The sequence below is a fragment of the Burkholderia sp. Ac-20344 genome, assembly GCF_017104975.1.
Classification (GTDB): Bacteria; Pseudomonadota; Gammaproteobacteria; order Burkholderiales; family Burkholderiaceae; genus Burkholderia.
Map to the genome: position 1 here is coordinate 1 of NZ_JAAGPP010000053.1, position 52,062 is coordinate 52,062.

General features: G+C 65.6%; 47 protein-coding genes and 4 pseudogenes. 36 read left to right on the top strand and 15 right to left on the bottom strand.

The genetic code is table 11. The features are described from left to right. Both G3N64_RS18185 and G3N64_RS18190 read right to left on the bottom strand, forming a co-directional pair. A partial coding sequence (locus G3N64_RS18185) for an SDR family NAD(P)-dependent oxidoreductase (RefSeq protein ID WP_241021073.1) occupies positions 1 to 598 on the bottom strand: 598 nt, incomplete at its 3' end. A gap of 167 nt (positions 599 to 765) precedes the next feature. After that, a complete protein-coding gene (locus tag G3N64_RS18190; protein WP_021161446.1) occupies positions 766 to 1,056 on the bottom strand; it encodes a DUF3331 domain-containing protein in 291 nt (96 codons plus the stop codon). Between the two features lie 663 nt (positions 1,057 to 1,719). On the opposite strand from G3N64_RS18190, the gene G3N64_RS18195 reads away from it, so the two are divergent. From G3N64_RS18195 to G3N64_RS18235, 9 genes are all read left to right on the top strand, one after another. Further along, on the top strand, positions 1,720 to 2,484 hold the full coding sequence (locus G3N64_RS18195; protein WP_205785181.1) for an SDR family oxidoreductase: 765 nt from the start codon (positions 1,720 to 1,722) through the stop codon (positions 2,482 to 2,484). A 41-nt stretch (positions 2,485 to 2,525) separates the two neighbouring features. Continuing rightward, positions 2,526 to 3,368, top strand: a complete 843-nt coding sequence (locus G3N64_RS18200) for an ureidoglycolate lyase (protein WP_205785182.1) — start codon at positions 2,526 to 2,528, stop codon at positions 3,366 to 3,368. 23 nt (positions 3,369 to 3,391) lie between these two features. Then, positions 3,392 to 4,669 carry an L-fuconate dehydratase gene (locus G3N64_RS18205; RefSeq protein ID WP_205785183.1) on the top strand — a complete coding sequence of 426 codons (1,278 nt, stop codon included), beginning with the start codon at positions 3,392 to 3,394 and terminating at the stop codon, positions 4,667 to 4,669. 43 nt (positions 4,670 to 4,712) lie between these two features. Next, positions 4,713 to 5,489, top strand: coding sequence for an SDR family oxidoreductase (locus G3N64_RS18210; RefSeq protein ID WP_205785184.1), 777 nt, complete (start codon positions 4,713 to 4,715; stop codon positions 5,487 to 5,489). 12 nt (positions 5,490 to 5,501) lie between these two features. Continuing rightward, positions 5,502 to 7,040 carry a sugar ABC transporter ATP-binding protein gene (locus G3N64_RS18215; RefSeq protein WP_205785185.1) on the top strand — a complete coding sequence of 513 codons (1,539 nt, stop codon included), beginning with the start codon at positions 5,502 to 5,504 and terminating at the stop codon, positions 7,038 to 7,040. Positions 7,041 to 7,056: 16 nt separating this feature from the next. Next, positions 7,057 to 8,094: an ABC transporter permease gene (locus G3N64_RS18220; protein ID WP_205785186.1), complete on the top strand. Its 1,038-nt coding sequence runs from the start codon at positions 7,057 to 7,059 to the stop codon at positions 8,092 to 8,094. 88 nt (positions 8,095 to 8,182) lie between these two features. After that, positions 8,183 to 9,124, top strand: coding sequence for an ABC transporter substrate-binding protein (locus tag G3N64_RS18225; protein WP_205785187.1), 942 nt, complete (start codon positions 8,183 to 8,185; stop codon positions 9,122 to 9,124). Between the two features lie 60 nt (positions 9,125 to 9,184). Further along, on the top strand, positions 9,185 to 10,075 hold the full coding sequence (locus G3N64_RS18230) for an amidohydrolase family protein (RefSeq protein ID WP_205785188.1): 891 nt from the start codon (positions 9,185 to 9,187) through the stop codon (positions 10,073 to 10,075). A gap of 68 nt (positions 10,076 to 10,143) precedes the next feature. Next, positions 10,144 to 10,911 carry a FadR/GntR family transcriptional regulator gene (locus G3N64_RS18235; protein ID WP_205785189.1) on the top strand — a complete coding sequence of 256 codons (768 nt, stop codon included), beginning with the start codon at positions 10,144 to 10,146 and terminating at the stop codon, positions 10,909 to 10,911. A 23-nt stretch (positions 10,912 to 10,934) separates the two neighbouring features. On the opposite strand, the gene G3N64_RS18240 is transcribed toward G3N64_RS18235, so the two are convergent. Continuing rightward, positions 10,935 to 12,176, bottom strand: a complete 1,242-nt coding sequence (locus tag G3N64_RS18240; RefSeq protein WP_205785190.1) for an FAD-binding oxidoreductase — start codon at positions 12,174 to 12,176, stop codon at positions 10,935 to 10,937. A gap of 704 nt (positions 12,177 to 12,880) precedes the next feature. Between G3N64_RS18240 and G3N64_RS18245 the strand changes: the two genes are divergently transcribed. The 10 genes from G3N64_RS18245 to G3N64_RS18290 all read left to right on the top strand — a co-directional run bounded on the left by G3N64_RS18245 (position 12,881) and on the right by G3N64_RS18290 (position 26,685). Then, positions 12,881 to 13,585 (top strand): YfiR family protein, encoded by a 705-nt coding sequence (locus tag G3N64_RS18245; RefSeq protein ID WP_205785191.1) that lies wholly within the window; start codon positions 12,881 to 12,883, stop codon positions 13,583 to 13,585. Further along, a complete protein-coding gene (locus tag G3N64_RS18250) occupies positions 13,582 to 14,850 on the top strand; it encodes a diguanylate cyclase (RefSeq protein WP_205785192.1) in 1,269 nt (422 codons plus the stop codon). Before G3N64_RS18245 ends, G3N64_RS18250 begins: the two co-directional genes overlap by 4 nt. An 85-nt stretch (positions 14,851 to 14,935) precedes the next feature. After that, positions 14,936 to 15,445 (top strand): OmpA family protein, encoded by a 510-nt coding sequence (locus tag G3N64_RS18255; protein WP_205785220.1) that lies wholly within the window; start codon positions 14,936 to 14,938, stop codon positions 15,443 to 15,445. 340 nt (positions 15,446 to 15,785) lie between these two features. Further along, entirely contained in the window at positions 15,786 to 17,654 is a 1,869-nt protein-coding gene (tssF, locus tag G3N64_RS18260; protein WP_205785193.1) for a type VI secretion system baseplate subunit TssF, read from the top strand. Between the two features lie 131 nt (positions 17,655 to 17,785). Then, positions 17,786 to 19,906, top strand: a complete 2,121-nt coding sequence (gene tssI, locus G3N64_RS18265; RefSeq protein WP_205785194.1) for a type VI secretion system tip protein TssI/VgrG — start codon at positions 17,786 to 17,788, stop codon at positions 19,904 to 19,906. Positions 19,907 to 19,927: 21 nt separating this feature from the next. After that, positions 19,928 to 20,350 carry a DcrB-related protein gene (locus G3N64_RS18270; protein WP_089458709.1) on the top strand — a complete coding sequence of 141 codons (423 nt, stop codon included), beginning with the start codon at positions 19,928 to 19,930 and terminating at the stop codon, positions 20,348 to 20,350. A gap of 7 nt (positions 20,351 to 20,357) precedes the next feature. Continuing rightward, positions 20,358 to 24,845, top strand: coding sequence for a DUF6531 domain-containing protein (locus G3N64_RS18275; protein WP_205785195.1), 4,488 nt, complete (start codon positions 20,358 to 20,360; stop codon positions 24,843 to 24,845). 6 nt (positions 24,846 to 24,851) lie between these two features. Beyond that, entirely contained in the window at positions 24,852 to 25,649 is a 798-nt protein-coding gene (locus G3N64_RS18280) for a hypothetical protein (protein WP_205785196.1), read from the top strand. A gap of 70 nt (positions 25,650 to 25,719) precedes the next feature. Beyond that, the gene (locus G3N64_RS18285; RefSeq protein ID WP_205785197.1) at positions 25,720 to 25,959 is read left to right on the top strand and encodes a hypothetical protein; all 240 of its coding nucleotides are present in this window, start codon (positions 25,720 to 25,722) and stop codon (positions 25,957 to 25,959) included. Between the two features lie 285 nt (positions 25,960 to 26,244). Further along, positions 26,245 to 26,685 (top strand): hypothetical protein, encoded by a 441-nt coding sequence (locus G3N64_RS18290; protein ID WP_241021075.1) that lies wholly within the window; start codon positions 26,245 to 26,247, stop codon positions 26,683 to 26,685. A gap of 36 nt (positions 26,686 to 26,721) precedes the next feature. On the opposite strand, the gene G3N64_RS18295 is transcribed toward G3N64_RS18290, so the two are convergent. Beyond that, positions 26,722 to 27,018: a hypothetical protein gene (locus tag G3N64_RS18295; RefSeq protein ID WP_205785199.1), complete on the bottom strand. Its 297-nt coding sequence runs from the start codon at positions 27,016 to 27,018 to the stop codon at positions 26,722 to 26,724. Between G3N64_RS18295 and G3N64_RS18300 the strand changes: the two genes are divergently transcribed. Then, positions 27,013 to 27,824, top strand: a protein-coding gene (locus tag G3N64_RS18300) for an IS5 family transposase (RefSeq protein ID WP_205785200.1) whose coding sequence is annotated in 2 segments (ribosomal slippage) — positions 27,013 to 27,352 and positions 27,352 to 27,824 — 813 coding nt in all. Because the reading frame shifts where the segments join, the coding sequence is not laid out codon by codon here. The two genes, G3N64_RS18295 and G3N64_RS18300, sit on opposite strands and share 6 nt — an antisense overlap. Positions 27,825 to 27,918: 94 nt before the next feature. Continuing rightward, positions 27,919 to 28,056, top strand: coding sequence for a SymE family type I addiction module toxin (locus G3N64_RS18305; RefSeq protein WP_241021076.1), 138 nt, complete (start codon positions 27,919 to 27,921; stop codon positions 28,054 to 28,056). An 85-nt stretch (positions 28,057 to 28,141) separates the two neighbouring features. Here the strand turns inward: G3N64_RS18305 and G3N64_RS18310 are convergent, their stop codons facing one another. Further along, positions 28,142 to 28,765 carry a hypothetical protein gene (locus tag G3N64_RS18310; RefSeq protein WP_205785201.1) on the bottom strand — a complete coding sequence of 208 codons (624 nt, stop codon included), beginning with the start codon at positions 28,763 to 28,765 and terminating at the stop codon, positions 28,142 to 28,144. 810 nt (positions 28,766 to 29,575) lie between these two features. Here G3N64_RS18310 and G3N64_RS18315 point away from each other — a divergent pair. The 5 genes from G3N64_RS18315 (at position 29,576) to G3N64_RS18335 (ending at position 34,556) form a co-directional block, all read left to right on the top strand. Beyond that, on the top strand, positions 29,576 to 30,694 hold the full coding sequence (locus G3N64_RS18315) for a branched-chain amino acid ABC transporter substrate-binding protein (RefSeq protein ID WP_205785202.1): 1,119 nt from the start codon (positions 29,576 to 29,578) through the stop codon (positions 30,692 to 30,694). A gap of 181 nt (positions 30,695 to 30,875) precedes the next feature. Next, on the top strand, positions 30,876 to 31,802 hold the full coding sequence (gene livH, locus G3N64_RS18320) for a high-affinity branched-chain amino acid ABC transporter permease LivH (RefSeq protein WP_205785203.1): 927 nt from the start codon (positions 30,876 to 30,878) through the stop codon (positions 31,800 to 31,802). An 11-nt stretch (positions 31,803 to 31,813) separates the two neighbouring features. Next, positions 31,814 to 33,085 carry a high-affinity branched-chain amino acid ABC transporter permease LivM gene (locus tag G3N64_RS18325; protein WP_205785204.1) on the top strand — a complete coding sequence of 424 codons (1,272 nt, stop codon included), beginning with the start codon at positions 31,814 to 31,816 and terminating at the stop codon, positions 33,083 to 33,085. Next, complete coding sequence (gene livG / locus G3N64_RS18330) at positions 33,082 to 33,855, top strand: high-affinity branched-chain amino acid ABC transporter ATP-binding protein LivG (protein ID WP_174915963.1); 774 nt, start codon at positions 33,082 to 33,084, stop codon at positions 33,853 to 33,855. The genes G3N64_RS18325 and livG overlap by 4 nt, the downstream gene beginning before the upstream one ends. After that, positions 33,855 to 34,556 (top strand): ABC transporter ATP-binding protein, encoded by a 702-nt coding sequence (locus G3N64_RS18335; RefSeq protein ID WP_039366289.1) that lies wholly within the window; start codon positions 33,855 to 33,857, stop codon positions 34,554 to 34,556. Before livG ends, G3N64_RS18335 begins: the two co-directional genes overlap by 1 nt. Before the next feature lie 85 nt (positions 34,557 to 34,641). On the opposite strand, the gene G3N64_RS18340 is transcribed toward G3N64_RS18335, so the two are convergent. Continuing rightward, positions 34,642 to 35,493, bottom strand: a complete 852-nt coding sequence (locus G3N64_RS18340; protein WP_205785205.1) for a LysR substrate-binding domain-containing protein — start codon at positions 35,491 to 35,493, stop codon at positions 34,642 to 34,644. A 133-nt stretch (positions 35,494 to 35,626) separates the two neighbouring features. Here G3N64_RS18340 and G3N64_RS18345 point away from each other — a divergent pair. The 3 genes and pseudogenes from G3N64_RS18345 to G3N64_RS18355 form a co-directional block, all read left to right on the top strand. After that, positions 35,627 to 35,848: pseudogene (locus G3N64_RS18345) on the top strand (2OG-Fe(II) oxygenase); the annotation flags it as partial. A gap of 13 nt (positions 35,849 to 35,861) precedes the next feature. After that, positions 35,862 to 36,785, top strand: coding sequence for a DMT family transporter (locus tag G3N64_RS18350; protein WP_205785206.1), 924 nt, complete (start codon positions 35,862 to 35,864; stop codon positions 36,783 to 36,785). Positions 36,786 to 36,850: 65 nt separating this feature from the next. Continuing rightward, a complete protein-coding gene (locus G3N64_RS18355; protein WP_205785207.1) occupies positions 36,851 to 37,201 on the top strand; it encodes a VOC family protein in 351 nt (116 codons plus the stop codon). A gap of 27 nt (positions 37,202 to 37,228) precedes the next feature. Here G3N64_RS18355 and G3N64_RS18360 read toward each other — a convergent pair. Further along, positions 37,229 to 37,366 (bottom strand): annotated as a pseudogene (locus G3N64_RS18360) (DUF2000 family protein); the annotation flags it as partial. A gap of 167 nt (positions 37,367 to 37,533) precedes the next feature. Here G3N64_RS18360 and G3N64_RS18365 point away from each other — a divergent pair. Both G3N64_RS18365 and G3N64_RS18370 read left to right on the top strand, forming a co-directional pair. Beyond that, the gene (locus G3N64_RS18365) at positions 37,534 to 38,133 is read left to right on the top strand and encodes a nucleotidyltransferase domain-containing protein (RefSeq protein ID WP_205785208.1); all 600 of its coding nucleotides are present in this window, start codon (positions 37,534 to 37,536) and stop codon (positions 38,131 to 38,133) included. Further along, the gene (locus G3N64_RS18370; protein WP_241021077.1) at positions 38,105 to 38,497 is read left to right on the top strand and encodes a DNA-binding protein; all 393 of its coding nucleotides are present in this window, start codon (positions 38,105 to 38,107) and stop codon (positions 38,495 to 38,497) included. Before G3N64_RS18365 ends, G3N64_RS18370 begins: the two co-directional genes overlap by 29 nt. Positions 38,498 to 38,592: 95 nt before the next feature. Here the strand turns inward: G3N64_RS18370 and G3N64_RS18375 are convergent, their stop codons facing one another. From G3N64_RS18375 to G3N64_RS18385, 3 genes are all read right to left on the bottom strand, one after another. Beyond that, entirely contained in the window at positions 38,593 to 39,000 is a 408-nt protein-coding gene (locus G3N64_RS18375) for a DUF2000 domain-containing protein (RefSeq protein ID WP_205785209.1), read from the bottom strand. A gap of 44 nt (positions 39,001 to 39,044) precedes the next feature. Beyond that, on the bottom strand, positions 39,045 to 39,902 hold the full coding sequence (locus G3N64_RS18380) for an AraC family transcriptional regulator (protein ID WP_205785210.1): 858 nt from the start codon (positions 39,900 to 39,902) through the stop codon (positions 39,045 to 39,047). A 70-nt stretch (positions 39,903 to 39,972) separates the two neighbouring features. Further along, positions 39,973 to 40,953, bottom strand: a complete 981-nt coding sequence (locus tag G3N64_RS18385) for an AraC family transcriptional regulator (protein ID WP_205785211.1) — start codon at positions 40,951 to 40,953, stop codon at positions 39,973 to 39,975. Between the two features lie 45 nt (positions 40,954 to 40,998). On the opposite strand from G3N64_RS18385, the gene G3N64_RS18390 reads away from it, so the two are divergent. Beyond that, on the top strand, positions 40,999 to 41,748 hold the full coding sequence (locus tag G3N64_RS18390; RefSeq protein ID WP_205785212.1) for an SDR family oxidoreductase: 750 nt from the start codon (positions 40,999 to 41,001) through the stop codon (positions 41,746 to 41,748). Between the two features lie 285 nt (positions 41,749 to 42,033). Continuing rightward, positions 42,034 to 42,381, top strand: a pseudogene (locus tag G3N64_RS18395) (LuxR family transcriptional regulator); the annotation flags it as partial. 128 nt (positions 42,382 to 42,509) lie between these two features. Here the strand turns inward: G3N64_RS18395 and G3N64_RS18400 are convergent. Next, positions 42,510 to 43,811 (bottom strand): aspartate aminotransferase family protein, encoded by a 1,302-nt coding sequence (locus tag G3N64_RS18400; RefSeq protein ID WP_205785213.1) that lies wholly within the window; start codon positions 43,809 to 43,811, stop codon positions 42,510 to 42,512. Between the two features lie 91 nt (positions 43,812 to 43,902). Here G3N64_RS18400 and G3N64_RS18405 point away from each other — a divergent pair, with 91 nt between their 5' ends. Beyond that, the gene (locus G3N64_RS18405) at positions 43,903 to 44,787 is read left to right on the top strand and encodes a LysR family transcriptional regulator (RefSeq protein ID WP_205785214.1); all 885 of its coding nucleotides are present in this window, start codon (positions 43,903 to 43,905) and stop codon (positions 44,785 to 44,787) included. Positions 44,788 to 44,812: 25 nt separating this feature from the next. On the opposite strand, the gene G3N64_RS18410 is transcribed toward G3N64_RS18405, so the two are convergent. The 4 genes from G3N64_RS18410 to G3N64_RS18425 are packed head-to-tail and all read right to left on the bottom strand — an operon-like array spanning position 44,813 to position 48,973. Then, on the bottom strand, positions 44,813 to 46,252 hold the full coding sequence (locus G3N64_RS18410) for an isochorismate synthase (protein ID WP_205785215.1): 1,440 nt from the start codon (positions 46,250 to 46,252) through the stop codon (positions 44,813 to 44,815). Continuing rightward, a complete protein-coding gene (locus G3N64_RS18415; RefSeq protein ID WP_205785216.1) occupies positions 46,249 to 46,554 on the bottom strand; it encodes an isochorismate lyase in 306 nt (101 codons plus the stop codon). The genes G3N64_RS18410 and G3N64_RS18415 overlap by 4 nt, the downstream gene beginning before the upstream one ends. Continuing rightward, entirely contained in the window at positions 46,551 to 47,324 is a 774-nt protein-coding gene (locus G3N64_RS18420; protein WP_205785217.1) for an alpha/beta fold hydrolase, read from the bottom strand. The genes G3N64_RS18415 and G3N64_RS18420 overlap by 4 nt, the downstream gene beginning before the upstream one ends. Beyond that, positions 47,321 to 48,973: an AMP-binding protein gene (locus G3N64_RS18425; RefSeq protein ID WP_205785218.1), complete on the bottom strand. Its 1,653-nt coding sequence runs from the start codon at positions 48,971 to 48,973 to the stop codon at positions 47,321 to 47,323. Before G3N64_RS18425 ends, G3N64_RS18420 begins: the two co-directional genes overlap by 4 nt. A 217-nt stretch (positions 48,974 to 49,190) precedes the next feature. Here G3N64_RS18425 and G3N64_RS18430 point away from each other — a divergent pair, with 217 nt between their 5' ends. Together G3N64_RS18430 and G3N64_RS18435 are read left to right on the top strand one after the other, a co-directional pair. Then, positions 49,191 to 50,132, top strand: coding sequence for an AraC family transcriptional regulator (locus G3N64_RS18430; protein WP_205785219.1), 942 nt, complete (start codon positions 49,191 to 49,193; stop codon positions 50,130 to 50,132). 123 nt (positions 50,133 to 50,255) lie between these two features. After that, positions 50,256 to 52,062: pseudogene (locus tag G3N64_RS18435) on the top strand (condensation domain-containing protein); the annotation flags it as partial.

The window sequence follows — 52,062 nt, forward strand, 5'->3', positions numbered from 1 at the left end:
TGCGGCAAATGGCAGGAGTGCCGAGGCCGAACATCGGGCCATTCTGGCCGATGCGCTCGGCCGGCCGAAGCGAAAGACATTTGCACAAGTGCTGATGAGCATGCCCGAGGTTGGCGACGACGCGGATCCGGCCGCCGCGGTTGAGGCCGCTCGACATCGTCACGACGCGCGCCCGGCGCGCGGCGCGCAGCGCGGGCAGCAGATGGCCGGTCAGCGCGAAATGGCCGAGGTGGTTGGTGCCGAACTGCATCTCGAAGCCGTCGCGCGTATGGCGCAGCGGCAGGAACATCACGCCGGCGTTGTTGCAGAGGATATCGACGCGGCCATGGCGTTCGGCCACATCGGCCGCGAAGCGGGCGATCGACGCGAGATCGGCGAGGTCGAGCGCGTCGACTTCGACGCGGGCGTCGGGATGGAGCCGGCGGATCGCGTCGGCCGCCTGCGTGGCGCGGGCAGCGTCGCGGCAGCCCATCACGACCGTCGCGCCTTTCGCGGCCAGCGTTTCCGCGAGCTGCCAGCCGAGCCCGCTGTTGGCGCCGGTCACGACCGCGACCTTGCCGCCCTGCGCCGGGACGTGGCGCGCGCTCCATGCATGCATGTCTGCCTCCATCGGCGCGACCGGGCGGCCGCGGCACGTAATCGTTACATTGTGTGGTGTAACGATAGTGCGTGCGGGCGTGGCAGACAAGCGGGGGAATTAGACCGGTGCTTCTAGGGCCGGCGCATCGTATGGCGCCGCGTGCCGTGACGCGCGGCCGGCAGGATTTACCTGCCGCCGGCCAGCGCGAGCACTTCAGCGGCGGAGATCATCGCGGCCGCGTTCGCGGGGGCCGGGCGTTCGGCCGGGCGGAAGACTTCGTCGCCGCGCTGGATGACCTGGCGCGACAGCGCGCAGGTGCCGGTGCGTTGCGCGAAGCGGCGGCGCCAGCGCTGTTCACCGTAGTGACAGCGGCCGGGTTCGACCCAGCGGACGACGAGCAGCGTATCGGAACGTTCGAGGATTTCGACGTGGACGTCGGCGGGATCGAGCACAGGCAGGGATTTGGAGGCCTTCATTTTGCCGTTTCCTAAAGCTCGTGCGGTTTCGGCCGTGGCAGTGGATGTCACTACCTGATGGCGAATCCGTAGCGGTTTCCATGAGTGGTGCGCTAAATGTAAGCGTCTGTGACCGGAAAAAACATCCTGTCTGGCTCAAATTACCTTTTGCCGATTTAGAAACAATCCACGCTTATTTTCTTTGGAAACCACAGACAAAAATGCCCCGGACGCGAAGTCCGGGGCGGCAAATCGGCCCGCGCGACGTGTCTGCTCGCCCAGTCACGGAGCCCATCGCCGGGGGACGGAGGTGCCCGCAGGGATCGAACGCGGGCGGGGAGGCGATGGACCGGAAGCGCGGTCCGGTACGCCATGATGGCGTGCCCATCCCGTTGAGACCCTGACGTGAACATGACTTTTTCGTCAGTTTGGTGGGGTGCCGCGTCGGGCGTGGGCTGGAAACCGGCCAGGAGGCCCGCCGGTATTGAGTTTGTGCGGATCCGCGGTCGTACTCCCGGGCGCCGGCGAATGCCGGATTGTTGCCCGACCGCCCGATTTCCCCGCTCGGGTAAATACTGAATCCCGATTCCGTGACAAACGCGAAATCACTCTCTATGATTGGTTGGACCTTTAGTCCTTTGTGCCAATCGGCCGACGGGTGGCCGGCTTTTTCGGGAGGTGCTCATGAGATTGCAGGGCAAACGCGCGCTGGTGACCGCGGCCGGGCAGGGCATCGGCCGCGCGACCGCGTTGCGGTTCGCGAGCGAGGGCGCCGACGTGCTGGCGACCGACATCAACGAAGCCGCGCTGGTGCGGCTCGAAGCCGACGCCGAGCGGGCGGGCGGCCGGTTGACCACGCGGCGGCTCGATGTGACCGACGCTCAGGACGTCGCGGCGCTCGCCGCGAGCGAACGCGCGTTCGACGTGCTGTTCAACTGCGCGGGCTACGTGCATCACGGCTCGATCCTCGACTGCGACGACGAAGCATGGGCGTTCTCGCTGAACCTGAACGTCACGTCGATGTACCGGCTGATCCGCGCGCTGCTGCCCGCGATGCTCGAGGCCGGCGGCGCGTCGATCGTCAACATGGCGTCGGCCGCGTCGAGCGTGAAGGGCGTGCCGAACCGCTTCGTCTACGGCACGACCAAGGCGGCCGTGATCGGCCTGACCAAGGCGGTGGCCGCCGATTTCGTCGAACGGGGCATCCGTTGCAACGCGATCTGCCCGGGCACGATCGAATCGCCGTCGCTGGAGCAGCGGATCGCCGACCAGGCGCACACGCGCCACGTGTCGACCGACGAGGTGCGCCAGGCGTTCGTCGCGCGCCAGCCGATCGGCCGCATCGGCCGCGCGGAAGAAGTGGCCGCGCTCGCGCTGTACCTGGCCTCCGACGAAGCGTCGTTCACGACCGGCGCGATCCACCTGATCGATGGCGGCTGGTCAAACTGACCGCGCCTTCCCTTTCACTTTCCGTTTCCGCACGACACGACATGAAACTGCTGAGATTTGGCGACAAACACGATGAAAAACCGGGCCTGCTCGATGCGCAGGGCCACATTCGCGACCTGTCCGGCGTGATCGACGACATCGCCGGCGATGTGCTGACCCCGGCCTCGCTCGCGCGGCTGCGCGACATTCCGCCGTCGTCGTTGCCCCTGGTCGAAGGCTCGCCGCGGCTCGGCGCGTGCGTCGGCCGCGTCGGCAAGTTCATCTGCATCGGGCTCAACTATTCCGACCACGCGGCCGAATCGGGGATGGAGGTGCCGAAGGAGCCCGTCGTGTTCGGCAAGTGGACGAGCGCGATCTCGGGGCCGAACGACGACGTCGAGATTCCGCGCGGGTCGGAGAAGACCGACTGGGAAGTCGAACTCGGCGTGGTGATCGGCCAGGGCGGCCGCTATATCGCGGAAGCCGACGCGCTGTCGCACGTCGCCGGCTACTGCGTCGTGAACGACGTGTCGGAGCGCGAATACCAGCTCGAGCGCGGCGGTACGTGGGACAAGGGCAAGGGCAACGACACGTTCGGGCCGCTCGGCCCGTGGCTCGTGACGGCCGACGAAGTGCCCGATCCGCACGCGCTGCGGCTGTGGCTGGAAGTGGACGGCCATCGCTACCAGAACGGCACGACCGCGACGATGGTGTTTCGCGTGCCGCACCTGATCAGCTACCTGAGCCGGTTCATGAGCCTGCAGCCGGGCGACGTGATCTCGACCGGCACGCCGCCGGGTGTCGGTCTCGGGCAGAAACCGCCCGTCTATCTGCGCGCCGGGCAGGTGATCACGCTCGGCATCGACGGGCTCGGCGAGCAACGCCAGCACACCGTGCAGGCCTGATTTCCTTTCGCGGACGATTCGCCATGCCTATCATTCGATCGATGCGCGTCCTCGACGTGCGCTTCCCGACCTCGCGCCAGCTCGACGGCTCCGATGCGATGAATCCGGACCCCGATTATTCGGCGGCCTACGTCGTGCTCGAAACCGACCATGACGGGCTCGAAGGTCACGGGCTCACGTTCACCATCGGGCGCGGCAACGAAATCTGTTGCGCGGCGATCGACGCGATGCGTCACCTCGTCGTCGGCCTCGACCTCGACTGGATCCGCGCGGACATGGGCCGCTTCTGGCGGCACGTCACGTCGGACAGTCAGTTGCGCTGGATCGGCCCCGACAAGGGCGCGATCCACCTGGCGACGGGCGCTGTCGTCAATGCGGTCTGGGATCTGTGGGCGAAAGCCGAACGCAAGCCGCTGTGGCGGCTCGTGGCCGATATGAGCCCCGAGGCGCTGGTGCGTGCGATCGACTTCCGCTACCTGACCGACTGCCTGACGCCGGACGAAGCGCTCGACCTGCTGCGCCGGCAGGTGCCCGGCAAGGCCGACCGGATCGCGCTGCTCGAGCGCGACGGCTACCCGTGCTACACGACGTCGGCCGGCTGGCTCGGCTATAGCGACGACAAGCTGCGGCGTCTGTGCCGCGAAGCCGTCGAAGCCGGGTTCGAGTACGTGAAGCTGAAGGTCGGCGCGAACCTGGAAGACGACATCCGCCGCGTGACGATCGCGCGCGAGGTGATCGGCCCGGACCGCAAGCTGATGATCGACGCGAACCAGGTGTGGGAAGTGGGCGAGGCGATCGACTGGGTGCGCGAGCTGGCGTTCGCGCGGCCGTGGTTCATCGAGGAGCCGACGAGCCCCGACGACGTCGAAGGGCATCGCAAGATTCGCGACGCGATCGCGCCCGTGCAGGTCGCGACCGGCGAGATGTGCCAGAACCGCGTGCTGTTCAAGCAGTTCATCGCGCGCGGCGCGATCGACGTCGTGCAGATCGACGCGTGCCGGCTCGGCGGCGTGAACGAGATTCTCGCGGTGATGCTGATGGCCGCGAAGTACGGGCTGCCCGTGTGTCCGCATGCGGGCGGCGTCGGGCTGTGCGAGTACGTGCAGCATCTGTCGATGATCGACTACATCTGCATTTCCGGCACGAAGGAAGGGCGCGTGACGGAGTACGTCGATCACCTGCACGAGCATTTCGTCGAACCGTGCGTCGTGCGCGGCGCGGCGTACATGCCGCCGACGGCGCCCGGTTTCTCGATCGAGATGAAGCCCGAATCGCTCGAGCAATACCGGTTCCGCGGCTGACACGCGTTGAGCGTGCCGACAACATGAACGACGGAGACGCGAAGTGGATTTGAATCTGCAACACAAGGTCGTGATCGTGACCGGCGGCGCGTCGGGCATTGGCGCCGCGATCTCGATGCGGCTTGCCGAAGAAGGTGCGATTCCGGTGGTGTTCGCGCGCCACGCGCCCGACGATGCGTTCTGGCGCGCACTCGTGCAGAAGCAGCCGCAGGCCGCGTGCATCTCGGTCGAATTGCAGGACGAAGCGCAATGCCGCGATGCGGTTGCGGAGACGATCGCGCGCTTCGGCCGCCTCGACGGCCTGGTCAACAACGCGGGCGTCAACGACAGCATCGGGCTCGATGCCGGGCGCGACGCGTTCGTCGCGTCGCTCGAACGCAACCTGATCCATTACTACGTGATGGCGCACTACTGCGTGCCGCACCTGAAGGCGACGCGCGGCGCGATCGTCAACCTCTCGTCGAAGACGGCCGTCACCGGGCAGGGCAACACGAGCGGCTATTGCGCATCGAAGGGCGCGCAGCTCGCATTGACGCGCGAATGGGCCGTCGCGTTGCGCGACGACGGCGTGCGCGTGAATGCGGTGATTCCGGCCGAGGTGATGACGCCGCTGTACCGGAACTGGCTCGCCGGCTTCGACGACCCCGACGCGAAGCTGGCCGGCATCGCGGGCAAGGTGCCGCTCGGCAAGCGCTTCACGACGGCCGACGAGATCGCCGATACGGCCGTGTTCCTGCTGTCGGAACGCGCATCGCACACGACGGGCCAGTGGCTGTTCGTCGATGGCGGCTATACGCATCTCGACCGTGCGATCAGCTAAGGGCAGCGATTCATGCAACCCGACCCGACCCTGAACACCACGCAGCCGCTGATTGCCCTGACGGGCATCGGCAAGCGCTTCCCGGGCGTGCAGGCGCTCGACGACTGCCGTTTCGACCTGCACGCCGGCGAAGTGCATGCGCTGATGGGCGAGAACGGTGCCGGCAAGTCGACGCTGATGAAGATCCTGGCGGGCGTCTACCCGCGCGACGACGGCGAGATCCGGATGGATGGCCGCGCGGTGGAGATCGCCGATCCGCGCGCCGCGCAGGCGCTCGGGATCGGCATCATCCATCAGGAACTGAACCTGATGAACCACCTGAGCGTCGCGCAGAACATCTTCATCGGCCGCGAGCCGCGCGGCCGTTTCGGCGTGTTCGTCGACGAAGCGGCACTCAACCGCGACGCGGCCGCGATCTTCGCGCGGATGCGCCTCGATCTCGACCCGCGCACGCCGGTCGGCCGGCTCACGGTCGCAAAGCAGCAGATGGTCGAGATCGCGAAGGCGCTGTCGTTCGACTCGCGCGTGCTGATCATGGACGAGCCGACCGCCGCGCTCAACAACGCGGAGATCGCCGAGCTGTTCCGCATCATCGGCGACCTGCGCAAGCACGGTGTCGGCATCGTCTACATCTCGCACAAGATGGACGAGCTGCGCCAGATCGCCGATCGCGTGACCGTGATGCGCGACGGCAAGTACGTCGCGACCGTGCCGATGGCGGACACGTCGATGGACGCGATCATCGCGATGATGGTCGGCCGCCAGCTCGCGACCGAATTCCGCACGCCGCCCGATACGTCCGCGAACGACGTCGCGCTCGAAGTGCGCGGGCTGTCGCGCGGCCGTGCGATCCGCGATGTCGGGTTCACGCTGCGGCGTGGCGAGATTCTCGGCTTCGCGGGGTTGATGGGCGCAGGCCGCACCGAGGTCGCGCGCGCGGTGTTCGGCGCGGACCCGGTCGATGCGGGCGAGATCCGCGTGCACGGCAAGACCGTGACGATCCGCACGCCGGCCGACGCAGTGAAGCACGGGATCGGCTACCTGTCCGAGGATCGCAAGCACTTCGGGCTCGCGGTCGGGATGGACGTGCAGAACAACATCGCGCTATCGAGCATGCGACGCTTCGTGCGCCGCGGCGTGTTCCTCGACGCGCGCGCGCTGCGCGACACCGCGCAGGCGTACGTGCGGCAGCTCGCGATCCGCACGCCGTCGGTTGCGCAGCCGGCGCGGCTGCTGTCGGGCGGCAACCAGCAGAAGATCGTGATCGCGAAGTGGCTGCTGCGCGACTGCGACATCCTGTTCTTCGACGAACCGACGCGCGGCATCGACGTCGGCGCGAAAAGCGAGATCTACAAGCTGCTCGACGCGCTCGCCGCCGACGGCAAGGCGATCGTGATGATCTCGTCGGAGCTGCCCGAGGTGCTGCGCATGAGCCACCGGATTCTCGTGATGTGCGAAGGGCGCGTGACCGGCGAACTGCGCGCGGCCGACGCCACGCAGGAAAAGATCATGCAGCTCGCGACGCAGCGCGAGTCGACCGTATTGTCCTGATTCAGCCCCTACGATCATGTCCAACGATACGCATCCCGTTCCGCCCCTTGCTTCCGGCGACACGCCGGCCGCCGCGTCGAGCCTGAAGTCGCGCTTCTTCAATCCGGCCGCGCGGCAGAAGCTGCTCGCATTCGCGAGCCTCGTGCTGCTGATCGTGTTCTTCAGCTTCGCGTCGCCGAACTTCCTCGAAGTCGACAACCTCGTCACGATCCTGCAGGCCACCGCGGTGAACGGCGTGCTGGCCGTCGCGTGTACCTACGTGATCATCACGTCGGGCATCGACCTGTCGGTCGGCACGCTGATGACGTTCTGCGCGGTGATGGCCGGCGTCGTACTGACGAAGTGGGGCATGCCGCTGCCGCTCGGGATCCTGGCCGCGCTGTTCTTCGGTGCGCTGTCGGGCAGCGTATCGGGCTTCGTGATCGCGAAGATGAAGGTGCCGCCGTTCATCGCGACGCTCGGCATGATGATGCTGCTCAAGGGGCTGTCGCTCGTGATCTCGGGCACGCGGCCGATCTACTTCAACGACACGCCGGGCTTCACGTCGATCGCGCAGGATTCGCTGATCGGCAACCTGATCCCCGCGCTGCCGATTCCGAACGCGGTGCTGATCCTGTTCCTCGTCGCGATCGGCGCGTCGATCGTGCTGAACCGGACGATCTTCGGCCGCTACACGTTCGCGCTCGGCAGCAACGAGGAAGCGCTGCGGCTGTCGGGCGTGAACGTCGACGCGTGGAAGATCGCGGTCTACACGTTCAGCGGCGCGGTGTGCGGGATCGCCGGGCTGCTGATCGCGTCGCGGCTGAATTCCGCGCAGCCCGCGCTCGGGCAGGGCTACGAGCTCGATGCGATCGCGGCCGTCGTGATCGGCGGCACGTCGCTGTCGGGCGGCGCGGGCAGCATCGTCGGCACGATCATCGGCGCGTTCATCATGAGCGTGCTGACGAACGGCCTGCGCATCATGTCGGTCGCGCAGGAATGGCAGACGGTCGTGACGGGCGTGATCATCATCCTGGCCGTCTACGTCGATATCCTGCGCCGGCGGCGCCGCTGACGCGCGCATCGGTGCAGGCATGCGCTTCATCGCCGGTTCCGGCCGGCGTTCCAGTCGTTCCAGTCGATACGAAAAAAGGAGACGCGAAGTGATCAGGAGCACGGTGTTGAACGCGATCGTCGGGCTGACGTTCGCCGTCGGCGTCACGGCCGGCGCGCAGGCGCAGGAAACCTACATCCCGCTGATTTCGAAGGGCTTCCAGCATCAGTTCTGGCAGGCCGTGAAATCGGGCGCGATGCAGGCCGCGAAGGACTACAAGGTGAAGGTGACGTTCGAAGGCCTTGAAACCGAGGCGATGGTCGACAAGCAGATCGACATGCTGTCGGCCGCGATCGCGAAGAAGCCGGCCGCGCTCGGCTTCGCGGCGCTCGACAGCAAGGCCGCGCTGCCGCTCTTGAAGAAGGCGCAGGCCGAGAAGATTCCGGTGATCGCGTTCGACTCGGGCGTCGACAGCGACATCCCGGTCGCGACGGCCGCGACCAACAACAAGGCCGCTGCGTCGCTCGCCGCCGACAAGCTCGCCGCGCTGATCGGCGACGAAGGCGAGGTGGCCGTGGTCGCGCACGACCAGACGAGCCGCACCGGCATCGACCGCCGCGACGGCTTTCTCGAACGGATGAAGTCGGCGCATCCGAAGGTGCGGGTCGTCACCGTGCAGTACGGCGAAGGCGACCAGCTGAAGTCGACCGAGGTGACGAAGTCGATCCTGCAGGCGTATCCGAAGCTCAAGGGGCTGTTCGGCACCAACGAAGGCTCGGCGATCGGCGTGGTCAACGGCGTGCGCGAGATGAAGCGCAAGGTCGTGATCGTCGGGTACGATTCCGGCAAGCAGCAGAAGGACGCGATCCGCAGCGGGCTGATGGCCGGCGCGATCACGCAGAACCCGATCGGGATCGGCTACAAGACGGTCGAGGCCGCCGTGAAGGCGATCAAGGGCGAGAAGCTGCCGAAGGTCATCGATACCGGTTTCTACTGGTACGACAAGACCAATATCGACGATCCGAAGATCGCGGCGGTGTTGTACGACTGAACGTTGCGTCGCGCGGCGGTGGCGCGCGCCGCCGCCGCGGCGACCGGACACGAGGGCATCATGGGCGCAGTGCGTATCGATTCCCATCAGCACTTCTGGCGCTATCGCGCGGCCGATTACCCGTGGATCGGCCCCGGAATGGAGGTGCTCGCGCGCGACTACCTGCCCGACGCGCTGTGGCCGCCGATGCATGCGCAGGCGCTCGGTGCGTCGATCGCGGTGCAGGCGCGCGCCGGGCGCGACGAGACGGCGTTCCTGCTCGATCTCGCGCGCGACGATGCGCGCATCGCGGCGGTGGTCGGCTGGGAGGATCTCGCCGCGCCGCAGCTCGCCGATCGGGTTGCCGAATGGCACAGCCCGAAGCTGCGCGGCTTCCGTCACCAGGTGCAGGACGAAGCCGATGCCGGCGCGTTCGTCGCGGATCCGGAGTTCAATCGCGGCATCGCGTGGCTGCAGGCGCACGGCTACGTGTACGACGTGCTCGTGTTCGAGCGCCAGTTGCCGGACGTGCATGCATTCTGCGCGCGGCACGACGCGCACTGGCTCGTGCTCGATCATGCCGGCAAGCCCGCGCTCGCCGACTTCGAGCGCGACGACACCGCGCTCGCGCGCTGGCGCGTCGCGCTGCGCGAGCTGGGCGCGCTGCCGCATGTCGCATGCAAGCTGTCGGGGCTCGTGACCGAGGCCGACTGGAAGCGCGGCCTGCGCGGGAAGGACGTTCGGCATATCGAGCAGTGTCTCGACGCGGCGCTCGACGCGTTTGGCCCGCAGCGGCTGATGTTCGGGTCGGATTGGCCCGTGTGCCTGCTGGCTGCGTCGTATGACGAAGTCGCGTCGCTCATCGAGCGCTGGGCCGAATCGCGGCTGTCGGCGGCCGAGCGCGACGCGCTGTGGGGCGGCACCGCCGCGCGGTGCTATGCGGTGCCGGGCGCGATGGAGCGCGGCATATAAAATAGGCGCGAACGGTCTGTTCGATTCGTCAGGCCGTCCGGAACGAAACCGATCACCTGCATCAACGTATGTCCATCCAGCCGATTCAGAACCGCCGCCTTTACCAGCAGATCGCCGACAAGCTCAGTGCGATGATCGAGTCCGGCGATTTTCCGCCGGGCAGCTATCTGCCGCCCGAGCGCGAACTGGCCGAACAGTTCGGCGTGTCGCGCACGTCGGTGCGCGAGGCGCTGATCGCGCTCGAAGTGAGCGGGCTCGTCAGCGTGCGCGTCGGCGACGGCGTGAAGGTGCGCCACCCCGAAATGGCCGCCGCACCGGAACCCGCGCCCGACGTGACCGGGAAGGCCGCGCCGTTCACGATCATCGAGATCGATCCGGAACTCGGCATCGCACTCGACCTCGATACCGAAATCCCGCCGTTCGCGCTGTTGCAGGCGCGCCGGCTGATCGAGCCGGAAGCCGCGTCGCTTGCCGCGAAGCACGGCTCGGACGAGCAGATCGAAGGGATCCACGAAGCGTTCCTGCGCAACCAGGAAGACAACCGCAGCGGTTCGCTCACGCATCCGGGCGACCGGCTGTTTCATATCCGCATCGCGGAAGCGAGCGACAACGCCGCGTATGCGCTGATGATCAAGCAGTTGCTCGCGCACAAGTACGACCTGATGTTCCAGCGGCTGCAGTCGCTGTACATGCCGAACGACATGCCGCACCGGTCGGAACTCGAACATCGCGCGATCCTCGATGCGATCCGCGCACGCGACCCGGACGCCGCGCGCCGCGCGATGGCCGAGCATCTCGACGAAGTGATCCGCATCTTCGGCCGCGCGCTCGATTGAGCGCGCGTCGACGCGTTGCCGGGTCAGAAGCGATCCGCGCGATACGGCGCCGGATCGGTGAACGGCGCTTCGCCCGTCATCATCTCGGCCAGCAGGCGGCCGGTGACGGGGCCGAGCGTCAGCCCGTGATGGTTGTGCCCGAACGAGAACCATAGCCCGCGATGCGCGGGCGCGGGGCCGATCACCGGGCGCATGTCGGGCGTGCACGGCCGGAAGCCGAGCCACGGCTGCGGGTCGAGCCGCTCGCCGAAACCGAACATGGGCCGCGCGACGCGTTCCGCGCGTTCGAGCTGCACGCCGGTGGGCGGCACGCCGCGCCGCGCGATCTCGACGCCGGTCGTCAGCCGCAGCCCGCGCTTCATGGGCGCGATCACGTAACCGTATTCGCGATCGACGATCGGTGCCGACGGCACGCCGCGCGCCGACGGCGCGTAGTGCATGTGATAGCCGCGCTTCTCGCGCAGCGGGATCTTGTAGCCGAACTTGCCGAACACCGTGTCGGACCACGGGCCGAGCGCGACGACCACGGCCGGCGCGGCGGCCAGGCCGTCCTGCGTCCTGACCTGCCAGCCCGGCGACAGTGCGTCGAGGCTCGCGGCGTCGCCCGTCAGCAGCGTGCCGCCGCCTTGCACGAAGAGTTGTGCGTACGCTTTGACGAGTGCGGACGGGTCGACGACGCTTTTCGGATCGAGCCAGTGCAGTGCGCCACAGAAGCCGGGCGCGAGGCTCGGTTCGTGCGCGAGCAGCGCGGCGGCATCGAGCGGCGTGATGCCGAGCCCGTGGCGGCGCGCAGTGAGTCCGGCTTCGGCCACGCCGCGTTCGAATGCGGCCGGCGTGCGGAACGCCTCCAGCCAGCCGTTCGCGCGAATGAGTTCGCCGGCGCCGGCCCGCGCGATCAGCGCGTCGTGCTCGACGATGCAGCGCTCGATCAGCGGCAGCATGTCGCGCGACGCTGCCGCGTGGCGCAGCGGCGCCGATTCCCACCAGAAACGGGCAAGCCACGGCGCGAATGCGGGCAGCGACGTGCTGTGCCAGTAGAGATCGGTCGAGCGGTTCAGCGCGTAGCGCATCAACGTGAACGGGCTGCGCGGGAACGGGTACGGTTCGACCGACGAGCGTTCGATCAGCCCCGCGTTGCCGAAGCTCGTGCCTTCGCCGGGCGCGCCGCGATCGACGAGGGCGACCTTGCGCCCGCGATCCTGCAGGTGGAGTGCTGCGGAGACGCCGACGATGCCTGCGCCGAGAACGATGACGTCGAAATCCATCGATGGTGGTGAAAGACGGTTAGCGGTGCGCACCCGTGACGAGGTGTGTGCATCTAGGTTAGAGATCGTTCGAACTGCAAGCATACTCGCGACGGCGTGGGGCACCAAGAGGACGCATGCGGCCGGCGCACGGCAGGTGACCCGGGCGCGACGATTCGAGATCGTCGCGACGACGTGGGCAGTCGCGTGCGCGGGTTCCGGCATTCGAGGGGGCGCACGATGCTCGAGTTGACCGCACCGGTTCATGCGGCGGAGTTGAATCGCTTCCGGGCGACCGGCTCCGGATATCGTGCGAACCGTGACGCTGTCCGACCATGCGATAGATGCCGCGCCGTCGAACGCGGGCTGTTGCGCCGGCAATCGCGAATGCGATGTTCCGGCTGACGGGGGCGCGGTCGAGCGAGACGTCATGTGAAATTTCGGCACTGGCATCGCGCGACGGAACGTATGAAGTTTGGCGTGCGCGTGCGTCCAATCCGCTGATCAATTTCCCGACGTCGACACCGGCTCGACATCGGCAGACACGTACGCGCGCACAGCGTCGATTCCGCATACTTTCCACCGTTTCTCGCGGGTGTTTCCCACTGGTTGGTCATGCGAATTTTTACCTAAGATGAAGCCATCATGCGCGTAATTCGGTGCCTGCACGCGCATGGAGGGAGGCAGGAGGCAGCGCCGGAGCGACGCCAGCGGATGTTGCCATCATGGATGCGAAAGTGTGCGCGTCGGCTGCCAGTCTCGCGACTGCAGCGACGCCAGCGGACGCGGCGGCAATCGCCGCGCGGACGGCGCCCGGCCGCCCCGGCCGAACCGCTTCGCTGCGCCATGCGCTGGCCGCAATCGTTTGCGTTCTGGGGGCCGCACAGGCCGTGCTCGCCGGCGCTTCCGCCGAGGCTGTCGATCCGGTCGGCATGGTACGCATGGTTGCCGCGGCGGGCCCCGCCCCCGCCGATTCCACAGTTGCGTCACACGACACGGCCGTGCGTCAGGTCGTGCTGGGCATCATCAGCTTCACCCACTGGCCGACGACACCCGTGCGCCTGCATCTGTGCGTCACGGGCCGGCCCGATTACGCACACGGCCTGACCGATACGCTGCAGGCCGGCTCGACGCTGCTCGACGTGCAGCGTGTGCGCTTCGACGATCCCGCGCTCGGCATGGCCTGCGACGTTGTCTATCTCGGCAACCTGAGCGCAGACGAGAGAGCCCGCGTGAGAGCTGCGGTGGCCGGCCATCCGGTGCTGACGATTTCGGAACACGATCCGTCCTGCACCACGGGCGGCATGTTCTGTCTCAACGTCGACGACGAACGCGTGTCGTTCGACATCAATCTCGACGCCGTCGCCCGCAGCGGCGTGCGCGTGCATCCGAACGTGCTCAATCTCGCGCGGCGGCCGGGGGCACCATGACACGGCACGCCCCACCCGTTGCCCTGTCGCGCGTGCCGCGCCCCACGTTGCAAAGCGTGCTGCGCCGCGCACACCTGCGCCTCGCGTTCGTCGCCGTCGCGATGGCCGCCGTGTCGTTGATCGTCGTGGCCGTGATCGCATTGCGAGCGTATGCCGGCAACAACCTGAACCTGCTGGCCCGCTCGCTCGGTTACACGGTCGAGGCGGCGCTCGTGTTCGGCGACCGCGTCGCGGCGGCCGAAGCGATCGGGATGATCGCCGGCGACGAGGACGTCGCACAGGTGGTGGTCACGGATAGCAAGGATCAGCCGTTCGCGACATGGCAGTTGCCCGCCGGCAGCGGGATCGCGCGGCTCGAGCGCGGCGTCGCCGACCTCGCGCTGCCCGGGCCCGTGACCGCGCCGGTGGTGCACGACGGCATCGTCGTCGGCCACGTCGTCGTGCGCGGCCGCGGCCATCAGTTCTTCGGATTCCTGCTGGGTGGCGTGGGCGGCGTTCTCGGCTGCCTGGCCGTCAGCGTGATCGGCGCCTATGTCAGCTCGAAACGCCTGCTGCGCAATATCGTTTCGCCGTTGCGCGCGCTGGCCGGTGTCGCCCACGCGGTGCGGCGCGAACGTGCGTTCGCGCAGCGGGTCGAGCCCGCGGCGATTGCCGAGCTCAACCAGCTCGGCGACGACTTCAATGCATTGCTCGACGAATTCGAAGACTGGCAGAACACGCTGCGCGACGAGAACGCATCGCTCGAACACAAGGCGACGCACGATGCGCTCACGGGGCTGCCCAACCGCGTGCAGTTCGAGTCGCGCCTCGCGCTCGCCCTCGGCGAAGCCGGGGCGACGGGGCAGCGGGTCGCGATCCTGTATCTCGACTGCGACCGCTTCAAGGAAATCAACGACTGCCTCGGCCACGACGCCGGCGACGCGGTGCTGATCGGCATCGCGTCACGGCTGCGCAAGCAGGTGCGCGAGGCCGACCTGGTCGCGCGCCTGGGCGGCGACGAATTCGCGGTGATGCTGTCGGCCGTGCGCGAAGCGGGTAGCGTATGTCGTATTGCCGACGAGATCTTGTCCGGTATGGCGCCGTCGATCGAGCTGTCCGACGGCCGCGTGGTGGCCACCATGATGAGTGCCGGCGTTGCGCTGTATCCCGATCACGCGTCGGATGCGAGCGGCTTGTTGCGGGCGGCGGATGCCGCGATGTACCGCGCCAAGCGCGCCCGGCCAGGCTCGTGGCAACTGGCGGAAGGGGTCGCGGGGGCGGCTTGAGGTTCATCGTTTCACGCTGCGGGCGAGGCCGCAGCAGTGGGTTGCAAATGCGCTCGCGATGCGGGTGCAATCGAAGGGGGCGATGATGAACAACACGTTTCCGGTGGGCATCGCGCGCTCGTGCGTCGGCAGCGCGCTGCTTTTGTGCATGCTGCTTGGAGGCTGCACGGCGCCGCCGCTTCATCGTGGATTGACGCAGACGCAGGTCACCGCGCTCAAGTCGGCCGGATTCCAGGAGACCCAGCAGGGTTTCGAGTTCGGCTCGACCGGGCCGATCCTGTTCGATTTCGATCGCTACAACCTCAAGCCCGACGTACGGCGGATCGTCGACCGGATCGGTCGCACGCTCCTGTCCGCGGGAATTAACGGGGTACGGGTCTATGGATACTCGGACCGGGAAGGCTTGGACAAGTATGACCTCGAGTTGTCCCGGCGGCGGGCGGAGATCGTGGCCCTTGAACTGGTCGATACCGGGCTGGATGCGAAGCGCATCGCGATCGTCGGGAAAGGGAAGAGCGATCCGGTGGGGGATAACAGGACCCCGGCGGGGCGGGCGCAGAATCGGCGGGCGGCGATCGTGGTGTCGCCGCGGTGACGGGGGAGTCGTGCACCGATGCGCAGCGATTGCGACGGGTTTCGTGCCGACAAGCAAGCCATCCAGCCTGTTCCCGGGAACAAGGACACGGCGTGTCGCGGTGCGGTTCGTTGTAACTATCGGCCAACATTGTCACATAGCGACCCGCACGTTCGTCCACTGGCAACGGACCTTTGTCCATATGGCATGCGAGGCCGGTAATTGGCCCAGTCCATGATTGACGATCGGGGCAGCGCAATAGATTCGAAGCGAGGTATCGAGTTGGCCGAATAGAATCGTTCCGCCCTTTTTTGAACGCCGCATCGCGCACCGGGCAAGCGCGACGGCGGCCGGAACGTGTATGGCCATCGAACCCCAGGATCTCCTTCCGCACTTCGAGCGCGAGATGGCGCTGCTGCGCCGTTCAATGCAGACATTTGCGCAGCGCTTCCCGAAAATTGCCGCTCGCCTGGCGATCGCCGGCGAGCATTCCGACGACCCGCACGTCGAGCGTCTGTTGCAGTCGTTTGCACTGATGTCGTCGTCTCATAACATCCGCCTCGAAGATGACGTGCCTGCGTTTACTCGCACCCTGTTGGAGACGCTGCACGGCGCGTTCCTGCGTCCGTTTCCTTCCTGTGCGATTGCACAATTTCATTGCGACCGGACGCGCACGCAGACAGAGCCGCAAGTCATTCCCCGCGGTGCTCGCCTGATCGCACCGATCGGTCGGAAAGTGTTTCGCATGACGGACGATGTTCCGATTGTGCCGCTGACCGTTTCGACGGTGCGTTACACCACGTCGGCGGTCGCGCCGCGAGACGCGACGTTGCCCGATGAAACGACCGGATTGCTGACAATCGCGTTCGAACTGACCTCGCCGAGCGCGACGTTTGCGATCGTGCCGGACAGATTGCGTCTGCACTTTGCCGGTGCGCGCGAGATCGTCGCGGCGCTTACGGACGCAGTCTTGCTGCTTGCGCTACGCGGGTTCACCGAGACGGGCGATTCCGGACGCTGGAAGCGTCTCCCGAGCGTCGCATTCACGGCCGCCGGCCTTGAGCCAGCCGACGCGCTGCTCGACATGCCGCTCGACGCTGCCCTCCGGCCGCTTCACCTGCTGATGGAGTACTGCGCCGTTCCGGAGCGCTTCGATTTTGTCGACCTCGACATGCGGCTGCTCAAGCGGGTCGCCGACGGCAGTCGCCGAGTCGCGCTGCACCTGGCGATCGAGGGTGTGCACCCGGACTCCCATCGTGCGCAACGCCTGGCTGCCGCGACGGTCGACCACGTGCGCCTGTTTTGTACGCCGGTGATCAACCTGTTCGCGGACGCGGCCAAGCCGATCGAGACGCATGCCGGTTGCGCCCACTACCCGGTGAATCCGCTTGAGCAGGCGAGCGCGGCGCGCGCGGACATCTGGTCGATCGACGCAGTGCGTCAGACTTCCGGCGCGGGTACGTCGGTCCTGGCACCGTTTCAATCGCTGCGGCACGGCATCGGTGCCGATCCGGGGCTGTACTGGACGGTATTGCGCGACGAGGCCAGGCGGGCAACCAAGAAGCCGGTCGATTCCGCGGCCAAACAGGCACACAAGGCTCCGGCCGAGACTGCGGACCTGCTCCGTGGCGTTGAACTGGAACTGGTCGACCGGGACGGCCGACCTGCCAATCCCGGGCGCCTCGAACTTGCGGTCCGGCTTTCCTGTACCCAGGGCGATTTGTCCACGATGCAGGAGCGTGAACTGGTCTTGCACGCTGGTGATCCGGTGGCGGAGATCAGGTTGTTGGGCCGGCCGATCCGCAGCCGGCCGCCGGCATTCCGGTACGGCGAGCTGTGGGATCTGCTGTCGCTCCTCGTGCCCCAGACGATTCGACTGGACAACGGCGGCCTGGCCCAGTTGAGGCGGCTCTGCACACGCTGGGCGGAATCCTCGGTCGACGCCGGGCGGCGATTCGATGCGCTCGTCTCGTTGTCGACCGGACGCGTTCGATGCTGGCTGCCCGGCAAGCCGGCATCGGCGTTCGTGCAGGGGCTCGAAGTGCGGTTGGTGGTCGATGAGCAGCGTTTCACCGGGTTCAGTCTCGGCGGACTCGCGCATGTCATGGAGCGATGTTTCGCACCTTACGTGCCTGTCACAAGTTTCGTGCAGATTGTGCTGATTTCAGCGCATACCGGGGTGCTGCTTCGACGCGGACAACCACGTCCGGGTGTCCAGCCGCTGATCTAGTGTCGATTATCGGTGCCTGAACGAAAACGTTTGCCGGCGTCTTTCACGCGGTCGGGTTTTGTCCTACATTATCGAGGCTTCGGGCCGGCCAGCCGGCCCACGGAACCTGAGAACACAAGCAAGGAACAAGAATGAGTTTCGCTCCGAACGGCGGTATTCCCACTGGGTTGGGCGGTAGTGGATTCGGCTCGTTGAGTGCGCTCGGCGGCCTTGCCGGCCCGATCGCATCGAGTGTCGCAGGCAGCCTCGGGCCGCTCGCGGGCCTGGCCGGGCACGTCGACACCGTCCAGCGCGCGATGCAGCTCGCGCAGACCGGCTTCTCGCTGATGGACAAGACGCCCGGCGCGATCGCCGAGGCGATCAACGGCGCCGCCAACCCCGCGCGCCTGACCCAGCTCAACCGCTACGTGACGCTCGATACGCCGCTCGGCCCGGACGTGCTGCTGGTCAGTGCCGCCGTCGTCGACGAGCACGTGAACCGGCTGCCGGAGATCCACCTCGACCTGCTGTCGCATCGCCACGACCTGCGCCCCGAGGACCTGATCGGCCAGCAGGTCAAGATCCGGTTCGATCAGCAGGCACGCCTGTCGACGCTCGAGCGCGTCGTCGCATCGGGCGCCGCCGACAACGACCGTTACTTCGACGGCTACGTGGCGTCGTTCGACCGGGCCGGCAATCCCGGCAACGTCACGCAGTATCACCTGACGGCGGTGCCGTGGTTCTGGTTCCTGACGCGCTCGACCGACTGCCGGATCTTCCAGAACAAGACCGCGCAGGACATCCTCACCGAGATCTTCCAGGAGCACGGTTTCTCCGACTTCGTGTTCGATATCCGGACGAGCCAGAAGCCGCTCGAGTACGTCGTGATGTACCAGGAGAGCTACTTCAACTTCTGCGCGCGGTTGATGGAGCAGGAGGGGCTGGTCTGGACGCACCGCTACGAGAAGGACAAGCACATCCTGGTGATCGGAGATTCGAACCTGCTGTTCCGCCCGATCGACGGGCTCGCAACGGTGCCGTTCGCGGCCACCGAGGCGAGTGAGGACAGCGGCATCGACCAGCTGCACGAAGGCCGCCGCTTTGGCGTGGGCAAGGTCACGTTCCGCGATTTCAACCACCAGAACCCGTCGTCGCCGCTGATGCTGGTGGAGGCCGGGCCGCAGAACCTCAAGCACGCGCGGCTTGACGCGACTGAACGGTTCGAGCACCAGTCGTTGTACGACCATGGCGACGACGGCAACCGCTACGCCCGTTTCGCGATGGAGGCCGAGGAGGCGCAGGCCCATCGCTATACCGGCGGCGGCTACGCGTGGCGCATGACCACGGCGGGCGCCGTCGCGGTGGCGAATCACCCGGTGCTCGAGAACAACCAGGAATACGTGATCCTGCACGTGCGTCACGAGGCGGTGAACGACTACACGCAGCACAGCGCGAAGCTGCCGTACCGCAACAGCTTCGCGCTGCTGCCGAAGAAGGTTCCGTATCGCGCGCCGCGCGGCACGCCGAAGCCGGTGATTCATGGCACGCAGTCGGCGATCGTCGTCGGCCCGAAGGGCGAGGAGATCTACACGAACGGGAGCGCCGTGAAGGTGCACTTCCCGTGGGACCGGCGCGGCAAGAAGGACGGCTCCGACTCGATGTGGGTGCGCGTGTCGCAACCGTGGGCGGGCGACGGCTGGGGCGCGGCCGCGATTCCGCGGATCAAGCAGGAAGTGCTCGTCGCGTTCAACCAGGGCGATCCGGATAACCCGGTGATCGTCGGCCGCGTGTTCAACGGCGAGCAGGGCAACCCGTATCACGGTGCCGCCGGCCAGACGATGGGGATCAAGAGTCAGACGCACAAGGGGGCCGGTTCCAACGAGCTCTTGATGAGCGACGTGAATGGTGCGCAGATGCTCTACATGCATGCGCAGAAGGACATGCATACCGTCGTCGAGGACGCGCAGTGGACACAGGTTCTCAAAGGTGACCGGACCGTCGAGGTTGGGAAGGGCAACCATACGACGGCCGTCGCGGTTGGCAACCTGTCAGACGTTGTCGTGCAGGGCAATACGCTGCATAAGACTCCGCAGGGTGTGCATACACTCGAAGCCAAGGAACTCTGGATCAAGATCGGTGGCGACGGCGGCACGCGGATCCACATGACGGCTGACTCGATCGACATCTATAAGGGCGATTCGGTGATTCACCTCGATGACAGCAACATCAATATCCAGGCGTCCCGAACCGACATCAATCCGAAGAACGGCTAACAACCATCAGGATCACAAAGCATGTACCAGATGCAGGAAGGCACGTTGGCGCTGCCCGTGGAGTGGCAGGACAAGACGATGAACGTATTCGTGTCGGCGGCGGCCGGCACGGAGGGCGTGAGTTTCGTGATCACGCGCGAGCGGCTGCCATGGGGAATGAAGTTTGCCGAATATGTGACAAGCGAAATCCGGAAGGTGGCGAAGCAGGTGCCGGATTATTCCGAGGTCGCAAATGAAGACGCCACGGTGTCCGGGCGCGCCGCGCACGTGCACGAGTTTACGTGGACGAACAATCAGGCGCTGATTCATCAGCGGCTGACGATGGTGGAATACGGGCCGGTCGTGCTTATGCTGACCTTCACTGCTCCCGGTACGTTGAGCGACACCCAGCGCGAACAAATCCGGGCAGTGATTCAGAGCCTTCAGTTGCGCGATCCGATCTGAGGCTGCAATGTCGGACACGCCAAATTACAACGAGCCGAGCGGCAGCGCACAGCAGCGTCTCGATCGGATCGCCAAGCTGGAGGACGGTGACGCCGCCAAAGCGGCCGAGCAGCCGTTTTACGAGAACCTCAACTACGGGATGCTCGGTGCCGACGCGGGCCTGACCACGCTCGAGGGGACGGCAGCCGGGTTGAGTGCGGCGGGTACGGCGTTGGCGGGTGGCGCAACCGGCGGAGCGGCTTTAGGCGCGGGGGCGGTCGCGGCCGGTACGGTGATGCTGCCGTTGGCGATTGCTGTCGGTGGAGCGTGGGCGCTCGACAAAGTCGGCGTGACGGGATGGCTCTCAAAGGAATTCACGCAGGTCGGTGACGCACTGGGCCTCACGATCGGCCGTGGCGATCCGCATCCCGCGTGTATCGGCGATCGGATCGCGCACTCGTCAGGATTTATGGGGATCCTCGCCGGCATTGCCGTAGGGGTCGCGATTGGTGTGGCGGTGGCGGCGACCGTGGCGACAGGCGGACTCGCCGGGGCATTGATCGTCGGCGCGTGCATGGCGGGCGGCCTGACGTTGGGCGGTGCGCTCGCGTCGGCCAGCCAAAGCATGGGCAGCAACTGTGGCGAGATCGTCACCGGTTCGGGCAATGTGTATTTTGAAGGTAAAAAGGTGGCGCGCGTCACGGACCTGGTGAGTTGCGAGCATCATTCCGGCGTGCCGCAGCCACTCGTCGACGGCAGCAAAACCGTGTTCGTCAACGGCCTGCCGCTGGTGCGGATCGGCCACGAAACGCACTGTAGCGGCAAAGTCAATTCGGGGCGTAACAGCATCTGGATCGACAAGACGACCGGACACTACGGCCCGAAGAACCCGGAGTTGTCCGCGACTCAGGAATTCCTGGCGGGTTTGCTCGGGGGGATAGTCGGCGGCGGTGTCGGAAAATTCGCCGGCAAGGGGTTGCGCGATAGATTCAGGCCCGAGCCCACCAGATCCGCTGAACAGAGCGGCGTCAAGGACGAGAATCGACCGAAGTGCAAGGATCCGGTTGATCCGGTATCCGGAGAAATGCTGGAGATTCGCACGGATCTCGCCATTCCGGGCATCCTGCCACTTGAATTCAAACGACGCTATCGGACTCGATCGGACGATCATGGATTGCTCGGTCACCGCTGGTCGGATAACTGGTCGCAGCATCTGACATTCGCCGACGGTCGCTTCGTGCGATTTCACGACGGTGCAGGTCTTGTGATCGGCTTTGACGCGCCGGACATGGCGCTCAACGGCATCAATCTGCGCGAGCCACGTTATCGGCTGGTCGGAAGCCGGCTCGAGCCGCGTATCTTCGATCGCGATACGCGGCAACTGCGTATTTTCTCGCCTCTTGTCTACGGCAGTTCTTCTCGCCTCGAGCGGATCGAGGACCTCGACGGTAACGCGATCGTTCTTTCTTACGACGTTACTGGCCGTTTGAGCGGCATGGCTCATAGCGACGGCTATCGGCTCGAGGTGACCTATCACGGGCGCGACCGTCGCCTGCAACGGATCGTTCTTCACGATGCGGATGGGGATTCCCGAACACTCGTGGACTATGACTACCTGAACGGCATGCTCACCCATGTGGCGAGCTGCCAGTTTGGGCAGTTCCATTACGCGTACGACGCGCACGGCTGGATGACTCAATGGCGGGATACCGATCAGACCGATGTCCGCTATCGGTACGACACCGCTGGTCGTGTAGTCGAGACTGGCACGCAGCAGGGTTATCACACAGGTCGGTTCATCTACGAAGCCGGTCGTACACGCGTGATCGATGTCGACGGCGAGTGGACCTACGACTATAACGATGAAGGTCTTGTAACGGCCGAAACCGATCCGCTCGGCCATTGCACCTGCTCCGAATGGGAACTCGGTCGTTTGACGGCCCGGATCGATCCGCTTGGGCGACGGACGGACTATCGCTATGACGATCGCGGCCAGTTGATTTCGATAGCGGAGATATCGGGGCGAGCGACTTGGCTTGAATATGACGCCGATCAGCGCTTTACCGGCGTTATTCTGCCGAACGGTGGGCGGATCACGCTTGAGTACGATCATCTGCACCGGTTGATTGCGCGCACCGAGCCGGATGGCATCAAGACGACCTACCGCTACGGCCCGAATGGTGAACTGTTGCGCATCGTCTCTGGTGATCGTGAGACCCGCCTTGATTACGACGATCGGTTGCGACTTACTGACATCGAGTTGCCGACCGGTGCGCGCTTGCGGCGCAAGGTTGACGTGCTGGGCCGGGTGCTGGAGGAAACGTCGCCCGACGGGCATGTGACCCGCTTCGATTTTGCCGACGGTCCCGCCAATCCGCGAGGCCTGCTGAGCGCGATTATGCGCCCCGATGGCTCAGTGTCGCGAACGCGATACAACAGCGAGGGCCTGCCGGTCGAGTGGATCGATCCGCTCGGTCGCAGGATCCAGCGAGCTTATGGCCCATTTGATCTGCTCACGACGTCGATCGACGCGGTCGGCCATTCCACGCGTTTCGAGTACGATCACGCGACCCGGTTGACGAAAGTCGTCAACGCACTGGGCGAGTCCTACACATATCGCTACGACGCGGCTGGTCGTTTTGTGGCCGAGATCGACTGGGGCGGCCGCGAGACTCGGTATGAGCGCGATCCCGCTGGTCGCCTGATAACCAAGATATTGCCGGACGGTGGTCAGTGGCGTTATTCGTACGACGCACACGATCGGCTTATCGAGGTCGACGCGGGTGATGTGCAACTCGCATACCGTTACGATGCGGGCGGGCGACTGACATCGGCCGAGGTACGAGGGGAACGCTCTCATGTGACGCGCTTTGCTTACGATAGAAATGGACGTGTGATCGGCGAGGATCAGCATGGCGAATTGTTGCGGCACGTCTACGACGCTGACGGGCAGCGGCGCCTGCGGATGACGCCTCGGCGGGAGACGGTCTACGCATATGATTCGTTGGGTGCCTTGACGCAGGTAAGCGGGCTAACGATCCTGCGCGACGGCTTGGGGCGCGAAATCGGTCGGCAAGCGGGGGAGTTCGTTGCGCAGCAACACTACGATGCGCTCGGCCGCATTCGTCGACAGATCGCGGGTCCTACCGTCGCGTTCGATGCCTTGCAAATCGACCCGGCCCGTGCGCTCGAGCAATTGACGAGGCAGGTCTATCACTACGACGCGGCCGGACAACTGGAGCAAGTCGACACCGACGCCGATACGCTCAAGTATCGGCGTGACGCACGTGGCCAGATCGTCTCTGCGGAAAGTCTGCTACAGGCTGCTGAGCACTTCCGTTATGACGCGGCGATGAACATTGCCGCGCATGGGCGGCAAGCTCCCGTGGACGCTCATCATTACGGCCGAGGCGGCTTGCCGGAGCGGATCGGCTATGCACGCTATCGTTACGACGCACGTGGCCGCACGATCGAGAAGACGGTCGAACAGCCTGGGTTTCGGCCGAAGACGTGGCAATACACGTGGGATGGCTTTAACCGGATCGTAAAGGTCGTGACACCCGAACGTGGCGTCTGGCTATACCGCTACGATGCCTTTAACCGCCGGACCGAGAAACTGCAACTCGGTAGTCGCGAAGCCGTGAAGTTCCTTTGGGACGGTTCGACTCTGGCCGAGCGCTGGATCGAGCAGCGGGACGGTACGACGGGACAGGTGGTGACGTGGCATATCGAGCCAGGAAGCTTCGCGCCACTGGCACAGGAGACAAATGATGGTCTCTATCCGATCCTGACGGATCAGGTTGGCCGCGCGAAGGCGGTATTCGACGTACGCGGCAAGACTGTCTTCAAAGCCTCTCATACGCTCTGGGGAAAGGTGTTGCCGGTACGAGGCGCCGCTAACGATGGCGACGTTGTGCCGATTGACGAGACATTGAGGTTTCCGGGGCAATGGTGCGACGAGGAATCGGGGCTGCACTACAACCTGCATCGCTATTACGACCCGGACTCAGCACAATACCTGAGCATTGACCCGCTCGGACTTGCAGGCGGATTCCGGACTCAGGGCTATGTGCATGAGCCGAGCGAGTGGGTCGATCCGTTCGGATTACAGCAATGCCCAGAACGGGAAGTCAATGGTACGAAGATATACGGCAAGGGGCAAAAGGACGGAACGCCGGGGCACGACCAGTTCTCAGAAGTGATCGCAAACAAGCTCGCAATGAGTGGGAAATTCAAGGAAATTTATCTGAATCGATCCTACAATTTTGCTACGGATAATGCGGTTTCAGCGCGACGCCCCGACATTATGGCTGTAGACATTAATGGTAGAGTGCATGCCATAGAAATGGCGTCCCGGACCGATATGGGTACAAAATTGCGAACGCTAACGACGCGAAATTATGATGCGATGCAAAATCTTCCTCCAAGTGAGCGAGGAGATATCCTGGTGTTTGAGCATCCGTATGATGCGCGGGCGATAAAGACTGATCTGGATAATTTGATATCAGGAATCTGAGAAGACATGAGCGCAGGAATCGTAATTTACGGGACTGATCCGGCACAGGCCGCGTCCGCTCTGGAAGTCGCTGAAAACCTCTTTCTTCAATTTGGTGCAGAGGCAACTAGGGCGATTTTTATGGAGTTCGTCGTTCGTGGTGGGGAGAGGATTATCGATGATCATGAAACGACTCTCTCTGACTTGAGGGCGAAAATTTCTACTGGGGAAGTCACTGCATTCCAGGTGTGTAATGACAGAGAAAAGGGGGGGGCTCCGACTATTTCATTTGGCAACAATGTTCCGGAATTTGGGGGGCTGTCATTTGTCGATGTGCAGATCGAGAGGCCAGTGTGTGAGATAAATGAAAAGATAGAGGTATTTCTGGAGAATGTTGCGTCGCACTTGAGTTGTAAATACGCCATCGCTTACGATGCAGAAAAATCATCGGTCGCGTATAAATATTCGACTGGCGTCAATTTGGCTAGAATTTTCCCTTTTGAGAATACGTCTCTTTTCACGAGGGAACTCCCCGGTAGGGTGCCAGGCTCGGCGAGTTATGAAGGAGCAAAACTCAGGATGATTTATCCCTTGAATGTACTCAACGAGGAGCACCTGGAAATTCGCGTCAACGATCTTTCATTGAGGGAGTGGATCACGTCTGACTCATCTCGGGGATCCCTAAAGAGCATTCCAAACGGCATGTGGCTCTGGTCGGTCAAGGGGACGGACTTGCCCGAAGTAAACAACGCTTGCGGAGAGGCGGGAATATTGCTCGCCTGGCAAAAGGCGCCTGCGAATAAGCCGGCGCGGAAACTACCGTGAGTTCGTTCCCGAAGCGGCGCCGATCGTAAGCGACTCGGCTGGTTTCGTATTCGTGTGCGCGAAGGAGGCGGTGAACGACTGCACGCAGCACAGCGCCAAGCCGCTGTACCACAATGGCTTCGCGCTGCTACCGAAGAAGATTCCGTGCCGCGTGCCGCACGGCACGCCAAACGTGAAACTTACCTACCGCTACGATGCGGGCAGACGACTGGCATCGGCGGAGAACCGAGGGGAGCACCCTCATGCGGCGCACTTTGCCTACGACAGGAACGGCCGCCTGAGCGGCCAAGATCAGCACGGCGAGCTGTAGCGGCAAGTCTACGACGCCGATGGGCAACGCCACCTGCGGCTAGGCGCGAGACAGCCTAGGCATATGATGTGTCGGGGGTGTCGATACAGGCAGGAGAACCGACAATCCAGCGTGATGACTTTGGGAGCGAGATCGCCCGACAGGCGGGAGGCTGCCGGTTGGATGGGAGCCTGAGACATCGTTCTACCCGGCAGCCGGATCCGGCGGACAGGATCAGTTCCTTGGAACAACCAAATCGTGGTCTGACGACTGGATTGTTCTGGTCGACAAATGAGTGTGAGTGGCATGAATCAAGATATTCAAAGGATGCTTCGTCGCTATCGCAATCGAGACATTGATTTGCAGCACCTGCGCGTGTGGTTAGACAACGAGGGCGCGCGTGTCGAGGCACAAGTTCCACGCGGTCAATTGCTGAAGCTTAAACGAGGAAGCGAAGCCCAGAGCAATGGAGTGGTCGCACTGTTGCTTCCGGCGTGCGCGTACTGTCTCAGGGTCGGTTCGCCAAAACAGTTCGTATCACGCCTGGAATATCAGCAATATTCGCAACGTCGTGACACTGCCGTTGCCAGCGGAGTCCTCGCGGAAATTGCTCCACCTCCTTTTGATTCAGAAGGTGCAGGATCGGCAGGTTCTGCAATGTACTATCGCTGCACTCGGTGTCATGCGATTTGGGTATTCGTGGAACCTGAGAAAGCGGAAAACGGCTCTTGGAATAGAGTTATTTAGAATTATGAGCGAATGATGTTGCTCGTAATCGATGTATTATGTAATGTAAATAATATTTTGACTGATATCGATTTGGAGATCTCCAAGCCAGGATTTTTCGATTTTTTTACTGGCCTGGACTCCGACGATGTGCTTGACAAAAGGGACGCTGCGCCGTTCGACGATCTCTGGATGCAGGCATTCAACGATGTCGAGGAACTCGCCCTCTCCGTCGACGACAAAAAATGCTTGGACTCTGTTAGAAGCTGTTGCGAAATTACGGATTAGGTCTGTTAACTTTTTCGAGAGGGTGTTAACTTTCTGTCTTGTTTTGCCCGACAGGAAGCGATGCACCAAGAACTGATAGACGACGAGCTGTGGTCACTCATCGAACCTCTGCTGCCGAAGCGAGCTTCGCGGAACCGCCGATATGCGGGACGCAAGCCGACGCCGGACCGAGCGGTGCTGACCGGCATCGTATTCGTGCTGCGCTCGGGCATCGCCTGGAATCTGCTGCCGCATGAAATGGGCTGCGGCTCTGGCACCGCGTGCTGGCGGCGACTGGTTGCATGGCAAGAGGCGGGCGTCTGGCAACGCATCCACGAGACGTTGCTGGCGGAGTTACGCCGTCGTGGCCAACTCGACATGGCACGCGCCATTGTCGACAGCTCTTCGGTTCGCGCGATGCTGGCGGGAAAAAAACCGGCCCGAACCCAACGGACCGGCGCAAGCTCGGCAGCAAGCATCACCTCATCGTCGACGCGCAAGGCATCCCGCTCGCGGCTATCTTGACTGCCGCGAATTGTAACGACATCACGCAACTCGATGCGTTGGTCGAGGCAATTCCTCCCATTCGAGGAAAGCGCGGACGTCCTCTGCGCAAGCCGAAAATTGTTCAGGGTGACCGGGGCTACAGTTCCGAGCCGCACCGGCAGCGCCTGCGCGAACGCGGCATCACACCCTTGCTTGCCAAAATCGGTTCGCCTCATGGCAGTGGCCTCGGTAAAACGCGCTGGTTCATCGAACGTTCCTTTGCCTGGCTTCATGCGTTCAGACGGCTCAAGATTCGCTACGAACGGTACGCGCACGTGCATGAAGCATTCCTCTCACTCGCGTGCTGCTTGATTTGCTGGAACAAACTCAAGACAGCGCCCGATTAATTTCGCAACAGCTTCTAAGGCGAATCATAAAGCACGTCCCCCGAAGACGGAACGTTTCGTAACGATCCAGGAAATGTGGGGTACCCCGAAAACCATGGAACCGAGACCGGACAAGTTCTATCCGTACATGAAAATCGGTGGGATGTGGCTGGTCAACGATGCGGGTTTTGTTCCGGGCCGAAAGGCGCAGATCACGATTGAGCCGGGCAGGCTGATCATCACGCAGCTGTAAGAGGCAACGCCGCGGGATGCGGCCGCGCTGCGCGACGTCGCGCAGCGCGCCGGGTAGGGCAGTCGCTACTGGCCGCCCCAGCGCATCACCAAGCGATATTGCAAGACGACCGCGACGTCCCCGCACCGCCCGTAGCCGTGCAATGCGTCCCCGCGCCGTTGTCATAAAACGTTCGCGTCTCCGGTTGCGGCACCGAAGGATCGAACGGATTCGGCGCACCATGCGGACCGCGCGGAGCATCGTACGGCCGCTGCGGCGCATACGAACCGCCGCTTCCGGCAGGCTTCGAGCCGTTAGCGCGCAGATATTCATTCCAGTTCTGTTCGCGCTGTTCATATCCAGGCACGGCGCGACCAAAACTATCGCTCCCGCCCGCGCCGAGCGCGACGCGATTCGACGGCAATACCAGATCGGACTCGTCCTCAGCCGAAGGCGTCGGCGCCACAAGCGCATCGCCCGTCACCCGCAGCGGCCGCGTATCCGGCGTATCGAACGGTGTGCGTTCCACGGGCGCAGCGTACTTCACTTGGCGGCGACTCATACGCGCCGCATGCCCCTCATCCCGAGCAGCAGCCCTGCGCTCCGACCGAAACACATTGGCACCGGCCGACCGATCAACCAGCGAATCGCGCCCCGAGGCATTAGCGGTGGAAACAGAAAGCGCACACGCGATCGCGGCGGCGGAAGAAAAGCGGAAGGGGTGATTCATCAGCGTTCCGAAGCAGGTGATATGCAATGAAAAAAAACGGCAGATCACTGGCTGGCGGCTGGGCGACGGAGGGCCGTCGAAGCGGCCCGGAAGCGGTTGCGAAGCGCGGTGTGCGCGACTCACAGGAAGGCTGGCTGGATTGCAGAAGCGAATTCGTATTATTTCATAAAAATAACAATCAACTTACATATGTTTAGTTTTGTTTGTAAACAGAAGGGTTGGCCGCCTCGGTCGAATGTCCCGGGTTGGTGCCCACCCAATCAATCCTCAGTGGATTGATTTCCAGCGATCGAACCGTTGGCAGCCCAAAAAACGCGCCGCGCAGGATCAACGCTCCCAGAACGCCAGGCGCAGCAAGGCATTCAACCATATCGGCGCACCGGATAGCAACCCGATTGCACCCCAGGCAAACGTTCTCGCCCCCACCTGGTTGCGCCCCGATCGCCACCGCCCCCCTGCAAAACCCTCCGTGTTTTCCCTCAGTCGACCGGCATTTTTGACAGACGTTTTAAAAACCCCCATATAATTTCGACTGCCTTGCCAACAGCTGTCGGACCATCCCTCCGATCAAGCGATTTGGCAAGCGGGGCAGGCGAAACGCTTGCGCAATGCAAGACGCATCACGATGTCTTTCCGAACCAGACGTCCCCTCCGGGGACTGCAAGAGCCGGGCCCCGCTACGCAATATTCCGCTGGAGTTCCGTCTTCTATGTGTCTCGGGCGTGTCCCATGTCCTCGCCCCGGGTGCTGTTCGATTGCGCAAGTCATGCCGCCTTTGCCCGTATGACTAACAACATCGAGGAGCTCCTGATGACGCTGTCCCGTCTTACGTCCATTTCCGTCGCCGCCGTGCTGTTCGCCGCCGGCGCCGCTGCCGCGCAAGCGGAAACCGTGAAGATCGCCATCGCTGGTCCGATGAGCGGTTCGGTCGCCCAATACGGCGACATGGTGAAGGCCGGCGCGCTCACCGCGATCGAGCAGGTCAACGCCGCAGGCGGTGCGGGCGGCAACAAGTTTGAAGTGGTGATGATGGACGACGCATGCGAACCGAAGCAGGCCGTCGCCGTCGCCAACAAGATCGTCAGCCAGAAGATCAAGTACGTGATCGGCCACGTGTGCTCGGGTTCGACGATCCCCGCCTCCGACATCTACGAGAACGAAGGCATCGTGATGGTCACGCCGTCGGCCACCGCGCCGCAGCTGACGGAAGGCAAGAAGCGCCACTTCATCTTCCGCACGATCGGCCGCGACGACCAGCAAGGCCCGGCCGCCGCGCACTTCATCATCAACAACGTGAAGCCGAAAAAGGTCGCGGTGCTGCACGACAAGCAGTCGTACGGCCAGGGCATCGCGTCGTCGGTGAAGAAGGACCTCGAAGCCGCGAAGATCCCGGTCGTGCTGTTCGAAGGCATCAACGCCGGCGATTCGGACTACTCGGCGATCATCACGAAGCTGAAGTCGCAAGGCGTCGATTTCGTCTACTTCGGCGGCTACCACCCGGAAATGGGCCTGCTGCTGCGCCAGGCGCGCGAGCAGGGCGTGAAGGCCACGTTCATGGGGCCTGAAGGCGTGGGCAACAAGGACGTGACGGCGATCGCCGGCCCGTCCTCGGAAGGCATGCTCGTCACGCTGCCGGCCGACTTCTCGGCCGATCCGGCCAACGCGGGCCTCGTGAAGGCATTCGCGGACAAGAAGCGCGATCCGAACGGCCCGTTCCAGATGCCTGCGTACGCAGCGGTGAAGATCATCGCCGACTCGATCGCAGGAGCGAAGTCGACCGATCCGACCAAGGTCGCCGCGTACATGCACAAGACGACGTTCGACACGCCGATCGGCAAGGTCGCGTATGACGCCCAGGGCGACCTGAAGGCGTTCAAGTTCGTCGTGTACACGTGGCACAAGGACGCGACGAAGACCGCCGCCAAGTAAGACGAAGTACCCGCCCACGCAGCCGCCCTGTCCGAGACCCGGACGGGGCGGCTGCGTATCGTCCGCGCATCTGCCCATTGCGCGGCCACGGGGCGGCCCGAGACGACACCGTGCGTTGCGCGCGGCCACGCCGTGATCCGGCGACGGCAGGCGACATGGCGCCAACGGGAGCTTCCCGCACATGACTGACTTCTTTCCCCAATTCGCCCAGCAGCTGGTCAACGGCCTGACGCTGGGTGCGATCTATGCGTTGATCGCCATCGGCTATTCGATGGTCTACGGCATCATCGGCATGATCAACTTCGCCCACGGCGAGATCTACATGATCGGCGCGTACGTGGGCCTCGTCACACTTACTGCAATCGGCATCTCCGCCGGCTATCCGCTGCCGCTCGTGCTCGGCGCCGCACTGATCGTGTCGGTGATCGTCACCGGGCTGTACGGCTTCGCGGTCGAGCGCGTCGCGTATCGGCCGCTGCGCGGCGGCCCGCGCCTCGTGCCGCTGATCTCCGCGATCGGCATGTCGATTTTCCTGCAGAACTACGTGCAGATCGGCCAGGGCGCGCGCGACGTATCCGTGCCGATACTGATCTCCGGCGCATTCGACATCCATCTCGGCGGCGACTTCGACGTGACGGTGCCGTATGCGCGTCTGCTGATCGTCTGCGTGACGATCGTGCTGATGATCGCGCTCACGCTGTTCATCTCGCATTCGCGGATGGGCCGTGCGTGCCGCGCGTGCGCCGAGGACATGAAGATGGCGAACCTGCTCGGCATCGACACGAACCGCGTGATCTCGTTCACGTTCGTGCTCGGCGCGATGCTGGCGGCCGTCGGCGGCGTGCTGATCGGGCTGACGATCGGCAAGCTGAACCCGTATATCGGCTTCGTCGCGGGCATCAAGGCGTTTACCGCCGCGGTGCTCGGCGGGATCGGCAGCATCCCGGGCGCGATGCTCGGCGGCGTGCTGCTCGGCCTCGCTGAAACCTTCGCCGCAGGCTACATGCCGGCCGAGTACAAGGACGTCGTCGCGTTCGGCCTGCTCGTGCTGATCCTGCTCTTCCGCCCGACCGGCCTGCTCGGCAAGTCGGACATCGAAAAGGTTTGAGGGAGACGCAGATGAGTCAAGTCATTTCCGTTCGCCGCCCTGCCGCCGACGCGTCGGTCGGCCAGTCGCTGAAAAATGCCGTGGCCGCCGCGTTCCTGACGGCGATCCTCACGATCCCGGTGCTCGGGCTGCAGCTGAAGCTCGAAGGTTACCAGGTGGTGCTCACGCCGCACTGGCGGCCGGTGTGGATCGCGGTCGCGGGCGTGTTCCTGTTCCAGCTGTTCAAGCCGTGGCTCGTGCGCGCGAAATCGGCGGTGAAGCTGCCGGCGATGCCCGCGATGGGCGCGCAGCAGCAGCGCGTGATCGTCTGGGTGCTGCTCGCGGTCGGGCTCGTGTGGCCGTTCTTCGGCTCGCGCGGCGCGGTGGACGTCGCGACGCTCGCGCTGATCTACGTGATCCTCGGCCTCGGGCTGAACATCGTGGTCGGTTTCGCAGGGCTGCTGGATCTCGGCTACGTCGGGTTCTACGCGGTCGGCGGCTACACGTACGCGATGCTGAACCAGTACTTCGGGCTGTCGTTCTGGGAGTGCCTGCCGCTCGCCGCGATCGCGGCCGCGACGTTCGGCTTCCTGCTCGGCTTCCCGGTGCTGCGCCTGCGCGGCGACTATCTCGCGATCGTCACGCTCGGCTTCGGCGAAATCATCCGCCTGCTCGCGAACAACCTGACGAGCCTCACGGGCGGCCCGGACGGCATCTCGGGCATCCCGAAGCCGACCGTGTTCGGCGTCGAGATGGCGCGCAGCGCCAGCGTCGAAGGCGCGAAAACCTTCCATGAACTGATCGGGCTGGAATACAGCGGCGACCACGTGGTGATCTTCCTGTACCTGCTCGCGCTCGTGCTGGTCGGCTTCACGCTGTTCGTGACGAGCCGCCTGATCCGCATGCCGATGGGCCGTGCGTGGGAAGCGCTGCGCGACGACGAGATCGCGTGCCGGTCGCTGGGCCTGAACCCGACGCGCATCAAGCTGTCGGCGTTCACGCTCGGCGCGGCGTTCGCGGGTATCGGCGGCGCGTTCTTCGCGGCGCGTCAGGGCCTCGTGAATCCTGAATCGTTCACCTTCATCGAATCGGCGCTGATCCTCGCGATCGTCGTGCTCGGCGGGATGGGCTCGCAGCTCGGCGTGATTCTCGCGGCGATCCTGCTGACCGTGCTGCCGGAAGTCGCGCGCGGCTTCGCCGAGTACCGGATGCTGATCTTCGGCCTGGTGATGGTGTTGATGATGATGTGGCGTCCGCAGGGCCTGCTGCCCGCGAGCCGTCCCCACGTGGAGCTGCCGCAATGAGCGCGAATGCAGAACTGTTGAAGGTCGCCGGGCTGCAGATGCGCTTCGGCGGGTTGCTCGCGGTGGACGGCATCGATTTCGACGTGCGCCGCGATGAAGTGTTCGCGATCATCGGGCCGAACGGCGCGGGCAAGACCACGGTGTTCAACTGCGTCGGCGGCTTCTACAAGCCGACCGGCGGCGACGTCGTGCTCGACGGCCACGCGATTGGCGGGTTGCCGAGCCACAAGATCGCGTTGAAGGGCCTCGTGCGCACGTTCCAGAACATCCGCCTGTTCAAGTCGCTGACCGTGGTCGAGAACCTGCTCGTCGCGCAGCATCGCAAGGTGAAGGCGGGGCTGCTGCCGGGGCTGTTCTCGACGCCCGCGTATCGTCGTGCCGAGAAGGAAGCGCTCGAGCGCGCGGCGGTGTGGCTCGACCGGATGGGGCTGACGTCGGTCGCCAACCGGCCGGCGGGCACGCTGTCGTACGGGCACCAGCGGCGTCTGGAGATCGCGCGCTGCATGATCACCGAGCCGCGCCTGCTGATGCTCGACGAGCCGGCGGCCGGCCTCAACCCGCAGGAGAAGATCGAGCTGCAGCACCTGATCGACAAGCTGCGCCGCGAGTTCGGCGTGTCGGTGCTGCTGATCGAACACGACATGAGCCTCGTGATGGGCGTGTCCGACCGCATCCTCGTGATGGAGCACGGCCGGCCGATCGTCATCGGCACGCCGGAAGCGGTCCGCAACGACCCGCGCGTGATCAAGGCGTATCTGGGGGAAGAGTGATGCTGAAGCTGGAACAGGTCCATACGCACTACGGCGCGGTCGAGGCGCTCGCGGGCGTGTCGATCGAGGTGAACAAGGGCGAGATCGTCACGCTGATCGGCAGCAACGGCGCCGGCAAGACGACGCTGATGATGACCGTGTGCGGCACGCCGCGCGCATCGTCGGGCCGCGTGCTGTTCGAGGGCAAGGACATCACCGCGATGTCGACGCACCAGATCATGCGGCAGGGGATGGCGATCTCGCCGGAAGGGCGGCGCGTGTTCCCGAGCCTGACGGTGCTCGAGAACCTGAAGATGGGCGGCTTCTTCGCGAGCCGTCACGAGATCGACGACGGCATCGAGCACGTGTTCAAGCTGTTTCCGCGCCTGAAGGAGCGCGCGACGCAGCGGGCCGGCACGATGTCGGGCGGCGAGCAGCAGATGCTGGCGATCGGCCGCGCGCTGATGAGCAAGCCGCGCCTGCTGCTGCTCGACGAGCCGACGCTCGGCCTCGCGCCGCTCGTGATCGCGCAGATCTTCGACATCATCCGCACGATCCGCGACGAAGGCGTCACGGTGTTCCTCGTCGAGCAGAACGCGAACAAGGCGCTGGGCGTGGCCGATCGCGGCTACGTGCTCGAAACGGGGCGCGTGGTGCTCGCCGATACGGGCGCGAACCTGCTCGCGAACGACCGGATCAAGCAGGCGTACCTCGGCGGTTGACGCCGGATGCCGCCGGCCTGCAACGGGCCGGCGGCGCTTCCTTCCTTGCTTTCTCATGCAAGGCCGGTTCCCGGCCTTGTCTTCGCTATCCGATCCTGAACGTGCTTTTCAGTACGTCGCGCAGATGCAGCGCGGCGCGATTGCTGTCGTCCGTCAGGATGGTGATCTGGTGCGGCGGGAGATCGGGCAGCACGATCCCGGCGACGTGGCTCGTCAGGTTGCCGGACACGCGATCGTGCTCGATCAGGCCGACCGCGAGGCCGTTGGCGATACAGGCTTCGACCGCCGGCGAACTGGCGCTCTCGAGCAGCATCCGGTACGGGATTTTCGCCTTCTTCAGCGCGTTCAGCGCGGTGTCGCGATACGGGCAGCCCTGCAGTTGCACGGCGATCGGCAGCGGCGCATCGGGATTGAGCTTGAAGGTGCGCGCGGCGACCCACACCGGATGGGTCTTGCCGAGCAGCTCGGCGTGCGGCGGCGCTTTCGGCACCACGGCGATCGTGATGTCGAGTTGGCCTCGGGAGAACAGCAGTTGCAGTTCGTCACTGGAGCGCGCTTCGACCGTCAGTTCGAGCAGCGGCCGGTCGGCGGCGAAGCGCGGCAGGAATTCCGCCATGAAGTGCGCGGCGTACGAATCGGGGATGCCGAGCCGCAACTTGCCGGTCAGCATCTGCGGCGACAGCGATTCGACGAGCCGGTCGTGGCTCAGCAAAAACTCGGTGGTGTCGCTCAGCAGCTTGTGGCCGAACTGCGTGAGTTCGACGGCCTGGTTGTTTCGCGTAAACAAGCGCTGCGCGACCATTTCCTCGAGCTTCTGAATCTGTGCGGTGACCGACGACGGGCTGCGATTCACATGGGCGGCCGCGTCCTTGAAGCGGCCGAGCTTCGCAACGGCGTGGAAGGTGCGCAGCAGGTCGACGTCCAGGGTGCGCGGCATGATTTCGTTTTTCCGAATCAGTGATTCAGGTAATGTCGATTGACGGAATTATTGGGCATCCCATATTCTCGGGTCAACCGGCAGACAACGGCAGGCAGCCGGTCGGGCGTTGCCCGTATCCGGGGAATGATTCATGTCGCTCGTGCTGTCGTTTCACTGCCCGTACACGCGCGAGGACGGCAACGGCTTCTGGCATCTCGCGTCGGACGACGGTATTCCGCGCACCCTCGTCAACTGGCTGGCGCTGCAGCGTGCCCTCAGGGACGACGCCGAACTGCAGTACCGGCGCCTCGGGCTCGAACCGATTCGCCCCGAGGATCTGGAAGACCAGCGTCTGTCCCCGGTCACCTTCTGAGCGCCGTCGCCCCATGCAGCTATTCCTGCTCCAGCTCGTCTTCGTGTTGTCGTGGAGTTCCGGCTTCATTGGCGCCAAGCTCGGCGCGGAGACGGCCGGCGCGTTCAACCTGCTGTTCTGGCGGTTCCTGCTCGTCACGCTTTGTCTGGCGATCGTCCTCAACCGCCAGCTCGGGCGCCTGACGTGGGAGAAACTCCGCTATCACGCGGTGATCGGCTTCCTGTCGCAGTTTCTCTATCTGACCTGCGTGTATATCGCGATCCAGCATGGCCTGCCGCCGGGCATTGCCGCGATCGTCGCAGCGTTGCAGCCGCTCATCACCGCGGCGATGACGTCGCTCGAAGGCAGCGAGCGCAGCGGGGCGCGACAGTGGGTCGGGCTCGTCGTCGGGTTCGTCGGCGTGGGCATCGTGATCGGCGGGCAGTATGCGCTGCCGGCCGGGTCGGTCGGGCTCGTCATGTACCTGCTGCCGCTGGTGTCCGCGCTGGGGCTGTCGATCGCGACGATCTATCAGCGGCGCCGCGCGCTGACGGCCGCGCGCAGCAACGAGGACGGGCTGTTCCTGCCGCTGTTCGTGCAGGGTTGCGTGAGCCTCGTGCTGTTCGCGGCGTGCGGAATCGCCACGGGCAACCTGCATGTGCCGACCCAGCCGAGCGTGTGGGTGTCGGTCGTGTGGCTGACGGTGTTCTCGACCTTCATCGCGTACCTGTCGTTGTGGGCGCTGCTCAAGCGCATGCCCGCGACGCGCGTGGCGACGCTTGTCTATCTCGAACCGCCCGTGACGCTGATGTGGGCCGCATGGATGTTCGGCGACAGGATCGAGGTGACGACCTATCTCGGCATCGTCGTCGTTGCAATCGGCGTATGGCTGGCCGGCAGGCACGTCGAGCGGCCCGCGCGGGCGCGGCGGTCGGACATGGAGGCGGCCGGCCGCTGACGCACGGGTTGCGCACGCGAATCCGGTGTAGCGTCGCGGGACAGCCCGACTCGCGAAGGAACCCGATGAAAGTCAAACGGATCGTCGCCAATATCGACACACGCTCGGTCGACGACGCAAAGCGCTTCTATCAACGGATCTTCGGTCTCGACTTGCTGATGGACCACGGCTGGATCGCGACTTACGGCAATGCCGAGCAGATGGACGTGCAGATCAGCTTCGCATCGCAGGGCGGGGCGGGCACGCCGACGCCCGACCTGTCGATCGAGGTTGACGACGTCGATGAAGCGCTCGCGCGTGTCAATGCGGCAGGGATTCCGGTCGAATACGGCCCGGCCGACGAGCCTTGGGGCGTGCGGCGGTTCTATGTGCGCGACCCGTTCGGCAAGCTCGTCAACGTGCTCGCGCATCGCTGATTCGGATTGCCGGGGCGGCTTCAGCGTTCACGCATGCAACGCCAGCCCCTTCACGGCCTTTTCCACGGCCTTCTTCGGCCCGCGCAGCGCCAGCCCGACGAAGTCGAGATTCTCCGCATCGCCGGCCCGAAACACTTCGCGGTTGGCGGCGTCGTGCCCGGTCGCGCGTTGACATGTTGGGGAGGGCTGCGTGCTGATCGGAGCAAATACGTAGCCAAATATGCTCTGATCGTAGCCAAATAAGCTACATATGAGTGATCCACCCGAGTCAATTCAGAATCGGCGACCCGGACTATGCCTTGTAGCCATTTGAGCTACAATTGTAGCCAATCATGCTACGATCAATTGCCTCGACCCTGTTTGGTGACTATCGGCGCCGCGCGCTGGGCCTGCTCCTGTTGCGGCCCGACCAGGCGTTGCACGTCCGCGAAATCGCCCGTTTGACGGGCACGACGCCCGGTACGCTGCACAAGGAACTGAGCAAGCTGGCCGAAGCAGGCATCCTGAGCCGGGATCGGCAAGGCAATCAGGTACTCTATCGCGCCAATCGAAATTGTCCAATCTACGAGGAACTGGCTTCGATCATGCGAAAGACCTCGGGTATGGGTGATGTGTTGGCCGAAGCGTTGTTGCCCTGCGCCGAGGAAATCAGTGTGGCGTTCGTGTTCGGCTCCGTCGCGCGTGGCCAGGAGACGGCGGACAGTGACGTCGACGTGATGGTGATTGGCTCGGTTGGCTTTGCAACGGTGGTTCGGCTGCTTTACGACGCACAGACGACATTGGGGCGGGACATCAATCCCAAGGTGATGTCGCCGGGCGAGTTTCGTGAGGGCGTCGCCGGGCAGGACGCCTTTTTGCGGGACGTGCTTGGAAAACCCAAGATTTTCTTAATTGGCAGCGACCATGACCTTGCAGAACTTGCTCGGCATTAGTCTCGATGCAGTCCAGCCGGACCGAGAACAAGCAACGCGCCTGCTGTCAGCAGCTGAACGAAATCTCGCGGATGCGCAGCTTGCCGGATTGAGCAACGAAAACCGTTTTGATGCGGCTTACAAGGCGATCATGCAACTCGCCATGCTGGCGTTGCACGCGAACGGTTTTCGTACATTGACGAGTCGGCCGGGGCACCATCAGACGGCGATCCAGACGCTTCCACGGACAATCGGCCTGCCGGTCGAGCGCATGATCGTACTCGACGCGCTGCGCAAGCAGCGCAATCTGTCCGATTACTCCGGGGATGTGTGGTTCAGGCGTCTGCGGTTCGCGAGTGTTTCGATAGTGCGTCGGCGCTCCTGATTGATGTAACGACGTGGCTGGACGGGAACAAGCCGGAGTTGTTGGGCGTGCAGTAGCCGTTACAGCGTCGTATCGCCGACTCGAACGCCGATGCATCACGCATGCAACGCCAACCCCTTTACAGCCTTGTCGACCGCCTTCTTCGGCCCGTGCAGCGCCAGTCCGACGAAGTCGAGATTCTCCGCGTCGCCGGCCCGAAACACGTCGCGGTTGGCGGCGTCGTGCCCGGTCGAAAACATCGCGTGCACGTAAGGCACGATCGTGAGTTCGCGCGACAGCGCCTGCCGGTGCGCGGCCTGCAGGCCGTTCAGGTCGGCCGCGAACACCAGCATCGGCTGGCCCAGCATGCGGCCGTAGCGGCGTCCCGCCGCATCCTCGTAAGGCTCGCCGAGCGCTTCGGGTGCTTCGGCCGCGACGCCCGTCGCGAGAAACGCGACGACATTGAGTTTCTGCCACGCCGCGAGATCGTCGCGCACGATCAGCGCGACCTTGGTATCGAACATGATTGCTCCTCGTAGAGACGCTCATGATCGGATGCCGCGTGCGATCAGTCTGGAACGTTTGTGCACAGCTGCCGGTACGCGGCCGGCGTGATCCGGTACGCGCGGCGGAACCAGCGGCCCAGGTGGCTCTGGTCGGCGAAGCCGACGTCCGCGGCCGCCTGCGCGGGCGTGCGGCCGGCCGCCAGCAGCCGGCGCGCGGCGCGCAGCCGCAAGCGCACGAGGTACGCGTGCGGCGACGTGCCGAACGCACGCTGGAACAGCCGCGTCAGCCGGAACCGGTCGATCCCGGCGACATGGGCCAGCTCGTCGAGCCCGATGTTGCCGTCCATGCGTTCATGCAGCAGATCGCGCACACGCGCGATCGCGGGCGGCACGACGCTGCTTTCCAGCGCGAGCGGGCCGCGCAGTTCGCCGCCGAGCCGGATCAGCAGGCGGTCGAGGGTCTGGTCGCGCGCGAGCTTGCCTTCGTTGCCGTGGATGGCGAAAAACGCGCGCCGGATCGCGTCGACGAGGCCGCGATCATCGACGAGCGTATGGCCGAACGACGCCTCGACGCCGCCGAGGCCCGGCAGTTCCAGCCGGCGCGCCGCGCGCTCGACCCACGCTTGCGGCAGGTACAGCATTCCGTAGGTGAAGCCGCCGGCTTCGGGCGCATGGCCGTCGTGCAGCGCACCCGGCTCGATCAGGATCGCGCGGCCCGGCACGCTCGTATGCACCGACCGGTGGCACTGGAATTGCTGCACGCCCTGTTCGGTGAAGCCGACCAGCATGTCGTCGTGATCGTGCGCGTCGTACGCATGGCCGTTGAAATGCGCATGCAGGCTTTCGATGCCGGTTTCCGCATCGCGTCGCGCGACGAGCCAGTGGTCGGTCGTGTGGATGTCCTTCGCGGGTGTCGTCATCGGATGTGTCGCGCGTCGTCGTTGCGTGACGAATAGTGTACGGGGCGCGCGGGGCAGGGGGCGCACGTGCTCAACGTGTTTCGTTCGCCGCTGGCCGTTCGTCGCGCGCATATTGCGCGGGCGGCCGGCCGACGTGGCGCGTGAACGCGACGCTGAAGGTGCTCGCCGAACTGTAGCCGACACGCCCGGCGATCTCCGCGATGCGGCCGTCGTCGCGGCGGAGGAGGTCCTTCGCGAGTGCCATGCGCCACGTGAGCAGGTATTCCATCGGCGCGACGCCGACTGCGCGGCTGAAGCGTTCGAAGAAGGTCGAGCGCGACAGCGCCGCTTCCTTCGCGAGCTCGACGACTGTCCACGGGTGCGCGGGGCGCGCGTGCATCCCGCGGATCGCGGCGGCGAGACGGCTGTCGGCGAGCCCGCGCACGAGGCCGCGCGATGCGTCCGTGCCGGCCGAGAATCGCAGTGCCTCGATCAGCAGGACTTCCACGAGGCGCGACAGCACGAGTTCGCGCGCCGGCCGTTGCGCGCGCGATTCGTCACGCACCAGTTGCACGAGCGTGGTCAGGCGTGGTTCGCCACGCACGTGCACGTATTGCGGCAGCAGCGATACCAGCAGCGCAGCGTCGGGCGAACTGAAGCTGCAATTGCCGGCCATCATGCGCGTGTCGACCGGGCGGTCTGCGTCGCCGATCCGGTATTCGCCGTTGTCGAGCACGACCGGCGCGGCCGTTTCGACGCCCGGTGGCGGCAGTTCGAGGCTGGATATCGCGACGCCGTAGGCCGCCGGAATCAGCACGAAATCGCCGGGCAGCAGATCGATCGGCGGATGCCCGTCGATCGCGACCCGGCACCCGCCGTCCAGAACCGCGCAATAGAACGGCTCGCCTGCGACCGTCCGGCTGATGCGCCAGGGGCTCGCGCCGTGAACGAGCTTGGAATACCGCGTGCTCGGCTGCAGCAGTGTCACGACCTCGGCTAGCGGATCGATCATCGCCGGACTCTCGCAAAAGAAAATCGGATTTTCGATTGTAGCGAATACGGATCTGGCCATCTATCGTACGAACACATGCTCAACACGTCACAGGAGTGAGTTCGCATGAAGACCGTATTGATCACCGGCTGTTCCTCCGGCTTCGGCCTCGAGATCGCCCGTTATTTCCTGGCCCGCGACTGGCGGGTCGTCGCGACGATGCGCACGCCGCGCGAGGACGTTCTGCCGCCGTCGGAACACCTGCACGTGCTGGCGCTCGATGTCACGAACCCCGACAGCATCCGCGCGGCGATCGACGCCGCCGGCCCGATCGACGTACTCGTCAACAATGCGGGTTTCGGTGCGGCCGCACCGGCCGAGCTGATGCCGCTCGACACCGTGCGTGCGCTGTTCGAGACCAACACGATCGGCACGATCGCGGTGACGGAAGCCGTGCTGCCGCAGTTGCGCCGGCGCGGGTCCGGCGTCGTCGTGAACGTCACGTCGAGCGTCACGCTGAAGGTGCTTCCGCTGCTCGCCGCCTATCGGGCCAGCAAGGCGGCAGTCAATGCGTACACCGAATCGATGGCGCTCGAACTCGCGCCGTTCGGCGTGCGCGCGCATCTCGTGCTGCCGGGCCGTGCGCCCGATACGCGCTTCGCCGACAACGCGCGCGCGAACATGTACGGCTTCGAGCACGAAGCTTACGCGGAATTTGCCGCGGCGACATTTGCGCGCCTGGTCGACGAATCCGCGCCGATCACCCGTGCGCAGGACGTTGCCGAAGCCGTGTGGCGTGCAGCGACCGATCCGTCGAGCCCGATGCGCATTCCGGCCGGCGCCGATGCGCAAGCGTGGGCGGCTGAAGCGGGCTGAGGCTTGCCGACGACCGGATCAGGCCGGCTCGTTTGCACGAGTGATGCAGGATGCCGCCGGCCTGCAACGGGCGGGCGGCGCGATGGCAGGCACGTACGTACCCCCCAACACGGCCGGATGCGGTTCGTGTTTTTCAGCATGTCGCGCTCGGCATGAAGGAACGCCGGGCGCGCTTCCGCGCGCCGTCTATCCGTCGGCCGTGCATGGTCGCGCCAACGCTACCCCCACCCGATACACGAGCGACCATGCCGAGCCGGACACCCACTGCTACTGCCGCAGATCCGGATGCTGGCGCTCGCGACCGGCGAGCCGCTCGCGTTCTACCGTCACGAACGCCTGCCGGACTGGCTCGCGCCGCTGCGGTCGAACCTCAACCGGATCTGGCACGGCTACCCGGCGCCACCCGCGACGCGCGAGCGCCGCACCCAGGCGGGGCGATTCCGCTTCAATGCGTATCGATGTACCGACGCGATCGTGATCTATATCGAACACTTTCCGCCGCTCAGGCTGAGGGTCGAACGACTCGGTTTCGCGTTCGGCCTGACCGAGCGGCAACGCGAACTCTGTGTGCAGCTCGTGCTGGGCCGCTCGCGCAGCGAGATTGCGCGTGACTTCGCGCTGCGCGACAGCACGGTCGTCGATCATGTTCGCAAGAGCTATCGCCGGCTCAACGTACACAATCACGACGAATTGCGCAGCGTATTTCGGACCGGGAAGCTTGACTCGGTTTCCAGGCGCGTGACGTTGCGCCTGGCGTTCCGTTACAGCGCGCGCCGGAGCGCCTGCTCGAGCAACGACAACCCGAGGTCGATTTCCGCTTCGCTGACGGTCAGCGGCGGCGCGATCCGGAACACGCCGCCCATGCCGGGCAACTGCACGATGTTCATGCTGAGCCCGAGGTTCATGCATTCGCGCGTGATCTTCGCGCCGAGCCCGTCCGCCGGTTCCTTCGTGCGGCGATCCTTGACGATCTCGACACCGAGCAGCAGCCCGCGCCCGCGCACGTCGCCGATGCAGTCGAAGCGTTCCATCAGGTCGAGCAGGCCGCGCCGGAGCCGGTCGCCCATCACGTTCGCCCGTGCGACGAGCCCGTCGCGCTGCACCACGTCCAGCACGCGCAGGCCGACGGCCGCCGGCAGCGGATCCGACACGTGCGTCGTGTAGAACAGGTAGCCGAGTTCGTGCGCGCGTTCCTCGATTGCCGCGGACGTCACGATCGCCGCGAGCGGCAGCCCGGCGCCGAGCGTCTTCGACAGCGTCAGGATGTCGGGCGTCACGCCGTCGCGCTGGCACGCGAACATCGTGCCGGTGCGGCCGACGCCGGTCTGCGCCTCGTCGAGGATCAACAGCATCCCGCGTTCCTCGCACTTGCGCTTGAGCGCCGCCATATAGCCTTCCGGCAGCTCGATGATCCCGCCCGAACTGAGGATCGGTTCAGCGATGAAGGCCGCGAGGTTGCCGCTCGACTGGCGATCGATCAGGTCGAACGCATAGTCGAGTTCGGCGAGGATGTCGTAGGCGCCGTCGCGCTCGAAGCGCGGCCGGTACGTGAACGGCGCCGGAATCGCGAACGAGCCGACGGCCGCCGGGCCGACACCCTTGCGGCCGGCGCTGTACGTGGCCGACGCGGCCGCGCCCGTCATCCCGTGCCACGACTGCGCGAAGCCGACGATCTCGTACTTGCCGGTGACGAGCTTCGCCATCCGGATCGCCGCTTCGTTCGATTCCGCGCCGGTGCTGAGCAGCAGCGCGCGATCGAGCCCGGCGGGCGTGATGTCGGCGAGGCGGGTCGCGAGATCGACGACCGGCCGCGACAGCATCCCGCTGAACAGGTGGTCGAGCTTGTCCGCGTATTCGCCGATCACGGAGACGATCTCCGGATGGCTGTGGCCGAGCACCGCGCTCATCTGGCCCGACGTGAAATCGAGGATCGCGCGGCCGTCCGCGTCGTACACGAAGCTGCCTTTCGCGCGCTCGATGATCATCGGCTCGAACGTGCCGCCGTAGCGGACCAGGTGCTGCCTGGCGTTGTGCCAGAAGGTCGGGTCGTCGTTCAGGGACATCGGGCGTCTCCAGACAAAGGCAAAGGGGCGAGGGGCAGGGATCGCTTGCAGTCTAGGCGCGTGTCTGGTTTGATGGAAACGAATAGTTCTTATGCAAGGTAGAAAAGGAGCTAATACCTTGGGGCTTTCGCTCGAAATCGACCTGCTGCGCTCGTTCGTCGTGATCGCCGAGGTGCGTGCGCTCAGTCGCGCGGCCGCGCGCGTCGGCCGGACCCAGTCCGCGCTCAGCCAGCAGATGAAGCGGCTCGAGGAGGTCGTCGACCAGCCGCTGTTCCAGCGTACCGGCCGCGGCGTGGTGCTGACTCATCCGGGCGAGCGGCTGCTCGTGCATGCGCAGCGCATCCTGCGGCTGCACGACGAGGCGATGGCCGACCTGTGCGGCACGGGGTTGTCGGGGACGATCCGTTTCGGATGTCCGGACGATTACGCGGAGGTCTGGCTGCCTTCGCTGCTGCGGCAGTTTTCGAGCCAGCATCCGCAGGCGATCGTCGAAGTCGTCTGCGGGCCGACGCCGCGGCTCATCGAACAGCTGGAGAAACGCGCGGTCGATCTGGCGATGATTTCATTGCCGGACGACGACGCGAACGACGCCATCATTCGCCGCGAGCAACTGGTCTGGATCGGCTATCCGGGGCTGGCGCCCGCGCATTTCGATCCGTTGCCGCTTGCGCTGTCCGATCGCGATACGCTCGATCACATCGCGGCCTGCGAGGCGCTGGATCGCGCGGGCCGCGACTACCGCGTCGCGTATGCGAGCAGCAGTCTCGCGGGGCTGATCGCGCTGGTGCGTTCGGGGCAGGCGTTCGCGGTGATGACGCAGACGGCGGTACCGGCCGACCTGGCGATCGTCACCGGCGATCCGCGCTTGCCGCCGTTGCCGGCCGTGGGTATTGCGCTGAAGTTCGATCGCAAGCGGCCATCGCACCTGACGGCGGCGTTCGCCGATCATATCCGGCTCACGCTGCCGCTGTTGTGATGCGGGCGGCCTCCGTGACGAAGTATCACTCGACCGTCGACGAGGCTGAAACCGTTGCCGGGCCACGTGCATCTGCATCCGCCGCCGCATCGCGCACGCGGATCGCGGCCTGCATGCCCGACAACTTGAGTTCGGTCTCCTGATATTCGTTGGCCGGCTCGGAATCGGCGACGATGCCGCAGCCTGCGAACAGCCGGCAGGCGCCGCCGTCGAGCAGCGCGGAGCGCAGCGCGACGCTGAAGTCGCCGTTGCCGTGCGCGTCGATCCAGCCGACGGGCGCTGCATACCAGCCACGATCGAAGCCTTCATGCGCGCGGATGTGGTCGAGTGCCGCGGCGCGCGGATGGCCGGCTACCGCCGGCGTCGGGTGCAGCGCCGCGACGACCTGCAGCAGCGTCGCGTCCGCCTTCAGCGTCGCGCGGATCGGCGTGCTCAGGTGCTGCAGTCTCGGCAGCCGGTGCAGCGACGGTTGCTCGGGCACGTCGAGCGCGCGCGACAGCGGCGTGAGTGCCGTGCGGATCGCGTCGACGACGAGCGCGTGTTCGAGCCGTTCCTTTGCGGAATCCATCAGCGCCGCGCCGAGTGCGCGATCGTCGTCGGGCGTGGCGCCGCGCCGGATCGTCCCGGCAAGCGCATGCGTGCGCACGTCGCCGGCCGCGACACGCGCGAGCCGCTCCGGCGTGGCGCCGACGAAGCAGGCCCCTTCACGGCGGACCGCGAACAGGTGCGCATGCGCGTCGCGCGTGCGCAGCCGGCGCAGCAGCGGCGCGACGGCAACGGGCCGTGCGTATCGTTCGAGCACGTCGCGCGCGAGCACGACCTTGCCGAACGCGCCGCCGTGGATCGCCTCCACGGCGCGCCGGACTTCGTGCTGCCATTCGCTCGCCTGCAGCGCCTGCGTGTGCAGCAGATGCGGGGCATCGTCGTCGCGGGCGGCGGCGAGCGTGCCGAGCGACTCGATGCGCGCGAGGCACGCATGCGCGAGCGCGGCCGGATCGTCGTGCGCGGCGACGACGTGCTGGCAGACGGCCCAGTGCGCATCGCCTTCGCGCACGATCAGCAGCCTGGCCACCGTCATGCTTGCGTCGGGAAACGGTGCCCAGTGTGCGCTGCGCGCGCCGCGCGGATCGAATCGGAAGCCGCCGACGAGGCGCGGCGGTTGCGGGCCGGCCGTCACGGCATCGCGAACGAGCGTGCGCCAGCGCGCATCGATCTGCGCGAAACGCGTATCGCCGGTGGCGGTCAGTTCGAGCGCACAGTCCCAGCCGAGCAGGGTGACGGCTGCATCGCCGGCTTCGTGGAAGAACCACGGCGTGGCGCCGTCGTCCCACGCGGCGATCAGGTCGAAGAAGTCGAGCGGACGCAGCGGCACCGACACCGATGCGAGCGTCGGCGTGCCGGTGTCGGCGGCGCGGCGGGCCGCGCGAGCGAACGTGTCGTGCAGCAGCGGGAGGCCGGCGCTCATGCGAGCCCCCGTTGCCGGCGCCAGTGCTGCGTCTGCTGCGCGATGTACCACTCGATCAGGCCCGAGAACAGCGTCTCGACGTAGTTGCCGTCGAGGCCGGCCTGTTCGGCCCAGCGGCGCCGGTCGGGCAGCATCGCGGCCACCCGTTCCGGTGCGGCGATGCTCGCTTCGTCGGGCTTGAAGCGCGAAGCAGCCTTCACGTATTGCATGCGCTGGCCGAGCGCTTCGATGATGTCGGCGTCCAGGCGATCGATGGCTTCGCGAATGTCGGGAAGCCCCGTGCAGGCGTCCGGTGTCTTCATGTGGTCTCCTTTCCATAACGAAGGGATTGGTCGATCCGTTCGACCAGATGCGCGATCAGCGCCGGGTACTGGTGTCGCAGGTAGAAGTGGTCGCCGTTGAACGTCTCGATGCGGATCGGGCGCGACGCGACGTCCTGCCACGCGTGCGCTTCGTCGTTGTCGAGCTCGGAGTCGGCGAGCGGCAGCATCACGCCGAGCAGCGTGTCGAGGCGGGGCGGCCGGTCGCGGCGATAGGTCTCGATCGCGCGGTAGTCGTGGCGGATCATCGGCAGGTAGATCGCGCGCATCTCCGGATCGGCGAGCAGCGCGGCGTGCTCGCCGGACAGTCGCGCGACATCGGCCACGAGCGCGTCGTCGGATTGCAGGTGCAGGTCCGACAGGCGCTGACGATGCGGCGGCGGCAACGCGGACACGGCCAGGTAAAGCGGCGCCGCACCGCGCACTTCGAGCCGCACCGCCACCTCGTACGCGAGCGCCGCGCCGAGACTGTGCCCGAACAGCACGAGCGGCGCGTGGGCATAGCGTTGCAGCGCGTCGGCGGCGGGGCCGGCGAGTGCGTCGATCGTCGCCGCGCACGGTTCGCCGAAACGTTCCTCGCGGCCCGGATACTGCAGCGCGAGCAGGTCGACGTCCCACGGCAGCGCGCGGCTCCAGTTGCGAAAGAAATTCGCGGTGCCGCCGGCGTGCGGGAAGCAGACGAGCTGCGCGCGCGGGCACGGCGACAGACGCAGTTCGCGGATCCAGTTCGAATCGGTCGGGCGTGCGCTCATGCGGCGGCCGCCTGCAACTGGCGGCGCAGCAGGTCGCGCAGCGATTTCTTGCTGGTCTTGCCGATGCCGGTTTCCGGGAAGCGCGGCATGAACTCGATGCGATCGGGAATCTTGAAGGCCGCGAGCCCGCAGTCGCGCAGGTAGCGCTTCAGCGTCAACCGTGTCGGCGCGGGCGCGCGGGCGACGATGAATGCGCACGTGCGCTCGCCGAGCAGCGGGTCGGGCATCGCGACCACCGCCGCGTCGTGCACCTGCGAATGCGCGAGCAACAGGTTCTCCACTTCCTCCGCGGAGACCTTCTCGCCACCACGATTGATCTGGTCCTTGTCGCGGCCTTCGACGACGAGGTCGCCGTCCGCGGTGCGCCGCACGCGGTCGCCGCTGCGATAGTAGCCATCGGCCGTGAACGCGGTCGCGTTGTGCTCGGCGAGCCGGTAGTAGCCGCGTATCGTGTACGGGCCACGCACCTGCAGTTCGCCGATCTCGCCGGGCGCGACCGGTTCGCCGGCATCGTCGACGATGCGCACTTCGTCGCCGTCCGACACGGGGCGGCCCTGCGTTTGCGCGATCCGTTCGGGTGAATCGTCGAGCCGCGTGCAGCAGATGAGCCCTTCCGCCATGCCGAACACCTGCTGCAGCTTGCAGCCGAGCACGGGCGTCACGCGCGCGGCTGCGTGGTCCATCAACCGCGCGCCGCCAACCTGCAGCACGCGCAGGCTCGACAGGTCGGCCTGCCGTTGCGGCTGTTCGTCGAGCCACAGCAGCGCGAGCGGCGGCACGAGCGCGGTATGCGTGACGCGCTCCTGCGAGATCAGCGCGAAGCTTTGCTCGGGCTCGGGCCGCCCGGTCGTGATCGCGCGGCCGCCCGAGAGCAGCGCGCCGATCGTGCCGGGGCAGCACAGCGTGAAGTTGTGCGCCATCGGCAGCGCGGCGAGATACACGGTGTCGGTATCGAAGCCGCTCGCGGCACTGCACGCGCGCACGTTGTACAGGTATTCGCGGTGGCGGCGCGGGATCAGCTTCGGCGTGCCGGTCGTGCCGCCCGACAGCTGGAAGCACGCGATGTCGTCGGCACGTGCCGCGCATTCGCGCAGCGGCGGCGCGTCGTACAGCGCATCGAACGGCGTGAACGCGTGATCGTCGCCGGCCATCACGACGTGCTCGAGCGTCGGGCAGTCGGCCTGCAGCGCGGCCGCGAGCGGCCGGCAGTCGAACTCGCCGAGTTGCGCCGCGCACAGATACGCACGCGCGCCGGCAAAGCGGCAGAACGCGCCGATCTCGTAGTGACGGTGAGCGGGCAGTGCGAGCACCGGCCGCACGCCGAGCTGGAACAGCGCGAAGCACGTCTCGATGAAGCGCGCGCCGTTCGGCAGATGGACGACGACCGCGTCGCCGCGCGCCAGGCCGAGACGCGCGAGGCCGCCCGCAAGCTGGCGGATGCGCGCCAGCAGGTCGCGATAGCTGAGCCGGCAGGCGCCGTCGACGATGGCGAGCGCATCGGGATCGCGCTGCGCTTGCGCGTCGAGCGCATCGAAGAAAGTCGTGTCTTGCCAATAGCCGGCGTCGCGATAGCGGCGCGCGAAGTCGTCGGGCCAGTCGGGCGCGTCGGCCGGGAGGGCCGGCGCCATGGAGGGAAGGGAGGATTGCATGCGCTGACCTTGGGTTCCGGCAAGTTGTCAGAAAATGTAAATGAGAGGTATTATCATTTGTAACAAGTGCCGCGATAACGCCGTTTCTTTCGATATCGCGGCAATTTCATTCGATCGGGCGCCTGTCGCGCGGCGCCCGCCCGGCCCGGCCGGACAATCGGCCGGTTGCCGCCGGCGCGCGCCGGGCCGCGCGTGCCGCCTAACCAACGGACCTCCGATGAGCTCGACCTCCTTCGCTTCGTCACGACGTCACCCGCCGGTGCTCGTGCCCGGCAATCATCCGGGCGTGGTGCACATCGACGCGGGCATGAAACTCATGAGCGGCACGCTGTGCTCGGACAGCCGCGACTGGTACGAGGAGCCGCTCGAAAAAGGGCTGAAGCTCGTCCTCGTGCAGAGCGGGCAGTTGCGCTGCCGCGTGCCGGGCCAGCCCGAGCAATGCATCAAGGGGCCGGGCCTGTGCGTGATCGCCAACGACGGCGAATTCACGACGCACCAGATCTACGACCGCGACACGCCGCTGCGCTACACGATCGTGCAGCTCGGCCTCGATGCGCTCGACCGCAACCTGAGCCTGCTGCCGGAGAAGATGCTCGCGCCGACGGGCGGCGATCCGCGCATCGTCAGTTGCCCGGCGTCGAAGGCGCTGCAGGCGCTCGCGGTGCAGATCGCGACGTGCCCGTTCGAGGGCGCGGTGCGCGAGTACTACCTGAAGGCCAAGGCGTTCGAGCTGACCGCGCTGAGCGCGCAGCTGCTGGCGACGCAGCGGCAGTTCGCGCCGGCGGACGTGCGCGTCACGTCGTCGGATGTCGAGCGCGTGTACGCGGCGAGCGACATCCTGACGCGCGAGCTCCAGCAGCCGCCGACGCTCGACGCGCTCGCGAGCCGGGTGGGGATGAATTCGCGCAAGCTGACGGCCGGTTTTCGCAAGGTGTTCGGCACGAGCGTGTATGCGTACCTGCAGGAATACCGGCTGCGGACCGCGCACGCGATGCTGTGCGCGGAGGACGCGAACGTGTCGACCGTCGCGTACCGCGTCGGCTACAGCCCCGCGCATTTTTCGATCGCGTTCCGCAAGCGCTACGGCATTTCGCCGAGCGATATTCGGGCGTCTTCGAACGCGATCGACGACGTCGAACTGGAGAGCGCGGCAATCTAAAACAACTGACCGGCCGCCTAAAGCAATCGACCGGGCTCATGGGTGTGAATGAGATAGATTCTCATTCACGGGTGGCCGCCGCCGCGCGGATCCGCCATCTAACGACCCATACAAGGCGTGCCCATGAGCCAGACCGCTGTCGATTCAAGAATCGATCATTCCGATCCTTCCTGTTTTTCTCCCATTGCCTTTCGCTCGCAGCTCGTCGCGATGATCGCCGAGCTGCTCGACGAGCCCGTCGACGAAATCGCGTCGCTCGACGATGACGAGGACCTGCTGAGCTGCGGCCTCGATTCGATCCGGCTGATGTATCTGCAGACGCGCGTGAACCGGCTCGGCTACGCGCTGACGTTCGATGCGCTTGCGCGCACGCCGACGCTCGGCGCGTGGGCCGAGCTGCTCGCGAATGCGCCGCGCATCGCGCCCGCGGCGTCTGACGTCGAAGCTATCGAGGTTGCCGATGTCGACGTGCATGCGCCGTTCGACCTGTCCGCGGTGCAGCAGGCGTACTGGCTCGGCCGCGGCGACGGCGAGGTGCTCGGCAACGTGAGCTGTCACGCGTTCCTCGAGTTTCGTAGCCGCGGGATCGATCCCGTTCGTCTCGACGCGGCATGCCGGCGCGTGCGCGAGCGCCATCCGATGCTGCGTGCGCGCTTCACCGGTGGCCGCCAGCAGATCGTCGCGGCGCCGGACGCGCCGGTGTTCGCGCATGCGGACTGGCGCGACAGGGCAGCCGCCGATGCGGAAACCGAATGGGTGTCGCTGCGTGCGTTCCGGTCGCACGAATGTCTCGACGTCGAGCATGCACAGGTCTTCATGATGGGGCTCGTGCAGATGCCCGGCGGCGAGGATCGCGTGTGGCTGAGCGTCGACCTGCTCGCGGCCGATGTGGACAGCGTGCGGCTGCTGATGCAGGAAATCGGCGCCGCGTATGCCGAGCCGTCGGCGTTGCCCGACGCGCCGTCGACGTGGTTCCCGGCCTGGCTCGCGCGTCGCGCGGCCGATACGCGCGACGCGCGGGCTGCGGCACGCGATGCATGGCACGCGCGGCTCGCGACGCTGCCGGAAGGGCCGGCGCTGCCGCTTGCCCGTGCGCCGGAACGATTCGCGCGCCGCGTTTCAGCCGCGTCGCGCATACGCTGAGCACGGCCGAACTCGCGCGCCTGCAGGCGCGGGCCGCGCAGCACGGCGTCACGGTGTCGTCGGTGTTCGGCGCGGCGTTCGCCGCGGTGCTCGCGCGCTGGAGCGGCCGGCAGGCGTTCCTGCTCAACGTGCCGCTGTTCGACCGGCATGGCGATGCGCCGGATCTTGGTCGCGTGATCGCCGATTTCACGACGCTGCTGCTCGTCGAATGCGACATGCGCGCCGACGCGAGCGCGGCCGACACGGTGCGCGCGTTCCAGCAGCGGCTGCACGGCGCGATCGCGCAGGCCGCGTATCCGGCGCTGGACGTGCTGCGCGATGCGCGCCGGCAAGGCGCGCCGCGCGCGGCGCCCGTCGTGTTCTCGTGCAATCTCGGCGATGCGCCGTTCGTGCCCGACGCGTTCGCGCGCGTGTTCGGCGATCTGCACGACATGATTTCGCAGACGCCGCAGGTGTGGCTCGACCATCAGCTCTATCGCGTGCCGGACGGCGCGCTGCTCGCGTGGGACAGCGTCGACGGCCTGTTTCCGGACGGCATGATCGATGCGATGTTCGGTGCGTATGTCGCGCTCGTGCAGGCGCTGTGCGATCGCGACTGGCGGCTGCCGGTCGCAGTCGAGCTGCCGTCCGCACAGCGTCGCATGCGCGATGCGCTCAACGCGGTGCCCGCGCCCGGGCGGCCGCGCACGCTGCATGCCGGCTTCTTCGCATCGGCCGCGCGCGAGCCGGCGGCCGTCGCATTGCGGTGCGGCGAGCAGGTGGTGACGCGCGGCGAACTGGCCGCGCT

Bases quoted from the DNA above. Each gene is read 5' to 3' on its own strand.
- G3N64_RS18310 (WP_205785201.1), bottom strand. From the start codon at position 28,765: ATGAATCACCCCTTCCGCTTTTCTTCCGCCGCCGCGATCGCGTGTGCG.
- G3N64_RS18385 (WP_205785211.1), bottom strand. From the start codon at position 40,953: ATGGCCAGATCCGTATTCGCTACAATCGAAAATCCGATTTTCTTTTGC.
- G3N64_RS18270 (WP_089458709.1), top strand. From the start codon at position 19,928: ATGTACCAGATGCAGGAAGGCACGTTGGCGCTGCCCGTGGAGTGGCAG.
- G3N64_RS18250 (WP_205785192.1), top strand. From the start codon at position 13,582: ATGACACGGCACGCCCCACCCGTTGCCCTGTCGCGCGTGCCGCGCCCC.
- G3N64_RS18420 (WP_205785217.1), bottom strand. From the start codon at position 47,324: ATGAGCGCACGCCCGACCGATTCGAACTGGATCCGCGAACTGCGTCTG.
- G3N64_RS18430 (WP_205785219.1), top strand. From the start codon at position 49,191: ATGAGCTCGACCTCCTTCGCTTCGTCACGACGTCACCCGCCGGTGCTC.
- G3N64_RS18200 (WP_205785182.1), top strand. From the start codon at position 2,526: ATGAAACTGCTGAGATTTGGCGACAAACACGATGAAAAACCGGGCCTG.
- livH (WP_205785203.1), top strand. From the start codon at position 30,876: ATGACTGACTTCTTTCCCCAATTCGCCCAGCAGCTGGTCAACGGCCTG.
- G3N64_RS18275 (WP_205785195.1), top strand. From the start codon at position 20,358: ATGTCGGACACGCCAAATTACAACGAGCCGAGCGGCAGCGCACAGCAG.
- G3N64_RS18220 (WP_205785186.1), top strand. From the start codon at position 7,057: ATGTCCAACGATACGCATCCCGTTCCGCCCCTTGCTTCCGGCGACACG.
- G3N64_RS18305 (WP_241021076.1), top strand. From the start codon at position 27,919: ATGGAACCGAGACCGGACAAGTTCTATCCGTACATGAAAATCGGTGGG.
- G3N64_RS18390 (WP_205785212.1), top strand. From the start codon at position 40,999: ATGAAGACCGTATTGATCACCGGCTGTTCCTCCGGCTTCGGCCTCGAG.
- G3N64_RS18405 (WP_205785214.1), top strand. From the start codon at position 43,903: ATGCAAGGTAGAAAAGGAGCTAATACCTTGGGGCTTTCGCTCGAAATC.
- G3N64_RS18325 (WP_205785204.1), top strand. From the start codon at position 31,814: ATGAGTCAAGTCATTTCCGTTCGCCGCCCTGCCGCCGACGCGTCGGTC.
- G3N64_RS18315 (WP_205785202.1), top strand. From the start codon at position 29,576: ATGACGCTGTCCCGTCTTACGTCCATTTCCGTCGCCGCCGTGCTGTTC.
- G3N64_RS18365 (WP_205785208.1), top strand. From the start codon at position 37,534: ATGCTACGATCAATTGCCTCGACCCTGTTTGGTGACTATCGGCGCCGC.
- G3N64_RS18370 (WP_241021077.1), top strand. From the start codon at position 38,105: ATGACCTTGCAGAACTTGCTCGGCATTAGTCTCGATGCAGTCCAGCCG.
- G3N64_RS18415 (WP_205785216.1), bottom strand. From the start codon at position 46,554: ATGAAGACACCGGACGCCTGCACGGGGCTTCCCGACATTCGCGAAGCC.
- G3N64_RS18190 (WP_021161446.1), bottom strand. From the start codon at position 1,056: ATGAAGGCCTCCAAATCCCTGCCTGTGCTCGATCCCGCCGACGTCCAC.
- G3N64_RS18205 (WP_205785183.1), top strand. From the start codon at position 3,392: ATGCCTATCATTCGATCGATGCGCGTCCTCGACGTGCGCTTCCCGACC.
- G3N64_RS18245 (WP_205785191.1), top strand. From the start codon at position 12,881: ATGGATGCGAAAGTGTGCGCGTCGGCTGCCAGTCTCGCGACTGCAGCG.
- G3N64_RS18350 (WP_205785206.1), top strand. From the start codon at position 35,862: ATGCAGCTATTCCTGCTCCAGCTCGTCTTCGTGTTGTCGTGGAGTTCC.
- G3N64_RS18235 (WP_205785189.1), top strand. From the start codon at position 10,144: ATGTCCATCCAGCCGATTCAGAACCGCCGCCTTTACCAGCAGATCGCC.
- G3N64_RS18355 (WP_205785207.1), top strand. From the start codon at position 36,851: ATGAAAGTCAAACGGATCGTCGCCAATATCGACACACGCTCGGTCGAC.
- G3N64_RS18400 (WP_205785213.1), bottom strand. From the start codon at position 43,811: ATGTCCCTGAACGACGACCCGACCTTCTGGCACAACGCCAGGCAGCAC.
- G3N64_RS18195 (WP_205785181.1), top strand. From the start codon at position 1,720: ATGAGATTGCAGGGCAAACGCGCGCTGGTGACCGCGGCCGGGCAGGGC.
- tssF (WP_205785193.1), top strand. From the start codon at position 15,786: ATGGCCATCGAACCCCAGGATCTCCTTCCGCACTTCGAGCGCGAGATG.
- G3N64_RS18290 (WP_241021075.1), top strand. From the start codon at position 26,245: ATGAATCAAGATATTCAAAGGATGCTTCGTCGCTATCGCAATCGAGAC.
- G3N64_RS18380 (WP_205785210.1), bottom strand. From the start codon at position 39,902: ATGACGACACCCGCGAAGGACATCCACACGACCGACCACTGGCTCGTC.
- G3N64_RS18375 (WP_205785209.1), bottom strand. From the start codon at position 39,000: ATGTTCGATACCAAGGTCGCGCTGATCGTGCGCGACGATCTCGCGGCG.
- G3N64_RS18280 (WP_205785196.1), top strand. From the start codon at position 24,852: ATGAGCGCAGGAATCGTAATTTACGGGACTGATCCGGCACAGGCCGCG.
- tssI (WP_205785194.1), top strand. From the start codon at position 17,786: ATGAGTTTCGCTCCGAACGGCGGTATTCCCACTGGGTTGGGCGGTAGT.
- G3N64_RS18425 (WP_205785218.1), bottom strand. From the start codon at position 48,973: ATGCAATCCTCCCTTCCCTCCATGGCGCCGGCCCTCCCGGCCGACGCG.
- G3N64_RS18230 (WP_205785188.1), top strand. From the start codon at position 9,185: ATGGGCGCAGTGCGTATCGATTCCCATCAGCACTTCTGGCGCTATCGC.
- G3N64_RS18255 (WP_205785220.1), top strand. From the start codon at position 14,936: ATGAACAACACGTTTCCGGTGGGCATCGCGCGCTCGTGCGTCGGCAGC.
- G3N64_RS18215 (WP_205785185.1), top strand. From the start codon at position 5,502: ATGCAACCCGACCCGACCCTGAACACCACGCAGCCGCTGATTGCCCTG.
- G3N64_RS18240 (WP_205785190.1), bottom strand. From the start codon at position 12,176: ATGGATTTCGACGTCATCGTTCTCGGCGCAGGCATCGTCGGCGTCTCC.
- G3N64_RS18340 (WP_205785205.1), bottom strand. From the start codon at position 35,493: ATGCCGCGCACCCTGGACGTCGACCTGCTGCGCACCTTCCACGCCGTT.
- G3N64_RS18410 (WP_205785215.1), bottom strand. From the start codon at position 46,252: ATGAGCGCCGGCCTCCCGCTGCTGCACGACACGTTCGCTCGCGCGGCC.
- G3N64_RS18335 (WP_039366289.1), top strand. From the start codon at position 33,855: ATGCTGAAGCTGGAACAGGTCCATACGCACTACGGCGCGGTCGAGGCG.
- livG (WP_174915963.1), top strand. From the start codon at position 33,082: ATGAGCGCGAATGCAGAACTGTTGAAGGTCGCCGGGCTGCAGATGCGC.